Below are 57,671 nucleotides of genomic sequence, written 5' to 3'. Positions count from 1 at the left end.
ATATTCTGTCGGGAAATCATAATCATTCACTACATACAGAGGATCTTTTATACATCTGCAACCTGCCGCATCCGTCGTAGAATTACTTCCAAGAGGAAAATACCAGTATCTCCCTAAAACATTAGGATAATTTGAATCCGGAACGTCCGATTGCATTTTATCTGGAATCATAAATAATGTTCTTGCACCAACTGCCGGAGTCGAATCAAAATGTCTTGCCATTGTTGCCGTCCACAACGTTGTTTGATGCTGATCTGTATATTGTCCTTGATGCGCATTAAAAACAATCGCTCCCGTTCCCGGAAAAACTCCCATATTAAAACCTCCTGCATTAGAAAGATCAAAACCAAAATTAGGATACAGTTTAAAATTGGTCATAAAACTTGGAACTCCAGAATCTGTCGGCTTTATTTTGTGATAATTATTAGCTTCAAAAACATTTTTAGCCATATTTGTTCTCACTCCGAAAGGCGAATAATCTACTCTTATATCATCCACATACGTTGAAGAAGCCAGATTTGCAACCAGAGCAGAAGGTATTCTCCATCCGTTCGGACAAGGATCATATGAAGATTTGCTTCTGTAAGGCTGAGCAGAAGTATCGTCATTATAATTAGTATTAATTCTTCCTATAGAGTTATCAGACCAAAGATTAAGTTCAGGCAACTGACTATCACTTACACCCGGAATTTTACCAAACCAATTCACCATCAAGTTTGCATTATTATTGTAATAAGCAATCCCTGAATTATCATCTTTATTGACGTAAATTAAACTTAAAGGATTTTTTATCGAAAGCCTAAGATTATTAACAACTGTAGCATTTGAAAGAAGAACAAATTTTCTCAAATTATCAAAATTGATAGCATTCGTAAAGTTTTTTGCACCACGATGTCTTATTCTTCCGAGTGATCCTGAAACTTCATAAAAGTCATTTCCTCTGTACACCAAAGGCGGAATAGGATCTTTTCTTCCCCACTGATAAAGAAGCCCTCCGTTTCTGTTCCATTCATTAGCTGTGATAGAACCTCCTACTGCACCCAAATTTCTATCCATCCAACCCCAATCTGCATCGGGAATCGTCTCAACAGTTCCATCTGATCTTTGCCTTTTTACGTTAGGATAACTTTTATATTTTGAACCATTGGAAGGATCATCCGTAACCCAAACATGCCAAGACCAATAAATTTCGCCATCTACCCTAAAAGCAATAACCGCATTACCTTCTTTTGCTTTATTGACAGGAACTTTAATTTTTGCATTCTGCCCAAAATCTAAAACTTCCAAAGCATAATTTGTACCAGATTTTATCAACCCATGAACATCTTCCCATAAAACATCTGCCGTAATTTTCCCGTTAGGAATTGGCGTTCCACCCATGTATTTATCCAAGCCCCACATTACGTAAGCTTTTTTTACAGGAATGTAAAGACCGTCACTATTTTGGCTGGGGTCAAAGATATAGCTGTTAGGAGCTTTTGTCCAGTCCGGAACTAGGAGTTTCGATGAACCATTTAAGGCATTTCCTTCTTGAGAAACAGCAGATTTTGCATTATCACTGCTTTGTTTTTTATCTATACTTAAAGGTTTAATTAAAGAATCTGAATTTTTAAAATATACTTTTTTTGATACTTCAAAATGATCTGGTTTCTTTATTTCTACAACATCTTTGGCATAGATCCCATGCGAGACTAGGCAATATAAGATTGCCGCTAAATTTTTAATTGATTTTTTCATATCGTTGACTTTGTGCGCATTACAATAAATACAACTTTTAAACCCTTGTTAAAAAAAATCAATTTATTTTATAAATAACCTTAAATTAAGTTCATATTACAACTTATAAAACAAAATTTTTGAATTATGCATGCGAGAATTTCATTTTCAAACTTAGGTTTTGCGAAAATACAGCATTTTTTCAGATCTTTTTTATGAGCAAGCTCAATTTGAATTAATTTTAATAATCTGATAGTTTTATAGATATGCTAAATAACATATCACAAAAAAAAGACAATGCTTATCAACATTGTCTTTTTTGTATATTTTTTAACTTTTAATTCTTTACGGTAAAATATGATTGTTATAAAGATCCCATGTAAATCTTCCATTGACAATATTCCTGAAGCTAGAGAATACTACAAAGTTGAAAATCGTTAATGCAATCATAAAAGAATAAATTGATTTTTTCGTATTTGAAGAAACCACATACATTGCATTAGGAATAATAATATATGCAAAACCAATAAATGCTCCCGCCAATCTGGAAGAGAAAATCGGATTATTTCTAAAAATAAAATAAAAACAGATCCCGATTACAACATACGCTCTGTGATACTCGTAATACGGAAACTTCTCCTTCATTTTATCATCAAAGGTAAAGAGAAAAAATGTGAGAATTGCCATCATCACTTCCGGGATACCAATTGCTCCGTTGAGTCGTTCCACAGATTCATCCATATATCCGTTGAAACCTATAGAAAGTGTACTATCTGATGCTATACTTGTCATAAAATCACCAAACACTCTATACACTTCAAAGGGCGATAAAAACACGGAAGTAATGATCATAATAAGCATTACAAATTTATTCAGTGGAATTCTTACCAGCCAATACATCGGTAAAAAGGCATAACAAACAGTGTGAATACCTGCAGCAAGATAGATACATAAAAGATAGGCTAAAAGTTTCCGCTCTTTAATATATCTTATTCCAAAATATGCGATGAAAGAACCTAAATTCTGCCGAATCTGTCCACTTTCTCCAATAAAAAATCCGGGAATGAACATAAAAAGCATGAACGTAAAAGGATAAAATGTATTATCATCCGTATATTCCACCTTAAAATAGATCGCCAGAATTGCAATAACAAAAGTGAGTATATAAAATGGCGCATTAAAAACATTCAACAGGATTTTATTGATAAGAACATATAGCCATTCCACTTCAATCGGTTGTGGTCCTTGCATACCAAACCCTTTCATAATCAGCGACACATAATCTTTCGTATCAGAATAAATATAAATCCCTCTGTAACTTCCATAATCCGGTCCTACATCACCTCGAAGCCCCGCAATTATAATAAGATATATGCCTAAGAACCAAAGCCATTTTTTTTCAACCTTACCATGAAAAACTTCCTGATAACTGAAAATCAGCATGTATATAATCGCAAAAATATAATATGGGTGTAATAAACTCATCTCTTGGATATGATATTTTTAAATTGAAAAGACGCCATTACAATTCCTGTAAGAATAAGAGGCATAAATAATCTTGTCTCCCAAAAAAGCCCTACTAAAGTAATCATTATAAGATAAGGCAAAGAGAAAAATAAATATTTCCTGATCATCATTTTTCCGACCTCATCAGAAAAATTATAACTGAAATAGATACTCAATATTCCAAATAAAAGTCCCGTCAAATTATAAGGACTTGTAAAATTTTTAACCAAATAAATTCCTTCCACAAAAGAAGCATGTTGCTGAATAATCAACCTTAAACTAATATAAGGCAACACAAAAGCAATTACCAAAAAGATAATTTCTTTCACAAAGGTGAAATTTCTTTTCTTCAAATTCTCAAAATCAATAAAAACCGCAGCAAAAAATGCAATATTAAGACAAGCCGTTTCTCGAACAAATGTTGAAATAAAAATGATAATACTTAAACCTATCAAATCTGTCGGTTTTCTGTTCTCCATGTATTTTAAGGTAAAAAACATTCCCCAAACATAAAAAAACATCGCAACGCAGTCACAATTTGTAGGAACATATTGCATGATCACAACAAAAAATATCGCAATCAAATGAACCATTCGTCTTATCTTTTGGTTTAAAAGAAGTTCAACAGGTTTTAGTTTTAAAATTTTATTTAAAACAACCGAAGTTAGGAGAAAAAAGAAAACATTGATGAGAAAAGTACTGTGATAAAATAAAGAACCCTGCTTCAAAAGAAAACTTTTTGCAAAAGGCAGATAATTATTCACGATAAAAGTTACTGTATCCGTAACATGTACACTCAGGAAATTCGGGATAACACGATAAGCGTAAACCGAGGAGAACATAAAGTCCGGTGCTTTTTCCCATGATTTGATTCCGACTACATAGGAAGTCTCAAACCCGTAATAGGACATAAAAAAAAGCAGGAAAGGGAGAATTATTACAAATAAAAATCCTTTTATTTTTTCATCAAAATTTTTAAACATATCAAAATCTAAGCCTTATTACTTAGTTAATTTTTGTTTTAAAATGCGTTTCATCAATTGGGAACTTTTGCAAAAGTAGATTTTTTTTTCATTTCGGCTAAATATTTTATTGATTTTCAGATAAAACTTATGTTAAAACGTTTTGAACTAATAATGAAAAATTTAAATTTGCAAACTTGATTTTCTAATGTAATGCATCGGTTTTTTATATTTTTATATTATCTGATTTCCAAAAACAAGCTTCTGTCTGTATTTTTTGCAGTCGGAATTGCTGTTGTATGCGGATTTTTTGCTTCAAAAATTAATTTTGAGGAAGACATTAATCAGATCATTCCAAAAAATGAAAAATCTGATCTTACGGCAAAAGTTCTGAAGCAACTGAACTTTTCGGATAAAGTCATTGTCATTATCGAAAACAAATCCAAAGAAGAAAATTTTCAGCTTTCGGAAACTGCCGATACTTTTTTAACCAAAATTGAGCCTTTACAAAAATACATCGGTTCGGTTCAGGGGAAAATAAATGACAATGAAATCTCGGAAACCTTTGATTTTGTAAACCAAAATCTTCCTTTATTCTTAAATGAAAACGATTACAAAGAAATCGAAAGGAAGCTACAGAAAGACAGTATTACAAAACAGGTTGAAAATAATTACGTTTCTTTGGTTTCGCCGACAAGCTTAGTCACAAAAGAATTCATTAAAAAAGACCCTCTTGGAATTACTTTTCTTGGAATTAAAAAACTGAATGCTTTAAATATCAGTAAAGATTTTAAGCTGGAAGACAATTATATCGTCACCAAAGACGGGAAAAACCTTCTTCTTTTCATCGATCCGAAAAATAAAAGCAACGATACCAAAAACAACGAAACATTTGTTAATCAATTAAATGAAATAAAAGACAACCTCAACAAACAATTCAAAGGAAAAACAGAAATCAGCTATTTTGGTTCGCCTGTAATTGCGGTTGCAAATGCTCAACAGATTAAAAAAGACATCCAGAATACAGTCATGATTTCTATGACGGTGCTTTTGATTTTGCTGATTTATTATTTCAGGAATTTCTTTACACCGATTATTGTTTTTCTTCCGACGGTTTTCTCAGTTTTGTTGGCTTTGTTGATTTTATACTTTATTAAAGATAAAATTTCAGCCATTTCATTGAGTGTTGGAGCAATTTTGATAGGAATTACGATCGATTATGCCTTGCATATTTTGACGCATTACAAACACAACAACAATATTGAAGAACTTTACAAAGAAATCACGCAGCCTATTATTTTAAGTAGTGCGACAACAGCGGTTTCCTTCCTGTGTTTGATTTTTGTACGCTCGGAAGCGTTGAAAGATCTCGGTCTTTTTGCAGCGATAACGGTTATTTTATCTTCAATTACTGCATTAATTATTGTTCCTCAATTGTATAAACCAAAGGCGAAAGAAAAAGAGGTGAATGCAAATTTCATTGACAAAATCGGTTCTTATCCTTATGAAAAAAACAAACCTTTGATTATTGTTTGTTCGATCATTATTGTTGCCTGCCTTTTTGGTTTCAGACATGTTGGTTTTAATGAAGATATTGGAGATTTAAATTATATTCCGAAAGATTTGAAAATAAGTGAAGCGAAACTGGAAAAACTTTCAGACATCACTTCAAAATCCATTTATACAATTTCTTATGGAGATTCTGAAGAACAGGCTTTAACAAGAAATTCTCAATTGAGTCAGTTTTTAGAAAAAGAAAAGAAAGACGGAAAGATTTTAAGTTACAATTCTCTTGGAAATGTTGTTCTCTCTGAAAAAGATCAGCAAAAAAAGATCGAATTATGGCAAAAATTCTGGAACGACAATAAAAAGAATCAGACGATTTCTGAATTAATTAAAAACGGAAATCAATTTGGGTTCAACAGTTCTGCATTTGATCAGTTCAATGAAAATTTAAATAAGAACTACTCTACTTTAACATTAAAAGACTACGAAAAAGTAAAAGCATTACAGATTTCCGAATTTTTAAGTCAGGAAAATGGTTTTTACACGGTTTCAAATGTTGTGAAAGTCGACGAACAGAAAAGAGATGCTTTCATCAAAGATGTTGAGAAAAAACATGAAGCTTTGGCGATCGACCGTCAGCAGATGAATGAAAACTTTTTAGGTCTATTAAAAAGAGATTTTAATACTTTGATTAATTATTCTCTTCTCGCAATTGTTTTAACGATCATCGTATTCTTTAGAAACTTTGAATTGACGATTCTTACGATGTTCCCAATTGTTTTAACGGGAATTGTAACCGCGGGAATTCTCTATTTCTTAGGATTGGAATTAAATATTTTCAGCACCGTTGTTTGTACTTTGGTTTTTGGAGTTGGAGACGATTTCAGTATTTTCCTTACACAGGCAATGCAGAAAGAACATACGAATGGAAAAAATGAACTTCCGACTTATAGAACTTCTATTATTCTGGCAGTTTTTACAACAATTTTGTCCATCGGTTCTTTGATTTTCGCGAAACATCCTGCTTTACATTCATTAGCTTTAGTTGCTTTAATCGGAATGTTTTCTGTAATCATCATTACTTCAACTTTATATCCGTTTTGGTTTAGATTATTAATTACAAACAGAGCAAAAAAAGGATTATCTCCAATTACATTTAGATTGTTTCTTCGTTCTGTTTTATCATTTATATATTACGGATTGGGCGGACTTTTCTTTTCTTTCTTCGGACATTTCTTCGTAAAAAAAGCAAAAGGAAAAACGTTAGACAATATCAAAAAAGCAATTGCCTTATTTTTAAAATCAGTTTTACATCTTACACCGTTTGTAAAGAAAACGGTCATTAAAAATCCTAATGAAGATTTCAGCAAACCTTCTGTGATCATTGCCAATCACACTTCGTTTCTGGATACTTTGGCTTTGGCGATGGCAACTCATAAAATTATTTATCTGGTCAATGACTGGGTTTATGATTCTCCGGTTTTCGGGAAATTGGTGAAAGCTTTAGGATTTTTCCCTGTTTCTCAAGGCATCGAAAACGGAATGGAAAAATTAAGAGAAAAAATCGACCAGGGTTATTCATTAATGGTATTTCCGGAAGCGGAACGTTCTTATACAAATGATGTGAAGAGATTTCACAAAGGTGCTTTTTATATTGCGGAACAATTCCAACTGGATGTGGTTCCTGTTTATATTCATGGAAACTCTGAAGTTTTACCAAAAGGTGATTTCATTATCTACGACGGAGCAATCACTGTGAAAGTTGGTGAAAGAATTGATAAAGACGATTTGAATTTTGGAAAAAATTATTCTGAAAGATCAAAAAAGATTAATTCTTATTTCAGAAACGAGTTTGCAAAACTGAGAAACGAACTTGAAGATGAAAATTATTTTAAGAAAAAACTATTTCTAAGCTATTTATATAAAGACAATGAAGTTGTAAAAGAAGTAAAACGAGATTTCAACGCCAACAAATCTGTTTACTTTGAACTGAACAAACATATTCCAAAAGAAACAAATATTTTACATTTTGCTAATGATTTTGGGCAAAAAGATGTTTTATTAACACTTCAACAGGCAAGCCGAAGAATTTTCACTTTAATTAAAAATGATGAAAAAAGAGAAACTGCCGAACAGACTTATTTAGTAAAAAGAAGAAAAATAAATTATATAAAAGATACCACAGAAATCAATAAAAAAATTGATGTTCTTTTGGTTTCGGATGAAAATTTTAATCTAAATGATATTGCAGAACTTCCTGAAACTGTCATTTTTGTGAACATAAAAAACACTTCGTTTGAAAATAATAATTATACATTACAATTCAGTTCTGAATCATTAAAAGTATTCAAGACTAAATAATAAATCTGAAAAGCATATTTTTGTAACCGATAAAAAAAACTAATGCAAAAAAATATACTCGTTATATATTATTCACAAACCGGTCAGCTGACGGATATTGTAAAGAATGTTGCCCAACCTTTTGAAGCAAAAAAGGACGAGTACAACGTGACGTATTACAACATCCAAATGAAAAAGGACTTTCCTTTTCCGTGGTCTAGTGATGTATTTTTCAATGCATTTCCGGAATCTTATTTGCAGATTCCGAGTGAAATTCTTCCACCATCGGAAGAAGTATTGAACAAAAAATACGATCTTATCATTTTTGGATATCAGGTTTGGTATTTAACGCCGTCTATTCCGATCATTTCATTTCTGAAAAGCGGTTATGCGGAACAGATCCTAAAAGACACACCCGTTGTTACCATTTCGGGAACAAGAAATATGTGGATGTTTTCTCAGGAAAAACTGAAGGTATATTTAAAAGACATGAAAGCCAAACTTGTCGGAAACATTGCATTGGTAGACAGACACGACAACTATACAAGTGTATTGACGGTAGTTCGCTGGATGATTGGCGGAAAAAAAGAGAAATCGGGACTTCTTCCTGCAGCAGGAGTTTCGGACGAGGAAATTAATGGCGCAGGAAAATATGGCGAAATTATCGAAAGACATTTAAAAAATAATGATTTAGATACGCTTCAGCCGGATTTGGTAAAAAACGGAGCCGTGGAAATCAGGGCGTTTTTGGTAAGAGTAGAGAAAGTGGGCAACAAAATTTTCACTATTTGGTCCAACCTCATTATCAAGAAAAAAGAGAAGCGACCATTGCTGATCAAATTCTTTAAGGTATATTTGATGGCTGCGATATGGATTATTTCACCCATCGTATTGGTTTTACACCTACTTACAACACCTATCTTTTGGTTTAAAAGAAAAAGACAAAGAGAATATTTACAAGGAATTAATTTAAAATAGAATGTACGACGTATTTATAACAAAAGCATCAAAATACTTACCCAATGAGCCGGTTTCAAATGACGAAATGGAAACGTATCTTGGTTATATAAATGGCGCGAAATCTAAGGCAAAAGGAATTATTTTAAGAAATAACAAGATCACGACAAGATATTACGCTTTAGACAAAGAAGGAAACCCAACTCACACGAATGCGCAGTTGACGGCAAAAGCAATTGAAGGTCTTTTTGATGATAAATTCAAAAAAGAAGACATGAAATTATTGTCTGTGGGAACAACTTCTCCGGATCAGATTCAGCCTTCGCACGCTTCAATGGTTCATGGTGAATTAAATATCGGAAAATCTATTGAAATTAATACAGCAACAGGACTTTGTAATTCAGGAATGAATGCTTTGAACTATGGTTTTCTTTCCATTAAAGCCGGAGTTCAGGAACAGGCCGTTTGTGCGGGTTCTGAAAGAATGTCGGCTTGGATGACAGCTGATAAATTCAACCACGAAGCTGAAAATTTAATTTTACTGGAAGAAAGACCAATCATCGCTTTCAAAAGAGAGTTTTTGAGATGGATGCTTTCTGACGGAGCCGGAGCTTTCTTATTGGAAAACAAACCAAGAGAAAACGAAACAAATTTAAGAGTAGAATGGATCGATTTTTATTCTTACGCTCACGAAATCGAAGCTTGTATGTATGCAGGTTGCGAAAAACAGGAAGACGGAAGTTTAAAATCTTGGGCAGATTATCCATCGGATGAATGGTTGAAGCAATCTATTTTCGCTATCAAACAAGATACTAAAATTTTAGATAAATATATTTTGGTAAAAGGTGCCGAAAGTTTGAGATCATCTTTTGATAAACATGATTTAGATCCTGAATCTATCGATCACGTTTTAGCTCATATTTCTTCAGGCTATTTTAAAGAAGGCTTAAAAGAAGAATTTGCCAACGTAGGACTGGATTTCCCTTGGGAAAAATGGTTCTATAATCTTTCAGACATCGGAAATATTGGTGCAGGTTCTATTTTTGTGGCTTTGGAAGAATTAATGAACTCAGGAAAGCTGAAAAAAGGAGAAAGAGTTCTTCTTTGCGTTCCTGAAAGTGGAAGATTTGCCTATTCTTGTGCTTTATTAACGGTTTGCTAATGGAAAACAAATTACCGACATCTGATCAGAATTTTGTGGAAAGTCTAATTCCACAACGATTTCCTTTTGTAATGGTAAACAGTATTGCAGATTATTCCGAAACCCAATTGGTTTCAGGATTTGAAATAAAGGAGGAAAATATTTTTGTTCAGGACGGCATTTTTCAGGCTTCCGGATTAGTAGAACACCAAGCTCAAAGTGTAGCTTTACACACCGGCTACAAGTTCTATTTGTTAGGAAAAGAAGCTCCGACAGGTTATATTGGTGCTATCAAAACTTTTGAGGCAACAAAATTACCGAAATTGGGAGATCTGCTAACTTCCGAAGTTTCCATTATTAATGAAATGATGGGCGTAACTTTGGTCGATATCGTAACAAAGATCAACGATGAGGTTATTGCAAAATCTCAGATGAAAACTGTTGTAATGTAAAATATTAATAACTGAATTTAATATTTGTCTTAAAAAATTCAGAAACAATAGATAATGTAATGGAAATCAAGGAAGAAAACATCATCAATATACACAATTTTCTCCCTCATCGCGAACCGATGTTAATGGCAGATTATATCCTGGAACTGACCAAAGAAAAAGTTGTGACTTCCTTTGAAATTTTAGAAGATAATGTTTTTGTTCATAATAATCATTTTGTTGAAGCCGGTTTGATCGAAAATTTAGCTCAAACGTGTTCATCAATTCTCGGACAAAGTTTCTTTGAAAATCCTGAAGCAGATACAAAAGTGATTGGTTTTATTACCAATATCAAGAAAATTGAAGTTTTCGCTTTACCGAAAGTTGGTGACAAAATCATTTCGAAAGCTTCATTGATTTCTCAGTTTGAAAACATCTGCAATATCTTTTGTGAGACCTTTCTTAATGATGAATTATTGATAAGAGCAGAAATTAATTTGTTTATTCAAGAAGTAAAACACTAATAACCAATGAAAAAACAAGATCTTCCTCAAGACGAAAGCAATCTAAAGTCCGCAAACATGACGGAAGTTTTGTATGTGACTGATGAAAACAACAACTATACAACAGCAAACAGTATCGGTTGGGATATTAAAAAAGCCGCTTTGGATGAATCGCTGGCTTTGATTAACGAAAGAATTGAAGAAGCAAAACAAAATGTAGCTAATAATATTGTAAGTCCGATTATCTATTTCATGGAATTAAATAAAATGGATCTACAAGTTCTTGCAGCCTATGTCGGAATGTGGCAATGGCGAGTGAAAAGACACGCAAAACCAAAAATTTTTAAAACACTAAGCCAATCCGCTCTGAAAAAATATGCCGATGCATTCGGAATTTCAGTGGATGAATTAAGAAACTTCGACGGAAAATAAAGCATTTTAATTTCCCGATAAAAGATAAAAGCCAAATGGAACTCAATTTTGAACATCACCAAACAGCACATTGCGAAAACGGTGTTGCCTCCAATTTATTACTCAACAAAGGGTTAAAACTCAGCGAACCCATGATTTTCGGAATCGGTTCCGGATTATTCTTTGTGTATTTACCTTTTTTAAAAGTAAATTTCGCCCCTGGTTTTAGTTATCGCCCAATGCCCGGCGCTATTTTCAGCAAAGCAGCAAAAAGATTGGGAATTAAAATTAAAAGAGAAAAATTTTCAAATCCTGCAGAAGCTCAAAAGGCTTTAGAAAGAAATTTGGAAAACAATGTTCCGACAGGTTTACAGGTTGGAGTTTTCAATCTCACCTATTTCCCTGAAGAATATAAATTCCATTTTAATGCCCACAATTTGGTCGTTTACGGAAAAGAAGACGGAAAATTTCTGATCAGTGATCCCGTAATGGATTATACAACAACTCTTACCGAGGCTGAACTGGAAAAAGTAAGATATGCAAAAGGCGCACTTCCGCCAAAAGGTCACATGTATTACCCTACTTATATTCCTGAAAATGTAAATCTGGAAGAAGCCATCAAAAAAGGAATTAAAGATACTTGTAAAAATATGTTGGCTCCCGTTCCGATCATTGGTGTAAAAGCAATGAGATGGGTAGCCAGAAGCATCCCGAAATGGGCTGCAAAAAAAGGAATAAAAACAACCAATCATTATTTAGGACAGCTGATCAGAATGCAGGAAGAAATCGGGACTGGTGGTGGCGGATTCAGGTTTATTTATGGTGCATTTTTACAGGAAGCTGCAGTGATTCTTAAAAATGACCAGTTGAAAGAACTTTCAAAAGAAATTACCGAAATTGGTGATCTTTGGAGAGATTTTGCTGTGGATATTGCGAGAGTTTACAAAAACAGGAACTCAAAAAGCGATATTTACAATCAACTTTCAAAAACGATGCTTCATATTGCAGATCTGGAAGAAGCTTTCTATAAAAAACTGAGAAAAGCGATCTAAATGGAGAACTTTATTGAGATTAAAAATTTATATAAAAAATATAAAAATGCAGAAGATTTTTCTGTAAATGATATCTCGTTGAATATTGAGAAAGACGAAATCTACGGAATTCTCGGACCAAACGGAGCCGGAAAAACAACGTTGATTTCAATGCTTTCAGGTTTAATTAAACCAACTTCGGGAACGTTTAAAATCAACGGATTGTCACCTCAGAAAGATGGTTTTAAATTAAGACAAATCATAGGAATCGTTCCGCAGGAATATGCTTTATATCCAACATTGACAGCCAAAGAAAATTTAATGTTCTTCGGAAGTCTGTATGGTTTAAGCCACAAAAAATTAAGAAATGCGATTGATGAATCTCTGGAAATCATGGGCTTGTCAAAATTCGCAGATAAAAAAGTTGAACAGTTTTCAGGAGGAATGAAGCGCCGTTGCAATTTGATTGCAGGAACTCTTCACAATCCTAAAGTTTTATTTTTGGATGAACCGACCGTTGGCGTTGATGTTCAGTCTAAAAAAGCAATTATAGATTATCTTTTAGATTTAAACAAAAAAGGAACCTGTATCATTTATACATCGCATCACCTTTCGGAAGCAGAGGAATTCTGTACAAAAATTGCCATCATCGATCATGGGAAAATCCATGCTGTGGGAACACCTGAAGAATTGGTGAACAGAGTGGCAAGTGCTGAGAATTTAGAAGATGTTTTCATTTCATTAACCGGAAAAGAATTAAGAGATGTTGTTGTATAAATTGTGGAGAAGTTTCATTAAGGAAATCCTTTTGCTGAAAAGAGATATTGGAGGAATCGTCATCATTTTCGTGATGCCTTTATTATTAATTATCACGATTACTTTGATTCAGGATTCGACTTTTAAAAATCTGGAAGGTTCTAAAATCCCGATCATTTTTATTGATAATGATAAATCTGAGATTTCAAAAAATATAAAACACGAGCTTGAAGGAAGTAAAACTTTCGAGTTAATGACGAATTATACTGAAAAATCTGCTCAAGAAGCTGTTTTTGGAGGAGATTATCAGATGGCAATCGTTATTCCTGAAAATTTAACAAAAGATTTAAATTCAAATATTGATTCCAAAGTTCAGACTATTGTAAGTTCGTTTGGTTTAGAAGAAAATTCAGGTAAAGCTCAAGTAAAAGCTATCAAAGCCAAGGACATTCATTTGTATTTTGATCCTGCTACTAATATCGGCTTCAAAAACAATGTGATGAATGCCGTGAACAAAATGGTTTTTGAAATTGAGAATAAAAAGATTTACAAAGCTTTTCAGGATCAGTTGGGAACAACCGAAAATCTTGAAGAAAATAAAAATCTGATCAGCTTTAAAGAAATCACTCCTAAAAAAGGAAAAATGGACGTGATGCCGAATTCGGTTCAACACAACGTTCCAGCCTGGGCATTGTTTGCAATTTTCTTTATTGTCGTGCCTTTGTCTATTAATTTAGTTAAAGAAAAAAGTCAGGGAACGAGCGTGAGAGCCAGAATCAGTCCGACTCCTTATTTTATCCATATTTTAGGAAAAACATTTACTTATTTGATCATCTGCATGATTCAGTTTTTGCTGATGGTTGCAGTAGGAATCTACCTATTTCCTTACATGGATTTGCCTCAGTTTGATGTCACCGGAAAAATGTTCCAGCTGATTGTTGTGACTTTATTTTCAGGATTGGCGGCAATCGGTTTCGGAGTTTTATTGGGGACGATTGCCGACACACAGGAACAATCTGCACCGTTTGGAGCGACTTCTGTTGTCGTTTTGGCGGCTGTCGGAGGAATCTGGGTTCCGGTATTTTTAATGCCTGAATTTATGCAGACTATTGCTAAATTTTCACCTATGAATTGGGGATTGAATGCTTACTATGACATTATTTTAAGAAACAGCGGAATCGGAGGAATTGCAAAAGAACTGACTTTCTTATTTTTATTTTATATTGCAATGGTCGGAATATCATTAATTTACGAAAGAAAACAAAATGCAGTCTAAAGAAGAAATCATATTAGCTTTTACTGAAAAAGTACGCGTAAGGTTCAACGAAACAGATCCATTGGGAATTGTTTGGCATGGACATTATATCGTTTATTTCGAAGATGGTAGAGAAGCTTTCGGACGTGAACATGGATTAACTTATCTCGATATTCAAAAAGCTGGATATGTAACTCCAATTGTGAAAAGTACTTGTGAACATTTTCTTCCATTAAAATATGGAGAAACTTTCAATATTGTAACGACTTTCGTGAATTCAACTTCAGCGAAATTAATTTACAGATACGAGCTTTTTAACGAAGAAAATAAACTAGTCTGTTCAGGAGAAACCATTCAGGTTTTTTTGGATTCGGACAACAATTTATGTTTATATAATCCTGAATTTTTTCAGGCTTGGAAAGATAAAATGGGATTATAATGAGGAAGGAAATTTACATTACAGATTACAACTGCGTCACGCCTTTAGGTTTTGACGTTTCATCCAATTGGAATGCTCTTTTAGAAGGAAAATCAGGCGTAGCTTTGCATAAAATCATAGAAAATCAGGAACCTTTTTATGCTTCAATGATTGATTCTGAAAAATTGAATGAAGAATTTAGTAAATTCTTCGACAATCAGGATTTTACAAGACTGGAAAAAATGTTTTTGCTAAGTCTAAAACCTTTGGTTGAAAAAAATCCAATTTCAGACGATACAGCTTTTATTTTATCAACAACGAAAGGAAATATCAGCTTATTAAAAAATCAAAATACTTTACCAGAAGGTGTTTTTCTTTCAAACTTAGCTCAAAAGATTGCTGATTTTTTTGGATTTAAAACAAAACCGATTGTTGTTTCCAATGCCTGCGTTTCAGGAGTAATGGCAATTGCTGTTGCTAAAAATATGATTCAGGCTGGAAAATATAAAAATGCTTTCGTCATTGCCGGAGACGAAATTTCAGAGTTTGTAATTTCTGGTTTCAATTCATTTCAAGCAATCGGAACGGAAATTTGTAAACCTTACGACAAAAACCGTGACGGAATCAATATTGGTGAAGGAACAGCAGCGGTTTATATCACAGGTCATTGCGAGGAACGAAGTGACGAAGCAATCTCAAACGAAAAATTTAGTTTTAAAGTCTTAGGAGATTCAGCCATCAACGATGCCAATCACATTTCCGGACCTTCAAGAATGGGTGACGGATTGTATGCGAGTATCAAAAATGCAATGACAGAAGCCAATGTTTCAGCAGAAAAAATCGATTTTATTTCTGCACACGGAACGGCAACAATATACAACGACGAAATGGAAGCCATCGCTTTCAACAGAATGGAATTACAAGATGTTCCTCTAAACAGCATGAAAGGTTATTACGGACATTGTTTGGGAGCTTCTGGATTATTAGAAAGTATTATTTCAATAGAATCTGCATTGAATAATACATTAATTCCATCTAAAAACTTTGAAGAAACGGGAACTTCCCAACCGTTGAATATTATAAAAGAAAACCAACCTGCAGAAATCAAATATATTTTGAAAACGGCTTCAGGTTTTGGTGGGTGTAATGCAGCAATTGTTTTGGAAAAATGTTAAAATGAAAACCATGAAGAAAACAGACATTTGCACCATAGAAAAATCAAAAATCGTTCTCAACAACGAAATTATTTTTGAAACCCCAACTGAAATTTTTTCAGACTTCGCGAAAGAGGCTTACAAAAGTTTAGAATTAAATTATCCTAAATTTCATAAAATGGATAGCTTAAGCAAACTTGCTTTTCTTGCTTCTGAAATGATTTTAAAAGACGAAGACCACAGCAGAACAGCATTAGTTTTTGCTAATAAATCATCAAGTTTAGACACCGACTTTAAATATCAGGAAAGCATCAATTCTCAGGAAAATTATTTCCCGAGTCCTGCGGTTTTTGTATATACTTTACCCAATATTTGTGTAGGCGAGATAAGTATCAAACATAAAATGCAGACAGAGAATGCTTTTTTTGTTTTGGATGAATTTGATGAAAAATTTTTAAACGATTACTCAGAACAGATTTTACAGTCAGGAAAGGCTGATAAAGTGTTGTGTGGCTGGGTAGAACTCTATCAGGAAAGTTATAATGCTTTCGTATATTTGCTTACTTTGTAATTTAACAATATAAAAATGTACCAGTTTACCAATTTTTAAAACGCTAATAACTATTGCTACATTGTTAAACTTATACATTGGTACATTATAAATGAAATTTATTTATGGAAAACTTAAGAGAAGAATTAAAGCACAAAATCATCGAAGTTCTTAACCTTGAAGACGTTGCAGTAGAAGAAATCAAAGATACAGATCCGTTATTCGGAGGTGGTCTTGGATTGGATTCTATCGACGCTTTGGAGTTAATCGTTCTTCTTGATAAAGAATACGGAATAAAATTAGCCGATCCTAAAAAAGGAAAGGAAATTTTCGAATCAATCGACACAATGGCGAAATTCATTGAAGAAAACAGAACGAAATAAATTAATATATCAATATAGCAGTCTAGCAATTGGTAAACTGTTATATTGATACATTGCTACATTTTGGAAAAATGAGTCAAAAAATTGCCATAACAGGAATGGGCATCATTTCCGCCATTGGAAACAATGTGGAGGAAAATTTGAGTTCGTTAAAAACCGGAAAACATGGAATTTCAGATATTCAATTGTTTGAAACTCGTCATGCTGGAAATATTAAAACGGGCGAGATAAAATTGTCTAATGAAAAATTGGTGCAGAAACTTCAGTTAAGTGAAGATAATAATGCAACAAGAACTGCTTTATTAGGTATAGTTGCTGCAAAAGAAGCCGTAGAAAGTGCCGGAATTTCCGATATTAATGAATATAAAACAGGTTTGATTTCCTCAACAAGCGTTGGCGGAATGGATATCACCGAAAAATATTTCTACACCTACGAAGACTTCCCTGAAAAGCAAAAATATATCGACTCTCACGATGCGGGAAATTCATCATTGCTGATTGCAGATTATTTGGGCTTAAAAGGTATGGTTTCGACCATCAGTACAGCTTGTTCATCTGCCGCAAATGCAATTATGATGGGCGCAAAACTCATCAAAAATGGAGTTTTGGACCGAGTAATTGTTGGCGGAACAGATTCTCTTTCAAAATTTACGCTGAACGGTTTCAGTACGCTAATGATTTTAACCGATTCTTACAACACTCCTTTTGACAATGACAGAAAAGGTCTGAATCTGGGTGAAGCAGCCGCTTTCATTGTTTTGGAATCTGATGAAGTTGTGAAAAAAGAAAACAAAAAAGTTCTCGGCTATCTTTCTGGATATGGAAATGCGAACGATGCTCATCACCAAACTGCTTCTTCGGAGAATGGACAGGGAGCTTATTTAGCAATGGAAAAAGCATTGAAAGTTTCAGGTTTAAATAAAGAAAATATCGATTATATCAACGTTCATGGGACGGCAACACCAAATAATGATTTATCGGAAGGAATTGCAATGATCCGGATTTTTGGAGAAAATAATGTTCCGGAATTCAGTTCTACAAAAGCATTTACAGGTCATACTCTGGCAGCAGCAGCGGGAATTGAAGCAGTTTATTCATTATTAGCCATTCAAAATAATATCATTTTCCCAAATCTCAATTTTAAAACAAAGATGGAAGAATTTGATTTGACACCTGTGACGGAACTCAAAGAGAAAAATATTAACCACGTTCTTTCCAATTCGTTCGGCTTTGGAGGAAATTGTTCAACATTAATTTTCTCAAAATCATGAGTGCAGTTTACATCAACAGTGCAGCCTGTATCTCGGTTCAGGACACGTTAAATGAAAATTTTTTCCAAAATTTACAGCCTGTAAATTCACCTCAGGTTTTAAAAGCTATCGAACCCAATTACAAAGAATTCATTCCGCCTGCAGCAAGCAGAAGAATGTCTAAAACGGTAAAAATGAGTTCTGTAGTATCAAAATATGCTTTACAAGAAGCCGGAATTGAAAATCCTGACGCGATTATCGTCGGAACAGGAATGGGTTGTTCTCAAGATTCTGAAAAATTTCTAAAAAATGTGATTGACAATAATGAAGAGTTTCTGACTCCAACGTTTTTTATTCAATCTACACACAATACTGTTGCGGGACAAATTGCTTTAGGTTTGCAATGTCACGCGTACAATTTCACGTATGTAAATACTTCTTCGTCGCTGGAATTTTCATTTTTGGATGCAAAATTGCAGATCAATGATGAAGAAGCAGAAAATGTCTTGGTCGGTTCAACAGACGAACAAACCGACCGAACAATGGAATTGTATAAATTAAACAAAACCATTAAAAAAGAAGAAAATCTTCCCGTTGATTATTTGAATTCAACAACGGATGGTGCGATTTGGGGAGAAGGAGCCAGTTTTTTTGTCTTAGGAAAAGATAAAACGGAAAGCTCTTATGCTCAATTAAAAGATATTCAAATCAGTAGCAGATTAGATTTAGAAGAAACTCAACAATTTATTGAAGGTTTTTTAGCTAAAAATAATTTGAAAAATGATGAAATTGATGCTGTAATTTTAGGTTTCAGCGGAGATTTAAAATCTGATATTTATTACACAAAAGCAATGGATTTATTTGAAAATTCCGCATTGTTGTATTACAAGCATTTGAGCGGAGAATTCAATACGGCAAGTGGTTTTTCAACGTTTATGGCTTGTCATATTCTGAAAAATCAGGAAATTCCGGAAGTGATGATGATTAATGACTTGAAAAAAGAGGAGATTAAAAATATTCTACTTTATAATCATTTGAGTAGAAATGACCATAGTTTGGTTTTGTTGGGGAAAGCTTAGTTTATAGTATATTAAAAACAATACAATTGTCATTCTAACGAAGGACAAATCTATTATTAAAGATTACTTCGTCATTTCATTCCTCGCAATGACCTAAAAAATTCAAAAACAATTAAAGATGAAACATTATCCATTTATCCTATTTTATCTTTTCTGTAACGTTTTTATTTACGCGTTTCATGGAGGATTTTTGGTGTATTTCTTTTGTTTTCTAGGATTTACAGCGGTTTTAGCTTGGGGATCTTTTGATATTGGATTGAGTTATTTTGTCAACAGTATTATTCACAAGAGAACGAAAATCAAGGAAGTTGCTTTGACTTTTGACGATGGCCCGACTGAATTTACTCCGAAGTTTTTAGATGTATTAAAAGAAAACAATACAAAAGCAACCTTTTTCTGTATCGGAAAACAGATCGAAAAATATCCGGAAACTTTTCAGAGAATTATTGCAGAAGGTCATACGATTGGAAATCATACGCTTTCGCATTCGAATACTACAGGATTTTTATCCACTTCAAAAATGTTTGAGGAAATTGAAAAATGTGATAAAGTGATGTTGAAAGTTGGAAATATTAAAACCAATTTATACCGTCCTCCTTTTGGTGTAACCAATCCGAATATTGCTAAAGCCATCAAAAAAACTCACAAAAAATGCATTGGCTGGAATGTTCGTTCTTTGGACACAATTACAGAAGATGAGAAAAAAATTTACCGAAAAGTTACAAAAGGATTAAAAAAAGGAAGTATCATTCTTCTTCATGACACTTCGGAAAAAACGTACAATGTTTTGGTAGATTTATTAGTATTTTTGAAGGCGAAAAATTATTCAACTTTTACAATTGATAATATTTTAACCACAAAAGAGACAAAAGTTTTTTAACACATTAGAATTTTAAGTTCAAATAATTGTATTTAAAGAACACCTAAGTTTTGAAAATCTTTGATTTTCATCTTTTGCTAGCTTTTGATTTCTGATGTTTAAATTAAAATATAAATAATCTTTTGTGACTTTTGTGGTTAAATTAAAACGTTAAAAAAATGATTAAAAATATTGCTTTCGGAGCATTTTTATTAGTTTCCAGCTTCTTTTTTGCTCAAAATACGACAATGTCGGGAGCGGAAGCAAAAGCATTTGTAGCCAAAGTTTCATCGGAAACGAAGGAAATAAAATCTTTACAGGCTGATTTTACTCAAACCAAAAAGATGGATTTTTTGGATAAAAGTATTGTCACTTATGGAAGAATGTCTTTAAAAACTCCGAATATGCTGAGCTGGAAATATTTAAAACCTTATCAGTACAGCATTGTTTTTAAGGATAATAAAATTTTCATCAACGATCAGGGAAAAAAATCTTCCGTTGATGCAAAGAGCAAAACGTTTGAGAAAATCAATAAGTTAATCGTTGGAAGTTCAAACGGACAGATGTTTAATGATCCTGAATTTTCAGTGACTTATCTGAAAAACGCCAATTTCAACATTGCAAAATTTACTCCGAAATCTGCTCAATTACTGAAATATATTAAGCAAATCGAATTGAGCTTTCCAAAAGGGCAATCAACGGTTTCACAGGTAAATATGACGGAAGCTTCGGGAGATACAACGAATATTGTTTTCAAAAACACAAAAATCAATGCGCCGATTTCTGCATCAGAATTTAGTTTATAGTCTGATTTTCTTATCATTAGCTTCGTGTAAAACATATAAGCTTACAGACGTAAAATCGATTTCAAATTCTGAAAAAACAGTTGAAAATTTATATTTTTCTTCCAATGAAGACTATGTTTATAAATGTCAGATGGATATTTATAAAAATCATGTAAGCGGAATTTTAATTATTAAAAAGATCAACGGAACGACACATCGTGTCGTATTAACTTCAGATTTCGGAAATAAATTAATTGATTTTGAGATTTCCGAGAATGATTTTAAGCTTAATTATGTTTTGCCAGATTTGGATAAAAAGATCGTCATCAACTTTTTAAAGAACGATTTTCAACATCTTTTAAGACAAAAATATCCTGTTAATGAAAGCTTTGAAAATGGGAATTCTAATATTTATCTCTCAAAAATTGATAAAAAATCCTACTATTTATTCTTCAACAAAGAAAATAATTTACTGAAACAGATTGTTTATACGAAAAATAATAAGGAAAAAATCGATTTTACTTTTGATGCAAAAAAACATATCTTCGCGGATAGTTTGAATCTTCAACACAAAGACTTCAAAATAAATATAAAACTATTTCAAATAACCGAAAATGAATAAATTACACATGAAAAAAATCATTTCTTTACTCACGATCATTATTTCAGGATTGTCTTTTGCACAGGTGACTTTTAATCCGGGAATCAGAGCGGGAGCTAATTTTTCACACTTTACCAATAACAGCAGTCAAAGTTATTACTATTGGGATTATGATTATTATCCTTCCGGAACAAATCCTACTATGGATTTCAAAACAAAAACTGACTTTTATATAGGCTTATTCGGAAATATTCGTTTTGCTAAATTTTATGCTTTGCAGCCGGAAATTAATTATTCAAGACAGGGAACTAAACTTGATACCAATATCAATAACTGGAACGGGCAAACTCTTACAGCGACTTATGTGGGTGTTCAGTTGGTAAATAAATTTTATTTCAACAAATTCAATGTTCATTTCGGACCAACTTTGGATTTTTTGGTAGAACAGAAAAACTTCGATGCTGAAAATGAGGTCGATTTGGGAATAACAGCAGGTTTAGGATTTGATATTACTAAAAACTTTGGGGTTGAAGCCAGAGTAAAAAAAGGATTTGTTCCAGTTTACTATTTTAACGGAGATCACTCAAATGTAACTTTCCAGGCGGGAGTTTATTATACATTTAACATGAAAAAATAATTTTATGCAGACCATTCTTACAGACTTTTACACATTAGAATCATACGAAAAAACAGAAAACGGAAGTTATATTGCCAATATTTCTTTGAACAAAGATCACGAAATATTTAAGGGTCATTTTCCTGGAAATCCTGTAACACCAGGAGTTTGTATGATGCAGATCGTAAAGGAACTGACGGAAGAATTTACTGGGTCAAAATTATTCTTAAAAACGGCTTCCAATGTAAAATTTATGGCGATCATCAATCCTTTTGAAACGCCTGATTTGAAATTACAATTAGATATCACTCAGACAGAAGAAGATATTAAAGTAAAGAATACCACTTCTTTTGGCGAGACTATTGCATTAAAAATGTCAGTAAACTATCAAAAATTGACTTCATGAAACTTATCTTCTCATTCATAACAGCTTTTATTTTATTTTTTCAATCTGATCTGGAATCATTGAGAAACAGCTATGCAAAGGCAAACTCTTCCAATGAAAATACCGAAGCTTTCATTAATATCGCTGAAAAACAATCTGGTTCTGATGCTGTAACGACTGGTTACAAAGCTGCAGCAAAGATCATGGAAGCTAAAATTGCAAAATCAAACAGAAAGGCATTGGTAAAAGCCGGTGCAACAGATCTTGAAGCAATTATTAAAAGTAATCCGAACAATGCCGAGCTAAGAGTGATAAGAATGAGCGTTCAGGAAAATATTCCTAAAATTGTAGGATATAGAGGAAGTTTAAAAGATGACAAAGCATTTTTATTAAATAATTACACAAAGCAAAATACTGCATTGAAAAATTATATTAAAAGATTTGCAGCACAGTCTAAAACCATGACCGACGCAGAAAGAGCAACATTAAAATAAAACAATGACCCTTCCTGAAGTACAAAATGCAATTTCTGAAAAGAAAATATGCGTTTTAATACCTACTTACAACAATGAAAAGACACTGAAAAGAGTGATCGACGGTGTTTTGGATTATACGCAAAACATTATTGTTGTTAATGACGGATCTACCGATTCCACACCGAAAATTTTAAATGAATATCCTCAAATCAGTGTCATTAATTTACCTGAGAATAAAGGAAAAGGAAACGGACTTAAACTCGGCTTCAGAAAGGCAAAAGAATTAGCCTACAACTATGCAATTACGATAGATTCAGATGGTCAACATTATCCCGATGACATTCCTGTGTTTGTTGAAGCTCTGCTTGAAGAAAACGAAGATATTTTATTAATCGGAAACCGGAATATGTCGCAGGACGGCATCCCAAAGAAAAGCAGTTTTGGAAATCGTTTTTCTAATTTTTGGTTTTGGTTTGAAACCGGAATTAAATTGGAAGACACACAATCAGGTTATCGGTTATATCCTTTACATAAAATTCCAAAGAAATATTTTACTCCAAAATTCGAGTTTGAGATTGAAATTATTGTAAGAACAGCATGGAGACACGTTTCTGTAAAAAATGTTCCTATAAAAGTTTTGTATGATCCTGCGGAAAGGGTTTCACATTTTAGACCTTTCAAAGATTTTACAAGAATCAGTATTCTGAATACGATTTTGGTGACGATCACTTTACTTTACATTATTCCGAGAAATTTCATAAATAATTTCAAAAAAAAAAGCTTTAAGAGGTTTATAAAAGAAGATGTGTTGGAAAGCGACGGAAGCAACCGTACAAAGGCATTTTCGATTGCTTTGGGCGTTTTTATCGGGTTTTCTCCTTTTTGGGGATTTCACACGCTTCTTACGATTTCATTAGCTGTTTTATTTAAGTTAAATAAGGTTTTAGCATTTGTGGCTTCCAACGTAAGTTTGCCTCCTTTTATTCCTTTTATTATTGCTGCGGCGTTGTTCTTGGGATCTCCGTTTGTACATGGAGAGAGTAATATTCTAAGTCAGGAATGGAATTTTGAATTGATAAAAAACAACCTTCTCCAATATATTATTGGAAGTTTTATTTTAGCAACTACGATGTCTGCGATTTCAGGAATTGCTACTTTTTTATTTTTGAATAAAGTAAGTCCCGAAAATAATTGATTTTTTTAGGAGCTATTTCCCGCTATCCACTCATACTCCTCACTCCAACTGCTTTTGCCTTGCTCTTGTTGCGGGGTAACCGTTTCTATCGGGCTAGATTGCAGTCATTTCTCTCCATTTTTCAAGAAACCATAACTTTAGCCCTTCCGTAGGAAGCCAAACCCATTTTAAGAGATCGAATTGCAAAAATTCGTGTTTAGATTCCTACGGAATGACAAACTAGGTGTTTACTTTAAAATAAATTGCGTCAAATCCTTTAAAAACTCCTCATCCACATTTCCTTTGATTTCATAATCCTTTGGAGAAGGTGTTCCGGAACCTTTGATAAATAAATGACTTAAACTCGGATAAAATTTAAATTCCGTCGATTTATTATTTTTCAACTGATTTTTCCAAAGTTCAAAATCTTTTTCCGTAACCTGATAATCTCTTCCGCCCTGTGCAAAGAACATCGGAGCTTTGATGGATTTTATAGCTTCAAGAGGTTTATAATCAACCAAATACTTCCAATACGCTGCAGATTGCTCCAAAGGTAGTTCGGATTTTGGAGTATTAAGATTAAATTTATTAGAATTCAAAAAATCCACCTGTTTTTTAATATTCTGAACATCTTGATCCGAAACTTTTGAAGGATCAATTTTATGAAGATATTCAAATTGTTCAACCAATAAATTCTGTAAAGGTCTTGCATTTCCAGCCATGAAAATATATTTTGAAGCATTTGCCTTTTCAGCAATTTTCGGCATCAGATAAGCACCTTGACTGTGTCCCAAAACAATAATCTGATATCCTTTAAAATTTTCGTTATTTTTAAAATAATTCGAAATATTTACCGCATCGTTGATTGTCTCTTGCTCAACCGTAGACTGATCATTAAATGTCTCAGGATTGGAATACGTTCTTTTGTCATATCTGTACGAAGAAATTCCGTTTTTTAAAAGATATTCTGCAATGTCTTTGAAGGGTTTGTTCTCTCCTATCGTTTCATCTCGATCTTGTGGTCCTGAACCATGAACTAGAATAACCAGTTTTTTCTTGTTGTTTTGCTCAGGCTGCAGAAGAATTCCGTTTAAATCAATACCCTCACTTTTTATTTTTAAAACAGTTTTATCATCAGTTTTATCAAAAAATTTATGAGGAACGAAGTAAAAACCAACGATCTTATTACTTTCATTAAAAGTGATCTGAATGTCTAATTTTGTTTTAGAAAAGTCGGAATAGAAATAATATGTGTCTTTTTCGTTATTAACTTCAAGAATGTTTTTAAGCTCTCCCAATTGTCCTTCAAGCTGCTCTTCTAAAGATTTTAAATCTTCAGGAGAAACCTGTCCGCCCATTGATGGATCAAAAAAAGCATGAGCTTTTTCCATGTTCTTATCCGTAAATAATGTTTTGATGAATTGAGAACCAATCTCATTTCTATTTTGGGCAAATGACAATAATGATACAAAAATCAAAATTAGATGTAAAAATTTCTTCATATTATTTCTTTAGTTTCTTATTTGTTTTCTTTAAATATTTTTCAACATTTTCTTTATCTGGAACCGTTGTAATTTCTTTAGATAAAGCTTTTTCGAATTCTATTTTTGCCTTAGCATATTCTTTTTTATTAAAATAATATTTTCCCGACTGATAATAAACCAGCCAAAATTCAGGATTTAAGTCTTTATAATGATTGATAAATTCTTCAGAAAGAGTTTTTTCTTTATCATCAATTGCACCCTCTATTTGAGAACTTAATTTTTTATATTCTTCGTAATTTTTAAAATCCTGAGAATCCACAAAAGAATCTTTTGCAATATTCAATTCAGATTTTGCAAATTTTCCGCTTTTTAATCTTTTATCCGAGAAAATTTCGTTCAAATCATAACAGACAAATTCACCCAACTGATAAGGATTTGCGGAAACCCAAACCAGTTTTTTCTGAGGCGAAAAAATCACCGCATGATGCGCCAACAACTGATTAATTGCCTTTTCATTTCCATATCCTATTTTCTCTCCTTTTAAACCGGATTTATCTCGTAAAATCGAAGCCATTTTTTCGGGATTCAACTTTTTCTTTTCTTCTAAAAGCTCCTGTAATTTTTCGTAACGATACTCAGAATGACTTTCCAGAATATGTTTTTGATTTCGCTTATCATCTTTGTAAGCATCGGATTGAAAATGATTAGTACAAAAAAAACGGCTTGAATTTTCAACTTTATAAACTCCGAAATTGTCAGGAGAAACTTCGATAATCACTGCATTTTTATCATTTGCACTTCCAACAAGAATAGATTCGGAAACGAAAACTTTTCGCTTTTTTGCAATCGCAATCGCTTCATTAATATTTTTGGCATATTGAAGAATTTCCCTTGTCACCAAAGAAATCGGTGTTTTTGCAGTCAACGGAATCTTAGATTTCCCTGCATTAATTGTTACCGTAATTCCTTCTTTATTCATCCCGGAAACAACGCCAATCATTCCCGGCCAACTCACAGACAGATAAGAAATTCCGTTTTCCGGTTCTACAAATTCTACTAATTTATTTTTAGCAAAATCATCACCGACATAGAAATCAAAATTTCTTCCGATCAGCAAATCTCCGTCGTCCGTATTTTCATTCCAAACCGCGAGAGAAGTACAGCCAACCACCATCAAATCCTGCATCGCATGACCAATATCGTGCGCTCCGTGCAAATACATACTTCTTAGAAATTTTGGAGCAATAAAATCATATTTATCCGATGAATACTGAGATAATCCGTACAATTCCGCCTGATAATCTTCACGAACATTCAGGTACATTTTTCGGTTGTACCATTTCAGAAAACCTCTCAGTAAATTTTGCTTAAACTTTGATGGAACAAAGCCTTCCACTTTTGAAAAGAAAATTTCTTCCTGTTTCTGCATCAAATTTTGGGTTAAAGCTCCATTGTTATAGCCCAACTGCAAAGGATTTCCTTTAATATACAATTCCCAAAGCTGCTGCTTATTTTTGGTTAAATAATTTTGATTAAAACTAAAAGTTGAGTCGTTTATTTTATTGACTTTTGGAATTTCCAGTGAATATTGTTTTACATCAGGAACGTGTTTTATAGATTTTCTTACGCCGCATGATGTGAGATTGAGAATTAAAATAATAGCCAGATATTTTCTAATGCCATCTCGACGCAAGGAGAAATCTATTCTACCTATTTTAGATTCTTCACTCCACTTCGTTGCGTTCTGAATGACAAACTGCCAGTTAATTTTCTTCACTTTTATTTTTATTAATCATTTGTGTTAATCTTTCATCGATCAGTTCTTTTCCTAAAATTTCAGCGCAGGTATTGAAAGCTCCGATCGTACAGCCCAAAATTCCGTGCATATTGACAGACTGCCCTGTCAAAAAGAGATTATTGATCTTCGTTCGTGGAGAAACCATCGTTTTTAAAGGGTTTTCTGAACTTTTGATGTATCCGTACATATTTCCGTCGAAACTCCCAATGTAGTCACGATACGAAAGCGGAGACGAAGTGTAAATATTTTTAATTGAATCTCTTAAATTGGGAAATTTATTTTCCAAAGCATCAATCATTTTTTCTGCTTTTTCCATCTTGAATTTTTCATACAATTCTCCTCGTTCATGTTCGTCTGCAACCGTATTAAAAGTCTTTTCCCATTGTTTAACTTCATCAAAACTCATATAGGAAATTGCTGTTAAGCTTTCTGCAAATTCAGGATGATGTTTTGATTTTGTGGAAGAAAGCATGTACGTTTCCGGCCAGGCTTTTTCCTGATATTGGTAAGCATTCCAAACCATTTCTTCGTTCGAATAATGGTATACATTATAATTAAAATTCGGAATAGAATTCGGTTTCAACACAAAATAAACACTGAAACATGAAGGAACAGGTTCCCAACTCAAGACTCTATTTAAAAAGGATTTTTTTAATCGATCTTCCCCGATCAAATTAATCATTGAACGAATTTCTATATTTGAGATAATTTGTTTCGCGTGATATTCTTTTCCTGATGTCGTTTTTACACCATTTAAAACACCATTTTCATTAAAAGTCATTTGAGAAACCTCAGAATGTTTGTGAACTTCCGCTCCGTTTTCTCTCAATTTTTTAATTAATAATTTTGAGATCTGGCTTCCTCCTTTCACACATTTATAAGCACTTTGAATGTAAGAATTCACCGTCAAAGCATGAACGTAAAACGGAATATTTTCCGAATCTCCACCATATAAAAAATTTGAACCTAATAAAACAGATTGTAGTTTTTTATTCTGGGTAATTGATTCGATGAATCTTTTGGTATTTAAGTGGAGAATTTCTTCGTTATAGTTGTCTTTTCCAACCACATTATATCTAGGAAATTGGTTGCAAACTCTCTGAATTTCTTCACAATAATCATCTAAATTCTCTTTTTCTTCAGGAAAATATTTAGATAACTGTTCAACAAAATTTTCATAGCCTTGAGCATGAGGATATTCGATTTCATCGTATCCGAAAGTGATTTTATCGTATCCGTTTTCATCCATTTTCTCAAGCTGAAGCTCATCCATAATTCCCAAATAGGAAAAAAACTGATGAAGATTCTGCCCTTCTGAAAGTCCTCCGAGATAATGAACTCCGGTATCGAAAATAAGTTTGTCGCGGGAAAATGTCTGTAAATTTCCACCGTATTGATTATTTTTCTCCAAGACACAGACTTTCAAGCCTTCTTTCGCCAAAATTAAAGCCGAAACAAGACCTCCCAATCCGCTGCCGATTACAAGTATGTCATATTCTTTTTTCAAAGGAGAAAATGGTTTTCTTTAAAGGTAAGAAATTTAGATCTTAAAAGCTATTTTGTCCTGTTGAAAGTATTACAACAACATTTGCGGATATCAATTCGGTACAAATTAAGACTTAATAATAAATTCTAAATTAATCTTAATGGTTTGAGTTTAAATATTAGTTTTTTCGGGAGTAAAAGTAGGAAATTTAATCAATATCATCCCAAAAATCGAAGTAATTGAACCATTGAAGAGGATATTTTTTGATCATTGACTCCAAATTTTGAGTATAAGAATTCAAAAGTCCCTGTGCATCGCGTTTTTTTATTTGTTGTGCAACTCTTGCATACAAATGATAATGAAGGTTTTTCTCCTTCATTACGTACACATAAACGACCGGAACTCCCAATCTTGAAGCAATCAGGAAAGGTCCGGCAGGAAATTTTGCAGATTTTCCGAGTAAATCGCCTTCCAAAAATTTAGAACCTTCAAAATAACGGTCGCCTGTAAAACAGATCAATTCGTTTTTTGACAACGCTTCATTGATGTCGAAAATATGCGACATATCATCTTTAACATAGATAAATTTGATGCTGCTTGCTTTTACAGAAACGCTTTCCAGATATTCCTTAATCACTGTAACTTCCTGATCTGTTGTAACTAAATTAATCTGACAATCAAAATCGATATCAGCAAAAAAATGTTCAGCAATTTCAAAATTTCCAATGTGAGCGCTGATTAAAACACCACCTTTTTTTTCTGCTAAAAGATTTTTAAGGTTTTCAACACCGTCGAATTCGTAGGTATATTTTTCTCGTAATCCGGCAGAAATTGCAGTTTTATCAATCAAAACTGTTCCGAATGTGAAATAGCTTTTAAACAAAGAAATTTTTGTTTTCCAATAACCGTAATTCAGTCTTTTCTGGAAATAATATCTGTAATATTTGTTGCTGTTTTTTTCGAACAAAAAGTAGTACAACGCAACAAAATAAAGCACGAAATATGAACTTCGGATTCCGATATTTCTAATACACCAGACGAAAATTCTGTAGCCCAGAATCGTCCCTTTAGATTTACCTTTCCACTTATTCATAGTATTAATTTAGCAATGTATCAGTCTAACAATGTAACAATACTTAAACATTGGTAAACTGATACATTGTTAAATTGTTTAGAGTAAATTTTTAATCGATAATTATGCGTTTTTCTCAGCGATTTTGTTTTGAATAGTCGAATAGAAGTCATCGAACGTGACCATTTTCTTGAAGTCTGCCTCACCCAATTTCACACCAAAATTAGATTCGATCACCACAACCATATCAATATAATCTAAGCTGTCTAAGCCTAAAGTTGTTTTTAAGTTTGCTTCATTGCTGATTTCATCGCCGTCTACCTCGAACTCATTTACTAAAAAGTCGTTGACAATCGCAATAATTTTCTCCCTTTCCATGTTTTTAATTAAATTTTTTAACGATTAATGCGGAATTGGTTCCCCCAAATCCGAAAGAATTCGACAAAAATACGTCAATTTTTTGACTTTTTGTTTCAGCAATCAAATTTATCCTTTTCGCCTCATCATCAGGATTTTCCAGATTAATATTCGGAGCAACGAAATCATTTTGCATCATCAAAATCGAGTAAATAACTTCACTTGCACCTGCCATCCAACATTCGTGACCGGTCATGGATTTTGTAGAACTTACCGGAACTTCACTTCCGAAAATTTCATAAATCGCTTTAGCTTCATTCGTATCACCAATTGGCGTGGAAGTCGCATGAGCATTAATATAATCAATATCTTTTACCTGTAAACCCGATTGTTGCAAAGCCCTATTCATTGCTAAAGCAGGTCCGTCAACATTTGGTGTAGAAATATGTCCACCATTTGAAGAAAAACCGTAACCAACGATTTCGGCTAAAATATTTGCTCCTCTTTTTTGAGCAGATTCTAAGCTTTCAACAATCAAAGACGCCGCTCCACCACTGGGAATTAAACCATCTCTGTCTTTATCAAAAGGTCTTGATGCTTTTGTCGGTTCATCTTCTCTCACAGAAAAAACACCCAATCCATCGAAACTCGCCATCGAATATTTGTTGGTTTCCTGCGCTCCTCCGCAAACAATCATGTCCTGAAAACCGTTTTTAATCATCATATAAGCCAGTCCCAAAGAATGAGAACCGCTTGCACAAGCTGCACTGATGGTCAAATTGATTCCTCTTAATTTAAAAATTGTGGAAAGGTTCATGGTAACCGTAGAGTTCATCGATTTGAAAATAGCTCCTGAACCCATTAAAGTCGTATCTTTTTTCTCTCTTGCAATGTCGATAGATTCTACAACCGCCTGAGAAACACTGTCGTTTCCGTATAAAATTCCGACTTCGTTATTATCTAAGAAGTCCTGATCGATATTTGCCTGTTTTAAAGCATCCAAAGTTGCGATATAAGCATATTCGCTTTCTTCGCCCATGCTTACGCGCTGTCTTCGGTTCAAAAGATTCTTCAAATCAGGTTTTGGAACAACGCCCGTTAATCCTGATCTGAAACCAAATTCTTTTCTTTCGTCCACCAAAACAATTCCGGATTTTCCCTGAAATAAAGATTCTTTCACCTCTTCCAAAGAAGTTCCGATGCAGGAATAAATTCCCATTCCGGTAATTACAACCCTATTTTCCATGTTTTTCAAATTTAACAATGTATCAATCTAACAATGTAACAATAATTGGTATATTGGTAAATTGTTAGACTATTACATTAATTAAGAATAAATTCCTCCGTTAATGTTAATGATTTCACCTGTAATGTATGATGACTTTTTAGAAGCTAAAAACGCAACCAAATCTGCCACTTCTTCCGCTTCACCAAATCGGTTGGCTGGAATCATCGCTTTTAATTCATCTTCGTTGAATTCCTGCGTCATGTCTGTTCTAATGAATCCCGGTGCAACTGCATTTACAGTGATATTTCTTTTTGCAACTTCCTGAGCCAAAGCTTTTGTAGCCCCAACCAAAGCGCCTTTTGCCGCAGAATAATTTGTCTGACCCGCTGTTCCCTTCACTCCAGAAACGGAAACCATATTGATAATTCTACCATATTTATTACGCAACAATTTCTGAATAAAGAAATTTGTTACATTGAAAAAACCATTTAAACTCGTGTTAATCACAGCGTTCCAATCTTCACTTGGCATCCACATAAACAATCCGTCTCTTGTGATTCCGGCATTATTTACAATAACTTCAACGATTGCTTTTGGGTTATTTTCCTGCCATTCTGTTAAAATTTTCTGAGTTTCTTCAGCATTTCCAACATCGAATTTTAAGATTTCTCCGGTAGAGCCCAATTCTTCAACTTTAGCTAAAGTTTCCTTTGCTGCAGCTTCGTTTGAAGTATAATTAATTAAAATATGATAGCTTTTTTCTTCTGCCAGTTTTATACAGATCGCTCTTCCAATTCCTCTAGAGCCGCCTGTTACGATTGCACATTTCATGTGTTATTTATGTTAGTTTTTTTAAGTGTAATTTTTTCTTTCCTTGTTTTAATGACAACTAATTTTAGTTAAAAATTACATTGTCTTTAAATATTGCTTTACTTCCTCCAAATACGGATACATTACCATATCATTTGAGAACGCAGGAATGATCTTTCTTATTTCATCGTACAACTCTTTTGTTGATGTTGAAACTTTATCTTTAAACTCAAGATATTCGATTGCCTGAACAATTGTGATGGCTTCAATCGCCAAAACTTCGAAAGCATTTTCGATCACTTTTCTGCAAATTACCGCCGCATTTGTTCCCATGCTTACAATATCCTGATTATCATTATTATTCGGAATACTGTGAACATACATCGGATTCGACAACATCTGGCTTTCCGCCGTTGTGGAAGTTGCCGTAAACTGAACACCCTGCATCCCGAAATTGAAACCTAATTTACCTAAATTTACAAAAGGAGGCAAAATTTCGTTGATTTTAGCATTTAAAAGATAATTTAATTGTCTTTCTGCCAACATCGTCAGTTTCGTAACAACGATTTTCAGCTTGTCCATTTCCAAAGAAATATAATCTCCGTGGAAATTTCCGCCGTGGTAAACATGTTGCCCTTCAACATCAATAATCGGATTATCATTTGCTGAATTGATCTCGTTTTCCAAAACCTTTTCAGTGTATTCCAAAGTATCTAAAACAGGTCCTAAAATCTGCGGAACACATCTCAAAGAATAATATTCCTGAACTTTTTCTTTGAAGACTTTTTCCTGTTCTTCAAAGTGAGTATATAAATGATCAGCTCTTTTTCTGATCAATTGACTGTCTGATAAATGCTCACGCATTCTTGCTGCAATTTTTTGCTGACCTGCGTGTAATTTTGTTCCATTTAAAGCTTCTGATAAATGATCGTCGTAAGCCTGAACAATTTCGTTAATCGCACAAGATAATTTAATGGAAATATTAGTTAACTGATTCGCTTTGTGAGCGTTCACAATACCAATTCCTGACATCACGGAAGTTCCGTTCATTAAAGCCAGACCTTCACGAATTTCAACCTGAATTGGCTGTAAATTTTCAATTTCGAAAACTTCTTTTGTAGATTTTCTTTCGCCTTTATAGAAAACTTCGCCTTCTCCGATTAAAACCAAAGCCAAATGAGCCAATTGAACCAAATCTCCACTCGCTCCAACACCACCATGTTCGAAAATCAATGGCGTAATATCTCTGTTGATTAATTCTTTAAGTAAATTAATGACAGAATTGTGAACTCCTGAATTTCCAAGAGACAAAGTATTCAATCTTGCCAACATACAAGCTTTAACCTCATCTGCAGGAAGAGGATTTCCAATACCTGAAGAGTGACTTCTAATAAGATTATATTGAAGCTGATGTGTGTCTTCATCACTGATTTTGAACTGCGCCATCGGGCCAAAACCGGTATTCACACCATAGATTACTTTATTTTTCGAAAAATCCTTTAAAAACTGAAAACTTTCATCCACTCTGGCTAAAAGTGTATCATCCAGTTCTATTTTTTCATTCTCAATGATGATTTTTTTAAAGTCGTTCAGTTCTAAAAAGTTATTTATTTTCATTAATTAAAAGTAATAGTAGATAATATTGTAATTATTAATTAATTGTCATTAATTTTGCGGCAAAGATAGAAGTTATTATATAAAATAAAAAATCAAAGATGAGCAAAGAATTTGTTGACGTGCTCGTAATCGGAGCTGGACCTTCCGGATGCGTATCTTCTTCATACTTAAAGAACAACAATATCAACGTAAAAGTTGTCGAAAAAACAAAATTTCCAAGATTGGTTGTGGGCGAAAGCCTTATTCCTAGAGTGATGGATCATTTCGACGAAGCGGGATTGTTTCCGGCTTTAGATAAAATGGGCTTTGAAAAGAAACTGGGCGCGCGTTTTTTACGAGGCGATGAGGTCTGCATTTTTGATTTCAGCGATAAATTCGGGGAAGGCTGGGACTGGACTTGGCAGGTTCCGAGAGCTGATTTTGATAATACTTTGGCTCAGGAAGTGATTAATAAAGGTATCGACCTGGAATTTGAAACGGAAGTGATCGGAATTGAGTTCAACGGAACAGATTCTATCACAACGGTAAAAAATAAAGACGGCGAAACGAAGGAAATTCATGCAAAATTTGTGATCGATTCCAGCGGTTACGGAAGAGTTTTACCGAGACTTTTAGATTTGGAAAAACCTTCAAAATTATCTCCGCATTCTGCCATTTTTGCTCACGTAGAAGACATCAACAGAGAAGAAGGAACGGAAGGAACATTGATTTCTTTTGATATTATTGAAACTGAAGTCTGGCTTTGGGTAATTCCTTTTTCGAATGGAAATACGAGTGTAGGAATTGTTGGTCCAACTGAATATATTGATAAACTTTCTGAAAACGGAGATCCTGCGGAAGCATTGAGAAAGGCGATTTCTCTTTCGGATTATTATGTAAAGCGTTTCGGAGATGTAGATTTTCTTTTTGAACCGAGACATTTGAAAGATTATTCTTGTTCAGTAAAAAAATTATACGGAGACGGATTTGCGCTGACAGGAAATGCTTCGGAATTCCTTGATCCTGTTTTTTCGTCAGGAATGGCTTTTGCAACAGAAGGTGGAATGACTGCAGCGAAATTGGCTTTAAGACAATTAAATGGCGAAACAATCGACTGGCAAACAGAATTCGCTGATTATATTCTTTATGGTGTTGATGTTTTTACAACATACGTAAAAGAATGGTACACCGGAAATCTACAGGAATTATTTTTCCATCAACCTGAAAATCCTGATGTAAAAAGAAAAATCTGTGCGGTTTTGGCGGGATATGTCTGGAATAAAGAAAATCCTTTCGTGAAAAAGCATGATACAGTAATTAAAAATCTTGCGAACCTCATCAAAATGGAGAAACAGCAAGAGCAACAATAAAAAACGGTCTGAGATTTTCAGACCGTTTTTGTTTTTATTTTATACAAATATTATTTTACCACTTTTTCAATTTTCTGAGCAAGTGTTTTTCCTGTTTTAGCAAAACCCTCTCCTACTCTGGTTTCATTATTAAAATTACTTCCCCACTGATCTCCGGGAGCTTCCAGACTTTCAATATCACACAATACTTTTTTAGAACCTGATTCTACAAAAGTAAGCTGAGTATTCACTTTTGCAGGCTGCTTCATAATTCCGGCGTCCCAACCCGGGTAAACCCATTTAACTTTAACAATCAAAGTATATGGACTTTTAGCATTTTCCTGTAATTTGGTGTTAATTTCTTCTTTTGAAAGAACTTTATTAAATATCGTAATGAATTTAGGATTCCAAAGTTCTTCTTTACTTCGCTCCCACTGTTTTTTCCAGATATCACCGCTTCCTTCTGTTTTTTTATTCAGTTCTTCCATTCTTTTGGGAATATATTGCGCTTCCGTATAGTTTTCTTTCAGCAATTTCATATCTGAATAATCAAACACAACGTTTACGATTTCGGTTCCTTTTAAGAATTTGAGATCCCCGCTTTGAATCTTAAACTTCTGAGCCATTGCAACCGCTGATACAGCAAAAAGCATCAACAAAAATAATTTTTTCATGTTTTATAATTTTATTTTAAATGTTTAAAAGATTTTTATTTTTTAGTATAATGATCTACTTTTTGAGCAAGCATTTTTGAAGTTTTCGCATAACACTCCGCAATCCTGTCGTTATTATTTGGAATTCCGATGACGTTGTCACCCGTTGCTTTGATTCCTTCAACAACCATTAAAATATTGTTAGGATTATCGGTTTCTACAAAAGTCATTCGAGTATTTAATTGCGCAGGATCATTCATTATTCCGCCAAACCATCCTTGATAAATCCAGGTTGGCTCAACAATTAATGTATATTTTGTTTTTTCGAAATTGATAGATGCTTCAATTTTGGTATTTTTGTTCCATGAAGCTAGGAATTTATCCTGAAAAGTTTTAGATTTCGAATATTCCCAATCATTTTTCCATTTTTCTGCTTCCTCTTTTCCACCTGTTTTTTCAATATCTGCCATTCTTTCAGCGATATATTGCTCTTCGGTAATTTTCTTTTTAGCAAAAGTCACTCCCTCAAATTTGAAAACAACTTTAATGAATTTTTGATCTTTCAAAAAATTATAATCTCCGGAAACAACCCTCACTCTTTGCGCCATCAAGCATGATGAAAGAGCTATTAAAAATAGAAATAATGTTTTTTTCATGTTTTTTTATTAGTTTTTTACCTTAAATCTGTAAATGTAATCGGCTTTCTGCTGTTGGGATTAAATACAACTTTAGACAAAATATCAAATTCAATCAATTCAATTTTCGGACTTACCCTCAATTTTGCACGAAAATGATCTCTCACTTCGTTTACAAAGTTTTCGGAGTCGCTGTTTGTGCTTATTTTAATGATAATTTCATCCAAACCAATTTCATTCGACTGAATAACGATCTGATAGCATAAAATATTATTGAAATCATTTAAAATATCATTCATCGCCGGTGGATACAAGGTTGTTCCCTTGTATTTAATCATCTGCTGTTTTCGTCCGATCACAGGACCTAACCTCATCGTATTTCGTCCACATTCACAAGGTTCGTAATGTGCTTTTACAATATCTCCGGTTTTGAATCTCAATAAAGGAAGAGCTTCTACTCCTAAAGTTGTGATCGTTAATTCTCCACTTTCACCTTCTTTAACCACATTTCCATCATCATTGAGAATTTCTGTGATGATTAATTCAGGATGCTGATGCCCTCCGATTTGATGCTCACATTCTGTAAATGCCGTGCTCATTTCTGTGGAAGCGTAGGTTGAAAATAATTTAATATCCCACTTTTCTTTAATCTTTTGAGATAAAATATTATCTGTAAAATCCTGATTTTTGATGCTTTCTCCGATACAAACCGCTCCATAAACACTGGAATTTTTATAATCTATTCCATGTTTTTCTGCATAATCGATCATTTTTAACAAAAACGATGGAACGGTAATCAAATATTTTGGTTTGTATCTGAAAATTGAGTCCCATTGAAGTTCAGGAATTCCGGGCCCCATTCTGACAACGCTTGCTCCCATTTTTCTTAAACCTAAAAAATAGGCAAGTCCAGCCATGAATCTTTTATCAATCGTTGTGATCATCTGTACAACATCGCCTTTTTGGATTCCAGCACACACAAAAGAAATCGCTTCGTTATAAGCAAGTCTTTCTAAATCGTTGTCTGATAACCCGAAAGTTACGGGATCACCCAACGTTCCTGAAGTTGTACTGTAATCCACAATTTTATCGAGAGTAATACAGAAAAAGTCATCATTATTCTGCTGAATATCATTTTTTGCCGTTGTCGGGATTTTCGGTAAATCTTCTAGCGTCTGAATATCAGCAATATTGATATTATTTTCTTTGAATAATCTTTGATAAAAAGGTGAATTGTTTTCAAGATAAGTCAGAAGCTCCTGAAGTTTTTGCTCCTGAAACTTTTTTATTTCCTGAATATCTGATTTTTCGATTGATGGATAGAATTCCAATGGTTTTTATTTTTAAAGGACAAATTTATTTAATTAAAATTAAAAGATCGGATTATTAAATTTTTCTCCCACAGATTTACACAAATTTTCACAGATGATTGTGTTATAATTTGTGTTTATTCGTGAAAACATTTGTGTCATTTGTGTTTAATAAAATTATCTTGAAAAACTAAAAGTCTGCGTATTTGCATTTCCAGCCGTATTGATGGTTGTCACTTTCAATGTATAAGAACCAGAACCTTTCGGGCATTTTTCGTCAAAAATGTAAACAAAATCATCTTTGACACGAGAAAAAAGAAGCCATTTTCCATCTAGCTCTGCACGGAAAGATTCAATATCACCTATTTTTGTTGTTCCTTTTAATCGTAAAGAAGCAACTGTGACAATTGCCCCTTCTTTCCAACTTGGAGAAACTGAAGGTAAAGAATTATCTACTAACAATCTTGCCGTTCCTAATCTATTGAATTGTCCTTCCGCCCAATCACCATCCCATTTTGCTTTGATGATATTTTTATCGCTTCCGTAATTGAGTTCTATGACTGTATTATCTTTTTCTTCGTTCGATAATTTTCTATTTGTTTTAATCTTTAAACTATAATAATCATGAATCGGAATGCATGGACTATTTAAAACAATTGAATTTGAAACCGCTTCTGCATCAGGTTTTTCATACATAATGAAATTTACAGCATCATAAACTGCATTTTTGCTTAAATTGATTTCTGCATTTTCTGTTTTAATTGTTTTTGATTCGTTTGGAGAAACTGTTTTATTGTTTGATGAAATTTTTTCCGATGAATTATTAAGCTGAACTTTTGTGGTCAATCGGCTTGTATTTCCGTTGACATCTTTTAAAATAATTTCAATATTGTGAATTTCATTATCCGGAAGATTGATCATTCCATCCGAGCCGGAACTGTAATTTTGAAGTTTCATTCCCGGCAAATTTGATAAATGCTGAATGCTCATTTTATCTTTGACGAACTTTGTATAATCAACACAACCATTGATATATCGAGTGTCATTGTAATGTATTTTGTCGATTTTAAAACTGTAAACTGATTTTCCATCCATCAATAATTCTGCATCATAAATTCCAAGATTAAAACCTTGATTGGCTTTATCTACAGCTTTTACCGCAAAGCTTATTTGAGGAGAATTTACCTGAATAACTTTTGAGGTATAAGCATTCCCAACTTTTTTGACAGCAATTCCATTCGCTCCCGGCTCATAAGTACTGAAACGTCGGTCGTACCAATACAAGCCACTAATAATTGGAGCAATATTATCCGGAATATTAAAACCGAAAAGCAAAGGATTGATACATTCTTCTGTCTTTGTATCCCTGATTTCAAAATGCAAATGCGGACCTGCCGAACCTCCTGTATTTCCGCTCAAAGCAATCAACTGTCCTTTCGTCACAGGAAATTGTTTTGGTGAAAAAGAAATATCCTGTTCCCACTTTTCGTCTTTGTATTGTTTTTCTTTTACGAATTCATCAAGTTTATCAAAATATTTATTCAAATGTGCATAAACTGTCGTGTAACCATTTGGATGAGTAACATAAACTGCATTTCCAAAACCGTATCGTTCTATTTTTATTCGACTAACATATCCATCCGCAGCAGCAACGACAGGTAAATTTTCCTGACTGTTGGTTCGGATATCCAAACCCATGTGGAAATGATTGGAACGAACCGCTCCGAAATTGGCAGCCAGATTAATGGGAATATTTAAAGGGTTGCGAAAATAGCCTTGCGGATAATTATTTTGGGCAAAAATTGCAATATAGTTGACAAAACAAAAAAGAATTATCAATCGGGAAAAGGCTTTCATACAAATGGTTTTAAGTGTTATTTTAAAATTACGAAAATTTTGTTTTATTTACCACAGATTTTCACAGATGATTACGTTAAAAAATCTGCGTAATCTGTTCAAATCTGCTAGAGATTATTTTAAGTTTTGGTTAAAACCAAATTCAAAGTCATCAATTTGAAAGCGGACTAAAGTCCACTCCTATTGATAAATATTCTTATAAAATTAATTGTATCCATGTTTAAAATATGCGCAATCATCTGTGAAAATTTGTGCAAATCTGTGGAAAGAAAATGATTCAAAAATCTCACATTTCATCATCCACAATTCACAAAAAATTAATCCCAACATTTATATTTCTGAAACAGAACTTTTTAATTGGAAATATCAAAATAAAACATATATTATAAACCGACAAATTTTAGTAAATTTGCCAACTTAATTAATCATCGATATTGATATATTACAATGAGCCAATTTAAAGAATACAAAAACCTCAACCTTATTGACGTAGCAGAGAATGTAGCGGAATTCTGGAAACAGAACAAAACTTTCAATAAGAGTGTTGAGATTCGTGAGGGGCAACCTGAGTTTGTTTTTTATGAAGGTCCGCCTTCAGCAAACGGTATGCCTGGAATTCACCACGTTATGGCTAGAGCATTAAAGGATATTTTCTGTCGTTATCAAACCCAAAACGGGAAACAAGTTTTCCGTAAAGCGGGTTGGGATACACACGGACTTCCTGTGGAGCTAGGCGTAGAAAAAGAATTAGGAATCACTAAAGAAGATATTGGCAAAAAAATTTCTATTGAAGATTACAACAAAGCGTGTCGTGAAGCGGTAATGCGTTATACAGATGTTTGGAATAACCTTACCGAGAAAATCGGATATTGGGTTGACCTTGAAGATCCGTACATCACGTATAAGTCAAAATACATGGAGACGGTTTGGTGGTTATTGAAGCAACTGTACAACAAAGATTTGCTGTACAAAGGTTACACCATTCAGCCATATTCTCCAAAAGCAGGAACAGGACTTTCTTCTGCTGAATTAAATATGCCCGGAACTTATCACGATGTTTCTGACACAACGGTTGTAGCTCAGTTTAAAGTTAAAAAAGATTCATCTGCTTTATTCAATGATGTTGATGGAGATGTACACATCCTTGCATGGACGACGACTCCATGGACTTTGCCATCCAACACGGCTCTTACAGTAGGTAGAGATATTGAATATGTTTTGGTTAAAACATTCAACCAATATACATTTGAACCGATAGCTGTTGTATTATCCCGTGTTCTTTTACCTAAAGTATTCGGCAAGAAATATACCGAAGGTACAGATGAAGATTTTGCCAACTATACTCCGGAAGCCAAAGTAATTCCATTCAGAATTATAAAAGAATTTACAGGAGAAAAACTTGTTGATACAAGATACGAACAATTAGTCCCTTGGTTTACACCAAATGACAATCCTGAAAACGCTTTCAGAGTAATCTTAGGTGATTTCGTTACGACAGAAGATGGTACAGGTATCGTACATACAGCTCCTACATTTGGTGCTGATGATGCGAGAGTGGCTAAAATGGCTCAGCCTGAGATCCCGCCAATGTTAGTAAAGGATGAAAGTGACAATTTGGTTCCACTGGTAGATCTTCAGGGGAAATTCATCACAGGCGAAAATGTTCCGGAATTATTCTCGGGAAAATATATCAAGAACGAATATTATGATGAAGGCACTGCACCTGAAAAATCTTGGGATGTAGAACTGGCAATTTTATTAAAAACAGAAAATAAAGCCTTCAAAGTAGAGAAATATGTTCACAGTTATCCACACTGTTGGAGAACGGATAAGCCTGTACTATATTATCCTCTGGATTCATGGTTTGTAAAAATGACTGCTGTAAAGGACCGATTGGTAGATTTAAACAAAGAAATCAATTGGAAACCAAAATCAACAGGAGAAGGACGTTTTGCCAACTGGATTGAAAATGTAAACGACTGGAATCTTTCCCGTTCAAGATATTGGGGAATTCCGTTGCCGATCTGGAGAACAGAAGATTTGAAGGAAGAAATCATCATCGGTTCTGTTGAGGAATTGTATAATGAAATCGAAAAATCTGTTGCAGCAGGATTCATGAAAGAAAATCCTTTCAAAGGTTTTGTGATCGGAAATATGTCTGAGCAGAATTATTCTTTGGTTGATCTACATAAAAACATCGTTGACAAAATTGTTTTGGTTTCAGAATCAGGAAAAGCGATGAACCGTGAGAGCGACTTGATAGACGTTTGGTTCGATTCAGGTTCGATGCCTTATGCACAGTTGCATTATCCTTTTGAGAATAAAGAATTAATCGACAATAATAAAGCATTCCCTGCAGACTTCATTGCGGAAGGAGTTGACCAGACTCGCGGTTGGTTTTACACACTTCATGCGATCGGGACATCGGTTTTTGATTCAGTTGCTTATAAAAATGTAATGAGTAACGGACTTGTTTTGGACAAAAACGGTGTGAAAATGTCAAAATCCAAAGGAAATGCAGTTGATCCGTTTGAAACTTTAGCGGTTTACGGACCGGATGCAACACGTTGGTACATGATTTCAAATGCAAATCCTTGGGAAAATCTGAAATTTGATATCGAAGGAATTGACGAAGTAAGAAGAAAGTTCTTCGGAACACTTTACAATACCTATTCATTCTTCTCCTTATATGCGAATGTTGATGGATTCAATTATTCTGAAAAAGAAGTTGAAAACCGTCCGGAAATCGACAGATGGATTTTATCTGAATTAAATTTATTAATTAAAGAAGTAAAAGCATTTTACGAAGATTACGAACCGACAAGAGTTGCAAGAGCGATCAATAGGTTCGTAAACGATAACTTAAGTAACTGGTACGTAAGATTATGCAGAAGACGTTTCTGGAAAGGAGATTATTCAGATGATAAAATTTCTGCTTATCAGACTTTATATACATGTCTTGAAACTGTTGCCAAATTATCCGCTCCAATCGCTCCGTTCTTTATGGATCAGTTGTATCAAGATTTAAATAAAGTGACAGGAAAAGAAAATGCTGAATCTATCCACTTGACGGACTTCCCTGTTGCTGATGAAAGTTTGATAGATCAGGATCTGGTGGAAAAAACGCACTTGGCACAAACAATCACAAGTTTGGTATTATCAATCAGACGTGCAGAAAGTTTAAAAGTAAGACAACCACTTCAAAGAGTATTAATTCCTGTTTTAGACAAGAAAACTGAAGAGCAAATTTCGTCGGTTGCAGAATTAATTAAACAAGAGGTAAACGTTAAAGAAATTCAATTAATCAACGCGGAAGAAGCTTCGCATTTAATTGTAAAACAGATAAAACCGAATTTCAAAGCACTTGGTTCTAAATTAGGAAAAGACATGAAAACGGTCGGAGGAGAGATTACAAATTTTAACGCAGCACAGATTTCACAACTTGAAAAAGAAGGAAAAATAGATATCCAAGGATATGAAATTACACTTGATGATGTGGAGATTTCTACAAAAGACATTCCGGGATGGACAGTAACTTCTGATGGAAAAACAACTGTGGCATTAGATTTGACGCTAACAGAGGAATTAAAATCTGAAGGTATCGCAAGAGAATTCATCAACAGAGTTCAGAACCTGCGAAAAGAGAAGGATTTCGATTTGACAGACAGGATTACTATTTTCCTTGAAGAAAACTCTCCTTTCCTGAATGATATTCAGAAAAATGAAGAATATATTTCATCGGAGGTCTTGTCAAATAAAATAGAAATTGTATCTTCACTCTCAAATTTTAACGAAATCGAAATAGATGAGGTTAATTTTAAGATAAATGTTGAAAAAAATTAACATATAGTTATTGTTTTTCAAATTCCATTTCATAATTTTATTAAAAAAGAGAAAAGACAATGTCAGACGAAAGAGTAAGATACAGTGATGCTGATTTACAAGAGTTTAAGGCTATCATTAAAGACAAAATAGAAAAAGCTGAAAAGGATTTGCAGCTGATTAGAGAGAGTTTTATCAATGACCAGAATAACGGAACCGATGATACTTCACCTACCTTCAAAGCATTTGAAGAAGGTGCCGAAACGTTAAGTAAAGAGCAGAATTCTATTTTAGCAGGAAGACAGGAAAAATTCGTACGTGATCTTAAAAATGCTCTTATAAGAATTGAAAATAAAACTTACGGAGTTTGCAGAGTGACAGGAAAACTGATTCCTAAGGAAAGATTGTTGGCTGTTCCTCATGCTACATTAAGCATCGAAGCGAAAAATATGCAGAAATAACCACTAAGGTTAGTTAAAAATAAATTTGGGTTTATATCGTATTTCATGAAATACTTTATAAACCTAATTTTTAATGTATACCCATGACCGAATTATTAATTTTAGGAATTATCGTTATTGCTGTTTTAGCATTTTTCAACAGAGATTGGATCAAAAACAGATTCTTTCCGGATAACCAGCGAAATTACACGATGGATGATAAATTTAATTCTGATAAACGTGACAGGGAAAAAGAGATTGACGAGCTTTTAAGTAAAATGGGCAAGAACGGTATCAATGATTTATCTGCGCGGGACCGAAAAAGATTGGACGAATTGTCCAAAAAATAAAAAATAAATTAAAATAAAGATGGAGGCATTAATTGTACACCCAAAGAATCAAATGGAGCTGAACGCACTGAAAAGTGTGATGAAAGATATGGGAATTCGTTACGAAAAATTTCATACAAGAGGAGCAAAAACTCAAACTTTCGAGCCACGAACTCCTGCTAAAAAAGAAAATACCGGGAAAAACTTTAAAGACAAACCAAAGACGAACCTGTAATGAAAAAGATATTATTTGTAACCTTTCTTATTTTATTAATTGATCAGGCTTCAAAAATTTACGTAAAAACGCATTTCAATCTGGATGACAGTATTTCTGTTCTTCCAGGGTTTAAATTAACTTTTGTAGAAAATCCGGGAATGGCTTATGGACTTCATTTTGGTGGAGTTATCGGTAAATATTTTCTGGTGATCGTAAGAGTAATTTTAATCGGAGGAATGATCTATCTTTTCAAAAAATGGTTACAAAAAGGCGAATCCAATTATCTTCTGATTCCAATGGCAATGATTTTTGCAGGAGCAATCGGTAATTTGATCGACGGAATGTTTTATGGCTTGATTTTCGACAGCGGAACAGTTTATGATCCAAGTATCGATCGATGGATTGGATATGGCGGAATTTCAAAAATAACATCTTTTGGTCACGGTTATTCTACTTTCATGAGAGGCTGCGTAGTTGATATGCTTCATTTTCCGTTAGTAGACTGGAATGTTCCTAAAGATTTTCCAATTATTGGAGGAAAACATATTGAATTTTTTAAATATATTTTCAATGTTGCAGATTCGGCGATTACAGTAGGTGCAGCTTTATTATTGATTTTCAGAAAAAAAGCTTTCCCGAACGGTCTGGAATTTTAAAGAATATTACACACGATGAAAAAATTAATTAAAAACATTTTTAAAATTTTCCTGCTTCTTCTCGTTGCAGGAATTATTTTTATCGCTTGGGCGAATTACAGTATTAAAAAAGACAGCGAAACCAATGTTTCTTATAATATTGGTGATGTTCCCAAAACAAAAACTGCATTATTGCTTGGAACAGGTAAAAATTTAAGTAACGGACAACCCAACGCTTATTTCTATAACAGAATTCAGGCAACGGTAGATTTGTATAAAAGCGGAAGAATTCAATACATTATTGTAAGCGGCGATAACAGTCAGAAAAATTATAACGAACCGGAAGACATGCAGCTTGCATTAATGGAACACGGAATTCCTAAAGACAAAATTTTCCTTGATTTTGCCGGATTCAGAACTTTGGATTCCGTTGTAAGAGCTAAAGAAATTTTCGGACAAAACAAACTGGTTATTATTTCACAAAAGTTTCATAATGAAAGAGCCGTCTTTTTAGCCAAACAAAACGGAATTGAAGCATACGGTTTCAACGCAGAAGATGTGAATAAATATGCAGGTTTTAAAACGAATATGAGAGAATATCTGGCTAAAGCAAAAGCATATCTGGATTTGATTTTAGGAGTTAAACCTAAATTTGGAGGGGATAAAGTTTTGATTCCTTAGCTTCAATTATAATTATTTAAATCTTTAAAATCAATCGTATAACTTTTATTATACTTTAAATTGATTCTCGTAAATTTGCAATTCATTAATTTTTAAATATAAATTTTAAACAATGTCAAGAATTCTTACCGGCATTCAAGCCACCGGAACACCACACTTGGGAAACTTGTTGGGTGCAATTATTCCTGCGATAGAATTATCGAAACAGGAAGGAAATGAGTCATTTTTATTCATCGCGAATCTTCATTCTCTTACTCAGATAAAAGATGCGAAAGAACTTAAACAGAATACCTACGAGATTGCTGCGGCTTGGCTTGCTTGTGGATTGGATACCGAAAAAACATTTTTTTACAGACAGAGCGACATCCCTGAAACCTGTGAACTTTCTTGGCATTTATCATGTTTTTTTCCTTATCAGAGATTGACTTTAGCGCATTCTTTTAAAGATAAAGCGGACAGATTGCAGGACGTAAATGCAGGTCTATTTACTTATCCTATTTTGATGGCGGCAGATATTTTATTGTATGATGCGGAAATCGTTCCTGTGGGAAAAGACCAGCTTCAGCATTTGGAAATTGCCCGTGATGTAGCTTCAAGATTTAATAATCAGATGGGTGAAGTTTTTGTTTTACCTCAATCTGAACTTCAGGAAAATACAAAATATGTTCCCGGAGTTGACGGACACAAAATGTCTAAATCGAGAGGAAACATCATCAATATTTTCTTACCTGAAAAGGAATTGAAAAAACAAGTAATGAGCATTGAATCGGACTCAAAATCTTTGGAAGAACCAAAAGATCCGGAAACAGATAAGACGTTTGCGATTTATCAATTAATTGCAACTCCAGAACAAACAGAAGAATTGAGAGCAAAGTATTTAGCTGGAAACTTCGGTTACGGTCACGCTAAAAAAGAGCTTTTGGATTTGATTTTAGTAAGATTCGAGAAAGAAAGAGAGCTTTTTTCTTATTACATGAACAACCTTGATGAACTGGAAGCAAAACTTCAGGAAGGGGCTGGAAAAACGAGAGTAATCGCTACAGAGACAATTAAAAGAGTGAGAGAGAGTTTGGGAATTTAATTCTAAATTTTAAACATAAGAAAGCCTTTCGATTTGAAAGGCTTTTATTTTTGTATTTTTACCTTAATGAAAAGTAGTTTTTTGATAATTTTTCTTTTTCTGATTTCATATAATCAGCAAAATCAATATGTCAGTGTAAAGGACGATTTAATTTTTAAGAATAAAAATGAATTATTTTTAAAACACACTATAATTCTCATCAATAGAAATCTAAAAAATGCAGACAAAGTAAGTCGTTATTTTAAGGATGTTTTGTACAAGGATAAAGTTTTTAGCTTAAAAGAATTTATTGATGTACAATCATTTCATAAAGTCAAAAACAATTATAAAGACCGTTTTATTGAAGATGTTTATGAAGACTCTAAATACCAATATATCTTTAGAGATCATCCCGCATCATCGCCTAATATTTTAGTTTATAAAAAACAAATTACAGATATTCTTTAATCTGCAAAAGATGTTTGATTACTTTCAATCCTTCCTCTTCCCTATTTTCATTTAAAACATCAAAGAAAATAACATCCATTCCGAAATTCTTAGCTCCGATAACATCTGCAATCCAATCGTCACCGATCAAAATGCTGTTTTCTTTTATAGCATCAGAAAGACTTAATGAATACTCAAAAATCTCAGGACGAGGTTTTCTTACGCCTACAGAATCTGCGCTTGTAATAGTTTGAAAATACTTGTCGATTCCGGATAAAATACATTTTCTTTCCGTTACTTCTTTGAAGCCGTTGGAAATGATATGCAAAGTATAATTTTTAGCTTTAAGATATTCCAAAATATATTCTGCGCCTTCCACCAATTCATTATGATTAAGGATTTTATCTAAGAAATGTTCTTCAAAATACATCGAAAGTTCTTCGTCATCAACTCCGAAATTATTAAAAGTATCATAGAAACGATGCTTCCTCAAATATTCCTTATCGATGATTCCGTCGCGGATATCTTCCCAAAGTCTTTCATTGATTTCATGATAAACAGAATGGAATTCTTCAAAATCGATATTATATTTTAAATTAATTTCCTCTTTTTCAAAAAGACTTTTAATGGTAAGATAAGCGTTCTTACGGTGATCCCAAAGCGTATTGTCGAGGTCAAAAAAAATGTGCTGAATTTTCATACAGCACAAAATTAATAATTTTAATTTTTGGAAATCGGATAATTCTTGTTCTTGGTTTTAACAATCTCAAGACTCTTCGAAAAATTGAGCAAAAACTCAATTGTTTGTTTCTTAGGTTTCAAAGCTTTCACTTTTAAGGAATCATTTTTTCTCATAGGCGATTAAATGTTTTTCCTTAAAACGAGAATTTTCCGAAATTATTATCTATCTCGTTAAGACAATATTATTTTCTTCCATGATTTTTCTCAGGTTGATCAAAGCATAACGCACTCTTCCCAATGTTGTATTGATACTCATTTCGGTATGATCGGCTATTTCTTTGAAGCTTAGACCATCAAAAAACCGCAATTTAATCACTTCCTGCTGATTTTCTGGCAAAAATTGAAGCATTCTTAAAAGGTCTTCCTGAATCTGGTTGGTCACCAACTGATCTTCAATATTTTCAGAAGGTTCTCTCAACAAATCAAAAATAGAATATTCGTCGGTTTCAAAAGTAGTTTCCGAAACTTTAATATTTTTTGATTTTGCTCTGAAATGGTCGATAATAAGATTATAAGCAATTCTTTTTGCCCAAAGAATGAACTTTCCTTCTTCGTTATAGCGTCCTTCTTTTAGCATCACAATGATTTTCACGAATGTATCCTGAAATACATCATTTGCTAAATCTTCGTCATTAATTTTGTAAAAAATAAATGTAAACAGTTCTCTCTGATGGCGATGAATAAGGGTTGACAACGCCTCTTCGTCTCCTTTCTGGTAAAGGGAAATTAGTAAACTATCCGATTTTGATTTCATAACTTCTTCTCAATAAATATTTTTGCTGACATTCTTTTTTCCAGATATTTTATCTGGGTTCAGCTGTAAATACAAAACAATTCTTCAGAGTAAAGTATAATCTATAGGCGGATACAATTTTTCTATGATGTAAATATAATAAATTTTTAATAACTGTTAAGCAATTATTAATTTTTTACAAGAAAAATTTAAAAAAAATCATTTAAACATGTCGTGAATGAACACAGTAGGGATATTTAGTGTAAAATTTACATTTACACCCTTCAACTCTTTGCCGTTTATTCCGCTATTTCCTATAGGAAAAGCATATCCTCCGGTTACATCAAGGATCCCAAAAATCGTAACTCCAACTTTTGGGGCTACATATTTGTTCGTTCCTTCTGCTCCGACTAGGAAATAATAAGAGTGTGTAAAGTCTACATTTTTTTCAAAATTTAACAAAACATCAGCTGAAACTTTCGGCATAATAGCAAATTTAGAATTCGCAGAACCCATCATTGCTGTAGCTCCCAATCTGTAAATAACATCATCATTTTTAAGGAAAAGCAATTTACCTCCCAATTCTCCGAAACTCTGGTTTTGATAAGTGTAACCAATGGTTATCATTTTATGCATCGTATATTGTGCTTTCGCAAATGTACTAAGGAAAAATATGGAAAGGATTGTAATTGCAAATCTGGCGTGCTTCATTTTCTATGTATTTAAATGTAAAATTAAAAAAAACTGCCTTACCTGAAAGATAAAGCAGTCATTTATTATGTTAAGGCTAAAATTAAATTCCGAAAGAAGCTTTAATTTCGTCTACTTTGTCTAGTTTTTCCCAAGTAAAGAATTCTAATCCCGTAAGAGTTAATTCATTCTTGTGACCTTTATTGAAAGTCTTATCAGCAACATAATGCTCTCTTCCCATATGTCCGTAAGAAGCTGTATCCTGATAAATAGGGTTTCTCAATTTTAAGTTTTGCTCAATAGCATAAGGTCTTAAATCGAAAATTGTAGAAACTTTTTTAGCAATATCTCCATCATGAAGATCAACTTTTGCAGTTCCGTAAGTATTGATATATAATCCACAAGGCTCAGCAACACCAATTGCATAAGAAACCTGTACCAAAACTTCATCAGCAACACCTGCAGCTACTAAGTTTTTAGCGATATGTCTTGTTGCATAAGCTGCACTTCTGTCTACTTTTGAAGGATCTTTTCCAGAGAAAGCACCACCACCGTGAGCTCCTTTTCCACCGTATGTATCAACAATGATCTTTCTTCCTGTAAGACCTGTATCTCCGTGAGGACCACCGATTACAAATTTTCCGGTAGGGTTGATGTGATATTTGATCTGATCATTAAACAACGCTTTAATCTCTTCAGACTGTAAAGCAACAACTCTAGGAATCAAAATACTTTTGATATCTTCTCTGATTTTGTTCAGCATTTCTTCTTCAGATCCGAAATCATCGTGCTGAGTAGAAACTACGATAGAATCGATTCTTACTGGTTTGTGATCATCAGAATATTCGATTGTAACCTGAGATTTTGCATCTGGACGAAGATATTTGATTTCAGAATCTTCTCTTCTAAGCGCAGAAAGTTCTTTAAGAATAGTATGTGCCAAATCTAATGCAAGAGGCATATAATTCGCTGTTTCGTTGGTTGCATAACCAAACATCATACCTTGATCTCCAGCTCCCTGTGCATTTGCTTTAGCTTCGAAAGACTCATCATTTACAGCTCTGTCAACACCCTGATTGATATCCGGAGACTGCTCATGAATTGCAGAAATAACTCCACAAGAATCACCATTAAACATATACTCTCCTTTTGTATATCCAATCCCGTTGATTACTTCTCTTGCAATCGTCTGAACATCAAGATAAGCATCAGACTTCACCTCACCCGCCAAAACAACCTGTCCTGTTGTAACAAGGGTTTCACAAGCAACTTTCGAAGTTTTGTCGTATGCTAAAAAGTGATCGATTAATGCATCGGAAATTTGATCGGCGATTTTATCCGGATGTCCTTCTGAAACTGATTCAGATGTAAATAAATAAGACATATTATTCTATTTGTTTTTTTAGATTAAAAATATACGAAGAAAAATAGGAATAATTGTCTATGGTCTAAAAAAGAATACTGTTTTAGCATATTTTTATAGAGGTTGCAATCAGGTCAAATTTTTCCTCGTTCGTAAACTTTGGCAAATTTAAGTACTATTTTTTTAATACTCAAAACTTTTGTTTACTAATTATAAATTTCTTTAAATTAATGATTTATCACCATTTAACATAAAATACTATTGTGGTTTTATGCTTACGAATTCTTTCGGATTTTCATGATAATTAAGCTTTTGCTCTAATGAAGCTCTTATAGAATGTGATAATTCATCAATAATTTTCTGTTTAAATGTCGGTTTGTAATAAATAATACTGATCTCTCGGTAAGGGAAAGGCTTTTTGAATCTGAAAACATTGTCCTTTTGCACATCAGAAAGCTGACTTAATGCAAGTTCAGGTAAAATACTGATCCCTCCTACTTTATCTACCATATGAACCAGAGTCTGAATATTTGAAGCTAAGAAATCTAAGTTCTTCGGTTTCAAAGTATTTTCCTTTAAATGGCAGATATTTTCAAATTGATTTCTCAGGCAGTTTCCTTCTTCAAGCAACCAAACTTTTTCTACATTAAGATCTTCAGGAACTACGTAAGAATTTTTCTTATTAGTCTCTGTATTAGAACTATAAATCATTAATTCCTCATTAAACAAGAAATCCTGATAAAATTCATCCGCAGCATCATAAGGTGTGGAAATAATTCCGGCATCCAATTCTCCCGCTTTCAGAGCTTTGATAATATTATCGGTTGTCATTTCCTTTACATTCATCTGGATTTTCGGATTGTCTTCCAAAAATTTAAAGATCTCAGTCGGGAGAATGAAAGAAGAAACCGTAGGAATGATTCCTAAATTAATAGTTCCTCCTAAAATATTATTTAAAAGATTCGCTTTATTCTTTAGTTCATTGACAGATTCTATAATAACCTTCGCCTGATCGATGATCTGAAGTCCTACATCTGTAGTACGAATAGGGTGAGTTGTTCTGTCGAAAACCTTTACATCCAGTTCATCCTCAAATTTTTGTATCATTGCACTTAACGTAGGTTGCGTAATGAAGCACGCTTGAGCTGCCTTACCAAAATGTTTGTACTTATCTACAGCGATAAGATACTCCAGTTGCTGAATGTTCATTTGATTAATATTATCTATTACAAAGATAAAATGTTTTTGCTATCCATAATTAAAAATTGAAGTAAATTTGATTTTTAATACGTCAATATAACTTGGTTTGTCATTAAAACCATCTATTCAAATCATAAGTCTATGGATTCTAAAAAATTAACATTAAGTAACGGCTCACCCTATTTTGAACATCAGGATTCACAAACAGTAGGTCCGAGAGGTCCGGTTTTGCTGCAGGACTTCATTTTACAGGAAAATCTTGCCCATTTTGTAAGAGAAAGAATCCCAGAAAGAATTGTTCACGCTAAAGGAAGCGGAGCTTATGGAACTTTTACGGTTACACACGACATCAGTCAATATACAAAAGCAAAATTATTTTCAAAAGTTGGCAATTCATGTAAAATGTTTGCCCGCTTTTCTACTGTCGGAGGCGAAAAAGGAAGCGCAGATACAGCAAGAGACCCAAGAGGTTTTGCTTTAAAATTTTATACAGAAGACGGAAATTGGGATTTAGTAGGAAACAACACGCCTGTTTTCTTTATTAAGGATGCTAAAAAATTCCCCGATTTTATTCATACACAAAAAAGAGTTCCGAAAACAAATCTGAAAAGCGCCACCATGATGTGGGATTTTTGGAGCTTAAATCCTGAATCTTTACATCAGGTTTTAATTTTAATGTCAGACAGAGGAACTCCTCACGGTTACAGACATATGCATGGTTTCGGATCTCATACTTTTTCAATGATTAATGAAAATAATGAAAGAGTCTGGGTAAAATTCCATTTTAAAACAAAACAAGGAATCAAAAATTTCACGAACGATGATGCTGTAAAAATGGCGGGTGAAAATCCTGATTTTGCGCAGGAAGACCTTTGTAAAGCTATTGAAAATGGAGATTTCCCGAAATGGACAATGTATATTCAGGTAATGACCGAAGAACAGGCAAGAGATTTCAGATGGAATCCTTTTGATATTACTAAAGTCTGGTTTCAAGGAGATTTTCCACTCATTGAAGTTGGTGAAATGGAACTGAATGAAGTTCCCATCAATTATTTTGCACATGTTGAGCAATCGACTTTTTCTCCAAGTAACTTAATCAACGGAATCAGTTTTTCACCCGACAAAATGCTTCAGGGAAGATTATTTTCTTATCCCGACGCTCACAGATATAGAGTTGGCGTAAATTCTCATCAATTGGAAGTCAACAGATGTCCTTTTGAAGTTAATAATTATCAGAGAGATGGATTTATGGCAGATTCAAGTCATTACCAGGATAAACCGAATTATCACCCGAACAGTTTCGATGAAATTAAACCAGATTCTTCATATAAAAACTTTGAATATGAATTAGACAGTGCTCATGTTGCAAGCTATAACAGAAATGAAAGCGACGACGATCATTATACTCAGCCTGGCTTATTATATTCAAAAGCAATGAATGTGGAAGACAGACAAAACCTTGTCAATAATATCATTGTAAGCATGCAGGGAATTACCGGTCCGAAAAAAGATGAAATCATTAATCGTCAGCTTTGCCATTTCTTCAGGGCTAATATTGAGCTTGGCATGAAAGTGGCTACTCAACTTAATGTAATTATTGATGCCAATATGATGAACCATTCCAAATAATTATATTGAACAATAATTTCAATCAGAAGGAAAAAAAAATAATATTTTTTCCTTTTTTTTGTAAAAAATTCATAATTTGCACGGAATAATATTTTAAAGTGAAAAATGGGTTACGAAAATATATTATTAAATAAAGAAGATAAAATCTCTATTATTACAATAAATAGACCTGAAAGTTTAAATGCATTAAATGCTAAAACAATCAGCGAAATAAGTTCAGCTTTGGACGAATTGAATTCTGATGCAACCTGTAGAGTAATTATTCTTACGGGTAGCGGAGAAAAATCTTTCGTTGCAGGAGCGGACATAAAAGAATTTAGTGATTTTGGACAGGAAAAGGCAGAAGAACTTGCCAGAAACGGACAAAACTCTTTATTCAACAAAATTGAAAACATGACCAAACCCGTGATTGCAGCCGTAAACGGTTTTGCATTGGGTGGAGGTCTTGAGCTTGCTATGGCATGCCATATCAGATACGCATCGGAGAATGCCAGATTAGGTCTTCCGGAAGTAACTTTAGGATTAATTCCAGGTTATGGAGGAACTCAGAGATTACCGAAGCTTGTAGGAAAAGGCATTGCCAACGAAATCATCTTTTCTGCCAAAATGGTTCCCGCTCAGAGAGCAAAGGAAATCGGCTTGGTAAATGAGGTATTTCCTATTGAAGAATTATTAACCAAAACAAAAGAATTAGCAAACGTTATTGCCCACAATTCACCAATGGCAATTTCTAAGGCAATTCATGCTGTGAACCTATCAGATACGGATAAAGGTTTTGAAACTGAAATTAAATATTTCGGAGAGCTTTTTGAACTAGACGATAAAAAGGAAGGAGTTTCAGCTTTTTTAGAAAAAAGAAAACCGAACTTCTAGCCTTTTACCCTTAATACAAATTATTTCGAAAAAACCAATGCTGCTGTATGAATAAGTTTGACAAAGCTTATCTAAAAATGGCTCAGGAATGGGCAAAACTATCCTACTGTAAACGAAAACAAGTAGGAGCTCTTATCGTAAAAGATAGGATGATTATTTCAGATGGTTATAATGGTACTCCTTCAGGGTTTGAAAACTGCTGCGAGGATAATGAAGGCAAAACACACTGGTATGTGCTTCATGCAGAAGCGAATGCTATATTAAAATTAGCTGCTTCCACGCAATCTGCAAAAGGCGCAACGTTATATTTAACGCTTTCTCCGTGCAAAGAATGCAGCAAGCTCATTCTGCAGGCGGGAATTTCAAGACTAGTGTATATCAATGAATATTCGGACGATGACGGGATATCATTTTTAAGAAACCATCAAATTGAAATAGAACAAATTTCGGACTGTGAACTAAAAAAATAACACAACAACATGACTTGGGATGAAAAAATTAAGGATTTTGAAATCTTTCTTCGATTCGAAAGAAACTTTTCAGAAAACACTCTCGACGCCTATATTCGAGACATTAAAAAACTAAAAGAATACGCAGTAGAAGATCTGGAAAACGTCGGTCCGGATATTATAGGCTATGAAAACCTGCAGGAATACATCTTCAATCTTTCCAAACAAAAATTCAGTGAGAGATCTCAGGCGAGATGGATATCTTCGATCAAAGCATTTTTCAAATTCTTATTGGAGGATGAATATCGTGAAGATAATCCGGCTTCTTTGCTTGAAGGTCCTAAACTTGGTCTGTATTTACCAGACACATTAAGCTTGCTTGATATTAATAAAATCATCAGTGCAATCGAAATTAATTCTGATCTTGGAAAGAGAAACCAATGTATTATCGAAGTACTTTACGGATGCGGTCTCCGCGTTTCGGAACTTATCGATCTAAAAATTTCTAACATTAATTTTAAAGAACAGTACATCAAAGTAAACGGAAAAGGAAATAAAACCCGATTCGTTCCTTTGGCTGATTATACCGCAGAATTGCTGGAAGGATATATTCAGGAAACACGTGCTAAAAATAAAATTAATAAGAAATATGAGGATACGCTTTTCTTAAATAGCCGAGGAACATCGATGTCCAGAGTAATCGTATTTTTAATTATAAAAGAATTAACAGATAAAGCGGGAGTAAGCAAGAAAATCTCTCCTCACACTTTCAGACATTCTTTTGCTACGCATTTGTTGCAAAATGGTGCAGATCTTCGTTATATTCAGGAAATGCTTGGTCATTCGAGCATTACCACAACGGAAATCTATACCCATCTGAAAACGGAGGAACTTCGAGATGTAATCTTGAATTATCACCCGAGAAATATTAATATTGTTCAATGAAAATATTGAAATATTGCCCAAGCTGCGGCAAAGAATCTCTGAACTGGGACGGCGAAAAGAAATGGAGCTGCCCAAACTGTAATTTCACATTATACAACAACGTTGCAGGAGCTGTAGCCGTAGTTATCAGACATAATGATGAAATTTACCTTACAAGGAGAAACAGAGATCCAAAAAAAGGAAAACTCGATCTTGCCGGAGGATTTGTTGATCCGAAGGAAAGCGCGGAAGAAACATGCAAAAGAGAACTTTTTGAGGAACTGCAGCTTGATGTTGATATTTCAAATTTAAAATACTTAACAAGCCTTCCGAATGTTTATCAATACAAAGAGATTGATTATAATACGATTGATCTTTTTTATGAATATAATGTTCAGGAAAAATTTGAAGTGAATCTGGAACTGTCTGAAATCTCAGAAGCAGTCTGGATTCCTTTAAAGGAACTGGATCTTGAAGATATCGCTTTTGATTCTCAGAAAAAGTTTTTTGAAGAGTATTTGAGGAATATTTAATTTCTGACTAAAAAAATATTTTCCCACAGATTTCACGGAAGACAGATAATTAAATCTGTATAATTCATGAAATCTGTGGGAATTTTTTATTTAAACTAATAAGTTTTTGATTTTAGCATTTCTTCGAAGTATTTTGTCAGTAATGTTCTTTCTGCATCAGACAAATTTGCTTCTTTATGGTAAACAATATATCCAGGCATTGGCATCGTTTTATTGTGAACGGTTTCAATGACTTCACTCAGCATACTTTCTTTCAGATCTTTGTTGTAAGTATCCCAAATAGAGAAATTCAGATGTTCTCTGCCTTCATTGACATGACTTTTCACCGACCATGAAATTGGAGCTATATAAGCGTATTTCGGGTAAACCGTTTCGTTTGAATGGCAATCGTAGCACGCTCCTTTCAATAATCCGGCAATCTTTTCAGGCGTCTTTTTAGCCTCAATAAAATTGACTTTGTGATCAATCGGTTTATTCACTTTATCTGTCGCGATAAACTGTATTAAAGCAAACCCCAGTAAGCTCCAGAAAAGTATTTTTTTAAACGTCTTCATTTTATTACCTTGTTGTTGGTGTCAACAATGAGTTGTTACCTTTTAAATCCATTTTCTTAGCATCTTTCGGCTGAGCATTCGCATCTGGTTTCGGAGTACTTAATTTTGAAGTATCTAAAACTCTTGTGTCTTTTAGATCCCAGTTTTCATTGCTATCCCATAAAGGTCTTACAACGGCAGTTTTATAATAAATATAAGAATCTTCTGCAAAGATATCATTTTGGAAATCTGCTTCATCCCAATATCCATTTTCGTTATTATCAACCAAAATTCTTACAATATATTCGGCAGGTTTCAGAATATCAAATTTCACTTCACTTCCTTTAGTATATTTTTGGAATAAAACTTTATCTGAAGCATCTAATAATTGAATCCAATACTTTGTAGTCGGAGCATTTTGTAAAATAAATTTCAGACTTCCGAAGTTCTCAATTTTATCAACCTCAAAATCAAAACGTTTTGACTGAAAGT

General features: G+C 33.6%; 58 protein-coding genes (2 of these 58 running past the window's edge). 36 read left to right on the top strand and 22 right to left on the bottom strand.

The window, feature by feature from the left end:
- The 3 genes from ABD940_RS19050 to ABD940_RS19040 all read right to left on the bottom strand — a co-directional run.
- Positions 1-1,737 carry the start of a T9SS type A sorting domain-containing protein gene (locus ABD940_RS19050; RefSeq protein WP_345207461.1) on the bottom strand. It extends 1,785 nt beyond the left edge of the window, so 1,737 of the gene's 3,522 nt are visible here — the first part of the coding sequence; its start codon is at positions 1,735-1,737; the stop codon falls past the left edge of the window.
- Positions 1,738-2,061: 324 nt separating this feature from the next.
- On the bottom strand, positions 2,062-3,201 hold the full coding sequence (locus ABD940_RS19045; protein ID WP_345207459.1) for an EpsG family protein: 1,140 nt from the start codon (positions 3,199-3,201) through the stop codon (positions 2,062-2,064).
- Positions 3,198-4,133 (bottom strand): hypothetical protein, encoded by a 936-nt coding sequence (locus tag ABD940_RS19040; RefSeq protein ID WP_345207457.1) that lies wholly within the window; start codon positions 4,131-4,133, stop codon positions 3,198-3,200. The genes ABD940_RS19045 and ABD940_RS19040 overlap by 4 nt, the downstream gene beginning before the upstream one ends.
- Before the next feature lie 264 nt (positions 4,134-4,397).
- On the opposite strand from ABD940_RS19040, the gene ABD940_RS19035 reads away from it, so the two are divergent.
- From ABD940_RS19035 to ABD940_RS18930, 22 genes are all read left to right on the top strand, one after another.
- On the top strand, positions 4,398-8,051 hold the full coding sequence (locus ABD940_RS19035; protein WP_345207455.1) for an MMPL family transporter: 3,654 nt from the start codon (positions 4,398-4,400) through the stop codon (positions 8,049-8,051).
- Positions 8,052-8,093: 42 nt separating this feature from the next.
- Positions 8,094-9,008 (top strand): dialkylrecorsinol condensing enzyme DarA, encoded by a 915-nt coding sequence (locus ABD940_RS19030; RefSeq protein ID WP_345207453.1) that lies wholly within the window; start codon positions 8,094-8,096, stop codon positions 9,006-9,008.
- A 1-nt stretch (position 9,009) separates the two neighbouring features.
- The gene (gene darB, locus ABD940_RS19025; protein ID WP_345207451.1) at positions 9,010-10,149 is read left to right on the top strand and encodes a dialkylresorcinol biosynthesis protein DarB; all 1,140 of its coding nucleotides are present in this window, start codon (positions 9,010-9,012) and stop codon (positions 10,147-10,149) included.
- Positions 10,149-10,580: a hotdog family protein gene (locus ABD940_RS19020; protein ID WP_345207449.1), complete on the top strand. Its 432-nt coding sequence runs from the start codon at positions 10,149-10,151 to the stop codon at positions 10,578-10,580. The genes darB and ABD940_RS19020 overlap by 1 nt, the downstream gene beginning before the upstream one ends.
- Positions 10,581-10,639: 59 nt before the next feature.
- On the top strand, positions 10,640-11,083 hold the full coding sequence (locus ABD940_RS19015; protein ID WP_345207447.1) for a hotdog family protein: 444 nt from the start codon (positions 10,640-10,642) through the stop codon (positions 11,081-11,083).
- Between the two features lie 6 nt (positions 11,084-11,089).
- The gene (gene DarG, locus ABD940_RS19010) at positions 11,090-11,494 is read left to right on the top strand and encodes a flexirubin biosynthesis protein DarG (protein ID WP_345207445.1); all 405 of its coding nucleotides are present in this window, start codon (positions 11,090-11,092) and stop codon (positions 11,492-11,494) included.
- A 35-nt stretch (positions 11,495-11,529) separates the two neighbouring features.
- Complete coding sequence (gene darH / locus ABD940_RS19005) at positions 11,530-12,525, top strand: BtrH-related acyltransferase DarH (protein ID WP_345207443.1); 996 nt, start codon at positions 11,530-11,532, stop codon at positions 12,523-12,525.
- A complete protein-coding gene (locus ABD940_RS19000; RefSeq protein ID WP_345207441.1) occupies positions 12,526-13,281 on the top strand; it encodes an ABC transporter ATP-binding protein in 756 nt (251 codons plus the stop codon).
- Positions 13,268-14,536: an ABC transporter permease gene (locus ABD940_RS18995; RefSeq protein WP_345207439.1), complete on the top strand. Its 1,269-nt coding sequence runs from the start codon at positions 13,268-13,270 to the stop codon at positions 14,534-14,536. The genes ABD940_RS19000 and ABD940_RS18995 overlap by 14 nt, the downstream gene beginning before the upstream one ends.
- The gene (locus ABD940_RS18990) at positions 14,526-14,954 is read left to right on the top strand and encodes an acyl-CoA thioesterase (RefSeq protein WP_345207437.1); all 429 of its coding nucleotides are present in this window, start codon (positions 14,526-14,528) and stop codon (positions 14,952-14,954) included. The genes ABD940_RS18995 and ABD940_RS18990 overlap by 11 nt, the downstream gene beginning before the upstream one ends.
- Entirely contained in the window at positions 14,954-16,108 is a 1,155-nt protein-coding gene (locus ABD940_RS18985; RefSeq protein ID WP_345207435.1) for a beta-ketoacyl synthase N-terminal-like domain-containing protein, read from the top strand. Before ABD940_RS18990 ends, ABD940_RS18985 begins: the two co-directional genes overlap by 1 nt.
- A 10-nt stretch (positions 16,109-16,118) precedes the next feature.
- Complete coding sequence (locus tag ABD940_RS18980) at positions 16,119-16,658, top strand: 3-oxoacyl-ACP synthase (protein ID WP_345207433.1); 540 nt, start codon at positions 16,119-16,121, stop codon at positions 16,656-16,658.
- Between the two features lie 104 nt (positions 16,659-16,762).
- Positions 16,763-17,020, top strand: coding sequence for a phosphopantetheine-binding protein (locus ABD940_RS18975; protein ID WP_345207431.1), 258 nt, complete (start codon positions 16,763-16,765; stop codon positions 17,018-17,020).
- A 71-nt stretch (positions 17,021-17,091) separates the two neighbouring features.
- Positions 17,092-18,291, top strand: coding sequence for a beta-ketoacyl-[acyl-carrier-protein] synthase family protein (locus tag ABD940_RS18970; RefSeq protein ID WP_345207429.1), 1,200 nt, complete (start codon positions 17,092-17,094; stop codon positions 18,289-18,291).
- Positions 18,288-19,349, top strand: a complete 1,062-nt coding sequence (locus tag ABD940_RS18965; RefSeq protein WP_345207427.1) for a beta-ketoacyl synthase N-terminal-like domain-containing protein — start codon at positions 18,288-18,290, stop codon at positions 19,347-19,349. The genes ABD940_RS18970 and ABD940_RS18965 overlap by 4 nt, the downstream gene beginning before the upstream one ends.
- A 118-nt stretch (positions 19,350-19,467) precedes the next feature.
- Positions 19,468-20,229: a polysaccharide deacetylase family protein gene (locus tag ABD940_RS18960; protein WP_345207425.1), complete on the top strand. Its 762-nt coding sequence runs from the start codon at positions 19,468-19,470 to the stop codon at positions 20,227-20,229.
- Positions 20,230-20,387: 158 nt separating this feature from the next.
- Positions 20,388-21,014, top strand: a complete 627-nt coding sequence (gene lolA2, locus ABD940_RS18955; protein ID WP_345207423.1) for a flexirubin biosynthesis/transport protein LolA2 — start codon at positions 20,388-20,390, stop codon at positions 21,012-21,014.
- A complete protein-coding gene (gene lolB2 / locus ABD940_RS18950) occupies positions 20,980-21,615 on the top strand; it encodes a flexirubin biosynthesis protein LolB2 (RefSeq protein WP_345207421.1) in 636 nt (211 codons plus the stop codon). The genes lolA2 and lolB2 overlap by 35 nt, the downstream gene beginning before the upstream one ends.
- A 7-nt stretch (positions 21,616-21,622) precedes the next feature.
- Positions 21,623-22,231, top strand: a complete 609-nt coding sequence (locus ABD940_RS18945; RefSeq protein WP_345207419.1) for an outer membrane beta-barrel protein — start codon at positions 21,623-21,625, stop codon at positions 22,229-22,231.
- A gap of 4 nt (positions 22,232-22,235) precedes the next feature.
- Positions 22,236-22,616 carry an ApeI family dehydratase gene (locus ABD940_RS18940; RefSeq protein WP_345207417.1) on the top strand — a complete coding sequence of 127 codons (381 nt, stop codon included), beginning with the start codon at positions 22,236-22,238 and terminating at the stop codon, positions 22,614-22,616.
- Entirely contained in the window at positions 22,613-23,089 is a 477-nt protein-coding gene (locus tag ABD940_RS18935; RefSeq protein ID WP_345207415.1) for an amidohydrolase family protein, read from the top strand. Before ABD940_RS18940 ends, ABD940_RS18935 begins: the two co-directional genes overlap by 4 nt.
- 4 nt (positions 23,090-23,093) lie before the next feature.
- Positions 23,094-24,266 (top strand): DUF2062 domain-containing protein, encoded by a 1,173-nt coding sequence (locus tag ABD940_RS18930; protein WP_345207413.1) that lies wholly within the window; start codon positions 23,094-23,096, stop codon positions 24,264-24,266.
- Positions 24,267-24,493: 227 nt separating this feature from the next.
- Here ABD940_RS18930 and ABD940_RS18925 read toward each other — a convergent pair whose 3' ends face one another.
- The 8 genes from ABD940_RS18925 to flxA form a co-directional block, all read right to left on the bottom strand.
- Positions 24,494-25,747 carry an alpha/beta hydrolase gene (locus ABD940_RS18925; RefSeq protein WP_345207411.1) on the bottom strand — a complete coding sequence of 418 codons (1,254 nt, stop codon included), beginning with the start codon at positions 25,745-25,747 and terminating at the stop codon, positions 24,494-24,496.
- Between the two features lies 1 nt (position 25,748).
- Positions 25,749-27,422 (bottom strand): C45 family autoproteolytic acyltransferase/hydrolase, encoded by a 1,674-nt coding sequence (locus tag ABD940_RS18920; RefSeq protein ID WP_425550373.1) that lies wholly within the window; start codon positions 27,420-27,422, stop codon positions 25,749-25,751.
- Between the two features lie 70 nt (positions 27,423-27,492).
- Positions 27,493-29,034 (bottom strand): phytoene desaturase family protein, encoded by a 1,542-nt coding sequence (locus tag ABD940_RS18915; protein WP_345207409.1) that lies wholly within the window; start codon positions 29,032-29,034, stop codon positions 27,493-27,495.
- A 187-nt stretch (positions 29,035-29,221) separates the two neighbouring features.
- Complete coding sequence (locus tag ABD940_RS18910) at positions 29,222-30,106, bottom strand: lysophospholipid acyltransferase family protein (protein WP_345207407.1); 885 nt, start codon at positions 30,104-30,106, stop codon at positions 29,222-29,224.
- Positions 30,107-30,208: 102 nt separating this feature from the next.
- Positions 30,209-30,463: an acyl carrier protein gene (locus ABD940_RS18905; protein WP_345207405.1), complete on the bottom strand. Its 255-nt coding sequence runs from the start codon at positions 30,461-30,463 to the stop codon at positions 30,209-30,211.
- Between the two features lie 4 nt (positions 30,464-30,467).
- Positions 30,468-31,688: a beta-ketoacyl-[acyl-carrier-protein] synthase family protein gene (locus ABD940_RS18900; RefSeq protein WP_345207403.1), complete on the bottom strand. Its 1,221-nt coding sequence runs from the start codon at positions 31,686-31,688 to the stop codon at positions 30,468-30,470.
- A gap of 81 nt (positions 31,689-31,769) precedes the next feature.
- Complete coding sequence (gene flxB, locus ABD940_RS18895) at positions 31,770-32,501, bottom strand: flexirubin biosynthesis SDR family reductase FlxB (protein ID WP_345207401.1); 732 nt, start codon at positions 32,499-32,501, stop codon at positions 31,770-31,772.
- Positions 32,502-32,576: 75 nt separating this feature from the next.
- Positions 32,577-34,097 (bottom strand): flexirubin biosynthesis tyrosine ammonia-lyase FlxA, encoded by a 1,521-nt coding sequence (flxA, locus tag ABD940_RS18890; protein WP_345207399.1) that lies wholly within the window; start codon positions 34,095-34,097, stop codon positions 32,577-32,579.
- 98 nt (positions 34,098-34,195) lie between these two features.
- Here flxA and ABD940_RS18885 point away from each other — a divergent pair, with 98 nt between their 5' ends.
- Entirely contained in the window at positions 34,196-35,446 is a 1,251-nt protein-coding gene (locus ABD940_RS18885; RefSeq protein WP_345207397.1) for an NAD(P)/FAD-dependent oxidoreductase, read from the top strand.
- Between the two features lie 50 nt (positions 35,447-35,496).
- Here the strand turns inward: ABD940_RS18885 and ABD940_RS18880 are convergent, their stop codons facing one another.
- From ABD940_RS18880 to ABD940_RS18865, 4 genes are all read right to left on the bottom strand, one after another.
- Complete coding sequence (locus ABD940_RS18880; RefSeq protein WP_345207395.1) at positions 35,497-36,099, bottom strand: hypothetical protein; 603 nt, start codon at positions 36,097-36,099, stop codon at positions 35,497-35,499.
- Between the two features lie 35 nt (positions 36,100-36,134).
- On the bottom strand, positions 36,135-36,734 hold the full coding sequence (locus ABD940_RS18875; RefSeq protein ID WP_345207393.1) for a hypothetical protein: 600 nt from the start codon (positions 36,732-36,734) through the stop codon (positions 36,135-36,137).
- A gap of 17 nt (positions 36,735-36,751) precedes the next feature.
- Positions 36,752-38,044, bottom strand: coding sequence for a flexirubin biosynthesis putative acyl-CoA ligase FlxY (flxY, locus tag ABD940_RS18870; RefSeq protein WP_345207390.1), 1,293 nt, complete (start codon positions 38,042-38,044; stop codon positions 36,752-36,754).
- A gap of 156 nt (positions 38,045-38,200) precedes the next feature.
- A complete protein-coding gene (locus tag ABD940_RS18865; protein ID WP_345207388.1) occupies positions 38,201-39,880 on the bottom strand; it encodes a M23 family metallopeptidase in 1,680 nt (559 codons plus the stop codon).
- A gap of 447 nt (positions 39,881-40,327) precedes the next feature.
- On the opposite strand from ABD940_RS18865, the gene ileS reads away from it, so the two are divergent.
- The 8 genes from ileS to ABD940_RS18825 all read left to right on the top strand — a co-directional run bounded on the left by ileS (position 40,328) and on the right by ABD940_RS18825 (position 47,532).
- On the top strand, positions 40,328-43,723 hold the full coding sequence (gene ileS / locus ABD940_RS18860; RefSeq protein WP_345207387.1) for an isoleucine--tRNA ligase: 3,396 nt from the start codon (positions 40,328-40,330) through the stop codon (positions 43,721-43,723).
- Between the two features lie 59 nt (positions 43,724-43,782).
- Positions 43,783-44,163, top strand: a complete 381-nt coding sequence (locus ABD940_RS18855; RefSeq protein WP_027373061.1) for a TraR/DksA family transcriptional regulator — start codon at positions 43,783-43,785, stop codon at positions 44,161-44,163.
- An 83-nt stretch (positions 44,164-44,246) separates the two neighbouring features.
- On the top strand, positions 44,247-44,492 hold the full coding sequence (locus ABD940_RS18850; RefSeq protein ID WP_345207383.1) for a DUF6576 domain-containing protein: 246 nt from the start codon (positions 44,247-44,249) through the stop codon (positions 44,490-44,492).
- 19 nt (positions 44,493-44,511) lie between these two features.
- A complete protein-coding gene (locus tag ABD940_RS18845; protein ID WP_047398649.1) occupies positions 44,512-44,706 on the top strand; it encodes a DUF2683 family protein in 195 nt (64 codons plus the stop codon).
- On the top strand, positions 44,706-45,344 hold the full coding sequence (locus ABD940_RS18840; RefSeq protein ID WP_345207381.1) for a lipoprotein signal peptidase: 639 nt from the start codon (positions 44,706-44,708) through the stop codon (positions 45,342-45,344). Before ABD940_RS18845 ends, ABD940_RS18840 begins: the two co-directional genes overlap by 1 nt.
- 15 nt (positions 45,345-45,359) lie before the next feature.
- Positions 45,360-46,004 carry a SanA/YdcF family protein gene (locus tag ABD940_RS18835; RefSeq protein WP_345207379.1) on the top strand — a complete coding sequence of 215 codons (645 nt, stop codon included), beginning with the start codon at positions 45,360-45,362 and terminating at the stop codon, positions 46,002-46,004.
- Positions 46,005-46,116: 112 nt separating this feature from the next.
- Positions 46,117-47,085 (top strand): tryptophan--tRNA ligase, encoded by a 969-nt coding sequence (gene trpS, locus ABD940_RS18830; protein ID WP_345207377.1) that lies wholly within the window; start codon positions 46,117-46,119, stop codon positions 47,083-47,085.
- An 81-nt stretch (positions 47,086-47,166) separates the two neighbouring features.
- Positions 47,167-47,532 (top strand): hypothetical protein, encoded by a 366-nt coding sequence (locus ABD940_RS18825; RefSeq protein WP_345207375.1) that lies wholly within the window; start codon positions 47,167-47,169, stop codon positions 47,530-47,532.
- Here the strand turns inward: ABD940_RS18825 and ABD940_RS18820 are convergent.
- From ABD940_RS18820 to ABD940_RS18800, 5 genes are all read right to left on the bottom strand, one after another.
- Positions 47,516-48,211 carry a YjjG family noncanonical pyrimidine nucleotidase gene (locus ABD940_RS18820; RefSeq protein WP_345207373.1) on the bottom strand — a complete coding sequence of 232 codons (696 nt, stop codon included), beginning with the start codon at positions 48,209-48,211 and terminating at the stop codon, positions 47,516-47,518. The genes ABD940_RS18825 and ABD940_RS18820 overlap by 17 nt on opposite strands.
- A gap of 204 nt (positions 48,212-48,415) precedes the next feature.
- Positions 48,416-49,006 (bottom strand): RNA polymerase sigma factor, encoded by a 591-nt coding sequence (locus ABD940_RS18815; RefSeq protein ID WP_345207371.1) that lies wholly within the window; start codon positions 49,004-49,006, stop codon positions 48,416-48,418.
- A 198-nt stretch (positions 49,007-49,204) separates the two neighbouring features.
- Positions 49,205-49,696, bottom strand: a complete 492-nt coding sequence (locus ABD940_RS18810) for a hypothetical protein (RefSeq protein ID WP_345207369.1) — start codon at positions 49,694-49,696, stop codon at positions 49,205-49,207.
- Positions 49,697-49,778: 82 nt separating this feature from the next.
- Entirely contained in the window at positions 49,779-51,059 is a 1,281-nt protein-coding gene (metK, locus tag ABD940_RS18805; protein ID WP_345207367.1) for a methionine adenosyltransferase, read from the bottom strand.
- A gap of 237 nt (positions 51,060-51,296) precedes the next feature.
- Positions 51,297-52,247: a LysR substrate-binding domain-containing protein gene (locus tag ABD940_RS18800; protein ID WP_345207365.1), complete on the bottom strand. Its 951-nt coding sequence runs from the start codon at positions 52,245-52,247 to the stop codon at positions 51,297-51,299.
- Positions 52,248-52,379: 132 nt separating this feature from the next.
- Here ABD940_RS18800 and ABD940_RS18795 point away from each other — a divergent pair, with 132 nt between their 5' ends.
- The 5 genes from ABD940_RS18795 to ABD940_RS18775 all read left to right on the top strand — a co-directional run bounded on the left by ABD940_RS18795 (position 52,380) and on the right by ABD940_RS18775 (position 56,646).
- Positions 52,380-53,867 (top strand): catalase, encoded by a 1,488-nt coding sequence (locus tag ABD940_RS18795; protein ID WP_345207363.1) that lies wholly within the window; start codon positions 52,380-52,382, stop codon positions 53,865-53,867.
- Between the two features lie 105 nt (positions 53,868-53,972).
- The gene (locus ABD940_RS18790) at positions 53,973-54,740 is read left to right on the top strand and encodes an enoyl-CoA hydratase/isomerase family protein (protein WP_345207361.1); all 768 of its coding nucleotides are present in this window, start codon (positions 53,973-53,975) and stop codon (positions 54,738-54,740) included.
- Between the two features lie 47 nt (positions 54,741-54,787).
- A complete protein-coding gene (locus ABD940_RS18785) occupies positions 54,788-55,210 on the top strand; it encodes a deoxycytidylate deaminase (RefSeq protein ID WP_345207359.1) in 423 nt (140 codons plus the stop codon).
- A 9-nt stretch (positions 55,211-55,219) separates the two neighbouring features.
- A complete protein-coding gene (xerD, locus tag ABD940_RS18780; protein ID WP_345207357.1) occupies positions 55,220-56,134 on the top strand; it encodes a site-specific tyrosine recombinase XerD in 915 nt (304 codons plus the stop codon).
- A complete protein-coding gene (locus ABD940_RS18775) occupies positions 56,131-56,646 on the top strand; it encodes an NUDIX hydrolase (RefSeq protein ID WP_345207354.1) in 516 nt (171 codons plus the stop codon). Before xerD ends, ABD940_RS18775 begins: the two co-directional genes overlap by 4 nt.
- A gap of 95 nt (positions 56,647-56,741) precedes the next feature.
- On the opposite strand, the gene ABD940_RS18770 is transcribed toward ABD940_RS18775, so the two are convergent.
- Together ABD940_RS18770 and ABD940_RS18765 are read right to left on the bottom strand one after the other, a co-directional pair.
- Complete coding sequence (locus ABD940_RS18770; RefSeq protein ID WP_345207352.1) at positions 56,742-57,200, bottom strand: heme-binding domain-containing protein; 459 nt, start codon at positions 57,198-57,200, stop codon at positions 56,742-56,744.
- A gap of 4 nt (positions 57,201-57,204) precedes the next feature.
- On the bottom strand, positions 57,205-57,671 hold the 3' end of the coding sequence (locus ABD940_RS18765) for an Ig-like domain-containing domain (protein WP_345207350.1). The gene runs 1,282 nt beyond the window's last position; 467 of the gene's 1,749 nt are visible here — the last part of the coding sequence; its start codon lies beyond the right edge, outside the window; its stop codon occupies positions 57,205-57,207.

The sequence above is a fragment of the Chryseobacterium ginsengisoli genome (genome assembly GCF_039542325.1).
Taxonomy (GTDB): domain Bacteria; phylum Bacteroidota; class Bacteroidia; order Flavobacteriales; family Weeksellaceae; genus Chryseobacterium; species Chryseobacterium ginsengisoli.
The sequence above is the reverse complement of the archived record's forward strand: the minus strand, read 5'-3'. Positions and strand labels throughout refer to the sequence as shown.

Excerpts from the sequence above, each read along its gene's own strand:
- trpS (WP_345207377.1), top strand. The coding sequence starts at position 46,117 with ATGTCAAGAATTCTTACCGGCATTCAAGCCACCGGAACACCACACTTG.
- ABD940_RS18905 (WP_345207405.1), bottom strand. The coding sequence starts at position 30,463 with ATGGAAAGGGAGAAAATTATTGCGATTGTCAACGACTTTTTAGTAAAT.
- ABD940_RS18885 (WP_345207397.1), top strand. The coding sequence starts at position 34,196 with ATGAGCAAAGAATTTGTTGACGTGCTCGTAATCGGAGCTGGACCTTCC.
- ABD940_RS18820 (WP_345207373.1), bottom strand. The coding sequence starts at position 48,211 with ATGAAAATTCAGCACATTTTTTTTGACCTCGACAATACGCTTTGGGAT.
- ABD940_RS19030 (WP_345207453.1), top strand. The coding sequence starts at position 8,094 with ATGCAAAAAAATATACTCGTTATATATTATTCACAAACCGGTCAGCTG.
- ABD940_RS18835 (WP_345207379.1), top strand. The coding sequence starts at position 45,360 with ATGAAAAAATTAATTAAAAACATTTTTAAAATTTTCCTGCTTCTTCTC.
- ABD940_RS19000 (WP_345207441.1), top strand. The coding sequence starts at position 12,526 with ATGGAGAACTTTATTGAGATTAAAAATTTATATAAAAAATATAAAAAT.
- ABD940_RS18795 (WP_345207363.1), top strand. The coding sequence starts at position 52,380 with ATGGATTCTAAAAAATTAACATTAAGTAACGGCTCACCCTATTTTGAA.
- xerD (WP_345207357.1), top strand. The coding sequence starts at position 55,220 with ATGACTTGGGATGAAAAAATTAAGGATTTTGAAATCTTTCTTCGATTC.
- lolB2 (WP_345207421.1), top strand. The coding sequence starts at position 20,980 with ATGCGCCGATTTCTGCATCAGAATTTAGTTTATAGTCTGATTTTCTTA.
- ABD940_RS19045 (WP_345207459.1), bottom strand. The coding sequence starts at position 3,201 with ATGAGTTTATTACACCCATATTATATTTTTGCGATTATATACATGCTG.
- ABD940_RS18840 (WP_345207381.1), top strand. The coding sequence starts at position 44,706 with ATGAAAAAGATATTATTTGTAACCTTTCTTATTTTATTAATTGATCAG.
- metK (WP_345207367.1), bottom strand. The coding sequence starts at position 51,059 with ATGTCTTATTTATTTACATCTGAATCAGTTTCAGAAGGACATCCGGAT.
- ABD940_RS18935 (WP_345207415.1), top strand. The coding sequence starts at position 22,613 with ATGAAACTTATCTTCTCATTCATAACAGCTTTTATTTTATTTTTTCAA.
- ABD940_RS19040 (WP_345207457.1), bottom strand. The coding sequence starts at position 4,133 with ATGTCCTATTACGGGTTTGAGACTTCCTATGTAGTCGGAATCAAATCA.
- ABD940_RS18995 (WP_345207439.1), top strand. The coding sequence starts at position 13,268 with ATGTTGTTGTATAAATTGTGGAGAAGTTTCATTAAGGAAATCCTTTTG.
- ABD940_RS18980 (WP_345207433.1), top strand. The coding sequence starts at position 16,119 with ATGAAGAAAACAGACATTTGCACCATAGAAAAATCAAAAATCGTTCTC.
- ABD940_RS18930 (WP_345207413.1), top strand. The coding sequence starts at position 23,094 with ATGACCCTTCCTGAAGTACAAAATGCAATTTCTGAAAAGAAAATATGC.
- ABD940_RS19015 (WP_345207447.1), top strand. The coding sequence starts at position 10,640 with ATGGAAATCAAGGAAGAAAACATCATCAATATACACAATTTTCTCCCT.
- ABD940_RS19035 (WP_345207455.1), top strand. The coding sequence starts at position 4,398 with ATGCATCGGTTTTTTATATTTTTATATTATCTGATTTCCAAAAACAAG.
- ABD940_RS18910 (WP_345207407.1), bottom strand. The coding sequence starts at position 30,106 with ATGAATAAGTGGAAAGGTAAATCTAAAGGGACGATTCTGGGCTACAGA.
- ABD940_RS18900 (WP_345207403.1), bottom strand. The coding sequence starts at position 31,688 with ATGGAAAATAGGGTTGTAATTACCGGAATGGGAATTTATTCCTGCATC.
- ABD940_RS18785 (WP_345207359.1), top strand. The coding sequence starts at position 54,788 with ATGAATAAGTTTGACAAAGCTTATCTAAAAATGGCTCAGGAATGGGCA.
- ABD940_RS18845 (WP_047398649.1), top strand. The coding sequence starts at position 44,512 with ATGGAGGCATTAATTGTACACCCAAAGAATCAAATGGAGCTGAACGCA.
- ABD940_RS18965 (WP_345207427.1), top strand. The coding sequence starts at position 18,288 with ATGAGTGCAGTTTACATCAACAGTGCAGCCTGTATCTCGGTTCAGGAC.
- ABD940_RS18945 (WP_345207419.1), top strand. The coding sequence starts at position 21,623 with ATGAAAAAAATCATTTCTTTACTCACGATCATTATTTCAGGATTGTCT.
- ABD940_RS18800 (WP_345207365.1), bottom strand. The coding sequence starts at position 52,247 with ATGAACATTCAGCAACTGGAGTATCTTATCGCTGTAGATAAGTACAAA.
- DarG (WP_345207445.1), top strand. The coding sequence starts at position 11,090 with ATGAAAAAACAAGATCTTCCTCAAGACGAAAGCAATCTAAAGTCCGCA.
- ABD940_RS18925 (WP_345207411.1), bottom strand. The coding sequence starts at position 25,747 with ATGAAGAAATTTTTACATCTAATTTTGATTTTTGTATCATTATTGTCA.
- ABD940_RS18960 (WP_345207425.1), top strand. The coding sequence starts at position 19,468 with ATGAAACATTATCCATTTATCCTATTTTATCTTTTCTGTAACGTTTTT.
- ABD940_RS18975 (WP_345207431.1), top strand. The coding sequence starts at position 16,763 with ATGGAAAACTTAAGAGAAGAATTAAAGCACAAAATCATCGAAGTTCTT.
- ABD940_RS18875 (WP_345207393.1), bottom strand. The coding sequence starts at position 36,734 with ATGAAAAAAACATTATTTCTATTTTTAATAGCTCTTTCATCATGCTTG.
- ABD940_RS18810 (WP_345207369.1), bottom strand. The coding sequence starts at position 49,696 with ATGAAGCACGCCAGATTTGCAATTACAATCCTTTCCATATTTTTCCTT.
- ABD940_RS18990 (WP_345207437.1), top strand. The coding sequence starts at position 14,526 with ATGCAGTCTAAAGAAGAAATCATATTAGCTTTTACTGAAAAAGTACGC.
- ABD940_RS19020 (WP_345207449.1), top strand. The coding sequence starts at position 10,149 with ATGGAAAACAAATTACCGACATCTGATCAGAATTTTGTGGAAAGTCTA.
- ABD940_RS18970 (WP_345207429.1), top strand. The coding sequence starts at position 17,092 with ATGAGTCAAAAAATTGCCATAACAGGAATGGGCATCATTTCCGCCATT.
- darB (WP_345207451.1), top strand. The coding sequence starts at position 9,010 with ATGTACGACGTATTTATAACAAAAGCATCAAAATACTTACCCAATGAG.
- ABD940_RS18850 (WP_345207383.1), top strand. The coding sequence starts at position 44,247 with ATGACCGAATTATTAATTTTAGGAATTATCGTTATTGCTGTTTTAGCA.
- ABD940_RS18855 (WP_027373061.1), top strand. The coding sequence starts at position 43,783 with ATGTCAGACGAAAGAGTAAGATACAGTGATGCTGATTTACAAGAGTTT.
- ABD940_RS18790 (WP_345207361.1), top strand. The coding sequence starts at position 53,973 with ATGGGTTACGAAAATATATTATTAAATAAAGAAGATAAAATCTCTATT.
- ABD940_RS18865 (WP_345207388.1), bottom strand. The coding sequence starts at position 39,880 with ATGAAAGCCTTTTCCCGATTGATAATTCTTTTTTGTTTTGTCAACTAT.
- darH (WP_345207443.1), top strand. The coding sequence starts at position 11,530 with ATGGAACTCAATTTTGAACATCACCAAACAGCACATTGCGAAAACGGT.
- ABD940_RS18985 (WP_345207435.1), top strand. The coding sequence starts at position 14,954 with ATGAGGAAGGAAATTTACATTACAGATTACAACTGCGTCACGCCTTTA.
- ileS (WP_345207387.1), top strand. The coding sequence starts at position 40,328 with ATGAGCCAATTTAAAGAATACAAAAACCTCAACCTTATTGACGTAGCA.
- ABD940_RS18770 (WP_345207352.1), bottom strand. The coding sequence starts at position 57,200 with ATGAAGACGTTTAAAAAAATACTTTTCTGGAGCTTACTGGGGTTTGCT.
- flxA (WP_345207399.1), bottom strand. The coding sequence starts at position 34,097 with ATGAAAATAAATAACTTTTTAGAACTGAACGACTTTAAAAAAATCATC.
- lolA2 (WP_345207423.1), top strand. The coding sequence starts at position 20,388 with ATGATTAAAAATATTGCTTTCGGAGCATTTTTATTAGTTTCCAGCTTC.
- ABD940_RS18815 (WP_345207371.1), bottom strand. The coding sequence starts at position 49,006 with ATGAAATCAAAATCGGATAGTTTACTAATTTCCCTTTACCAGAAAGGA.
- ABD940_RS18880 (WP_345207395.1), bottom strand. The coding sequence starts at position 36,099 with ATGAAAAAATTATTTTTGTTGATGCTTTTTGCTGTATCAGCGGTTGCA.
- flxB (WP_345207401.1), bottom strand. The coding sequence starts at position 32,501 with ATGAAATGTGCAATCGTAACAGGCGGCTCTAGAGGAATTGGAAGAGCG.
- ABD940_RS18775 (WP_345207354.1), top strand. The coding sequence starts at position 56,131 with ATGAAAATATTGAAATATTGCCCAAGCTGCGGCAAAGAATCTCTGAAC.
- ABD940_RS18940 (WP_345207417.1), top strand. The coding sequence starts at position 22,236 with ATGCAGACCATTCTTACAGACTTTTACACATTAGAATCATACGAAAAA.